This is a genomic window from Pseudorhizobium banfieldiae, assembly GCF_000967425.1.
In the GTDB taxonomy this organism is placed as follows: Bacteria; Pseudomonadota; Alphaproteobacteria; order Rhizobiales; family Rhizobiaceae; genus Neorhizobium; species Neorhizobium banfieldiae.
In genome coordinates this window covers 966378-1024048 of the sequence record NZ_FO082820.1, presented here as the reverse complement: position 1 = coordinate 1024048, position 57671 = coordinate 966378, and the positions used below count along the sequence as shown (strand labels likewise).

At 59.1% G+C, this 57671-nt stretch carries 53 protein-coding genes, 1 tRNA gene, 2 pseudogenes and 1 other annotated feature (1 of these 57 only partly in view); of the genes and pseudogenes, 28 read left to right on the top strand and 28 right to left on the bottom strand.

The window, feature by feature from the left end; all coding sequences use genetic code 11:
• From NT26_RS04940 to NT26_RS04915, 6 genes are all read right to left on the bottom strand, one after another.
• Window positions 1–1592, bottom strand: the 5' portion of a protein-coding gene (locus NT26_RS04940; protein WP_082077639.1) for an FAD-dependent monooxygenase. Its footprint begins 31 nt before the window's first position; the window shows 1592 of its 1623 coding nt (coding positions 1–1592); it begins with the start codon at window positions 1590–1592; its stop codon lies off the left edge, out of view.
• Between the two features lie 18 nt (window positions 1593–1610).
• Window positions 1611–3062 (bottom strand): aldehyde dehydrogenase family protein, encoded by a 1452-nt coding sequence (locus NT26_RS04935; RefSeq protein WP_052641879.1) that lies wholly within the window; start codon window positions 3060–3062, stop codon window positions 1611–1613.
• A 9-nt stretch (window positions 3063–3071) separates the two neighbouring features.
• Window positions 3072–4088, bottom strand: a complete 1017-nt coding sequence (locus NT26_RS04930; protein ID WP_052637700.1) for an amidohydrolase family protein — start codon at window positions 4086–4088, stop codon at window positions 3072–3074.
• Between the two features lie 72 nt (window positions 4089–4160).
• The gene (locus tag NT26_RS04925) at window positions 4161–4940 is read right to left on the bottom strand and encodes an IclR family transcriptional regulator (protein WP_052637699.1); all 780 of its coding nucleotides are present in this window, start codon (window positions 4938–4940) and stop codon (window positions 4161–4163) included.
• Window positions 4937–6811, bottom strand: a complete 1875-nt coding sequence (locus tag NT26_RS04920; protein WP_244467669.1) for a TRAP transporter permease — start codon at window positions 6809–6811, stop codon at window positions 4937–4939. The genes NT26_RS04925 and NT26_RS04920 overlap by 4 nt, the downstream gene beginning before the upstream one ends.
• Window positions 6812–7189: 378 nt before the next feature.
• Window positions 7190–8146: a TAXI family TRAP transporter solute-binding subunit gene (locus NT26_RS04915; RefSeq protein WP_052637697.1), complete on the bottom strand. Its 957-nt coding sequence runs from the start codon at window positions 8144–8146 to the stop codon at window positions 7190–7192.
• A gap of 181 nt (window positions 8147–8327) precedes the next feature.
• On the opposite strand from NT26_RS04915, the gene NT26_RS04910 reads away from it, so the two are divergent.
• Together NT26_RS04910 and NT26_RS04905 are read left to right on the top strand one after the other, a co-directional pair.
• Window positions 8328–10049, top strand: coding sequence for a thiamine pyrophosphate-requiring protein (locus tag NT26_RS04910; RefSeq protein WP_052637696.1), 1722 nt, complete (start codon window positions 8328–8330; stop codon window positions 10047–10049).
• Window positions 10050–10083: 34 nt separating this feature from the next.
• A complete protein-coding gene (locus NT26_RS04905; protein ID WP_065814514.1) occupies window positions 10084–10830 on the top strand; it encodes a sulfite exporter TauE/SafE family protein in 747 nt (248 codons plus the stop codon).
• Between the two features lie 134 nt (window positions 10831–10964).
• On the opposite strand, the gene NT26_RS04900 is transcribed toward NT26_RS04905, so the two are convergent.
• The 8 genes from NT26_RS04900 to NT26_RS04865 form a co-directional block, all read right to left on the bottom strand.
• A complete protein-coding gene (locus tag NT26_RS04900) occupies window positions 10965–11879 on the bottom strand; it encodes a TIM barrel protein (protein WP_052637695.1) in 915 nt (304 codons plus the stop codon).
• Window positions 11880–11915: 36 nt separating this feature from the next.
• Window positions 11916–12665, bottom strand: a complete 750-nt coding sequence (locus NT26_RS04895; RefSeq protein WP_052637694.1) for a glycerophosphodiester phosphodiesterase family protein — start codon at window positions 12663–12665, stop codon at window positions 11916–11918.
• A 36-nt stretch (window positions 12666–12701) separates the two neighbouring features.
• Window positions 12702–13583: an ABC transporter permease gene (locus tag NT26_RS04890; protein WP_052637693.1), complete on the bottom strand. Its 882-nt coding sequence runs from the start codon at window positions 13581–13583 to the stop codon at window positions 12702–12704.
• An 11-nt stretch (window positions 13584–13594) separates the two neighbouring features.
• Window positions 13595–14521, bottom strand: coding sequence for an ABC transporter permease (locus tag NT26_RS04885; RefSeq protein ID WP_052641875.1), 927 nt, complete (start codon window positions 14519–14521; stop codon window positions 13595–13597).
• Between the two features lie 10 nt (window positions 14522–14531).
• Window positions 14532–15470 (bottom strand): ABC transporter ATP-binding protein, encoded by a 939-nt coding sequence (locus tag NT26_RS04880; protein WP_052641874.1) that lies wholly within the window; start codon window positions 15468–15470, stop codon window positions 14532–14534.
• A gap of 48 nt (window positions 15471–15518) precedes the next feature.
• Complete coding sequence (locus tag NT26_RS04875) at window positions 15519–16517, bottom strand: ABC transporter ATP-binding protein (protein WP_425287724.1); 999 nt, start codon at window positions 16515–16517, stop codon at window positions 15519–15521.
• 109 nt (window positions 16518–16626) lie between these two features.
• Entirely contained in the window at window positions 16627–18261 is a 1635-nt protein-coding gene (locus NT26_RS04870; RefSeq protein ID WP_052637692.1) for an ABC transporter substrate-binding protein, read from the bottom strand.
• A gap of 120 nt (window positions 18262–18381) precedes the next feature.
• Window positions 18382–19092: an HAD family hydrolase gene (locus NT26_RS04865; RefSeq protein WP_052637691.1), complete on the bottom strand. Its 711-nt coding sequence runs from the start codon at window positions 19090–19092 to the stop codon at window positions 18382–18384.
• Window positions 19093–19264: 172 nt separating this feature from the next.
• Here NT26_RS04865 and NT26_RS04860 point away from each other — a divergent pair, with 172 nt between their 5' ends.
• Window positions 19265–20200: a sugar-binding transcriptional regulator gene (locus NT26_RS04860; RefSeq protein ID WP_052637690.1), complete on the top strand. Its 936-nt coding sequence runs from the start codon at window positions 19265–19267 to the stop codon at window positions 20198–20200.
• Between the two features lie 222 nt (window positions 20201–20422).
• Here the strand turns inward: NT26_RS04860 and NT26_RS22670 are convergent, their stop codons facing one another.
• The gene (locus NT26_RS22670) at window positions 20423–20587 is read right to left on the bottom strand and encodes a hypothetical protein (RefSeq protein WP_156157128.1); all 165 of its coding nucleotides are present in this window, start codon (window positions 20585–20587) and stop codon (window positions 20423–20425) included.
• A gap of 192 nt (window positions 20588–20779) precedes the next feature.
• On the opposite strand from NT26_RS22670, the gene NT26_RS04855 reads away from it, so the two are divergent.
• Both NT26_RS04855 and NT26_RS23375 read left to right on the top strand, forming a co-directional pair.
• Entirely contained in the window at window positions 20780–21970 is a 1191-nt protein-coding gene (locus NT26_RS04855; protein ID WP_052637689.1) for an IS481 family transposase, read from the top strand.
• A 68-nt stretch (window positions 21971–22038) separates the two neighbouring features.
• On the top strand, window positions 22039–22230 hold the full coding sequence (locus NT26_RS23375; protein ID WP_082077638.1) for a helix-turn-helix domain-containing protein: 192 nt from the start codon (window positions 22039–22041) through the stop codon (window positions 22228–22230).
• Window positions 22231–22389: 159 nt separating this feature from the next.
• On the opposite strand, the gene NT26_RS04850 is transcribed toward NT26_RS23375, so the two are convergent.
• Complete coding sequence (locus NT26_RS04850; protein ID WP_156157127.1) at window positions 22390–23040, bottom strand: hypothetical protein; 651 nt, start codon at window positions 23038–23040, stop codon at window positions 22390–22392.
• A 222-nt stretch (window positions 23041–23262) separates the two neighbouring features.
• On the opposite strand from NT26_RS04850, the gene NT26_RS04840 reads away from it, so the two are divergent.
• Window positions 23263–24494 (top strand): IS3 family transposase gene (locus NT26_RS04840; RefSeq protein WP_152338539.1). Its coding sequence is split into 2 segments (ribosomal slippage): window positions 23263–23554 and window positions 23554–24494, totalling 1233 coding nucleotides; the frame shifts between segments, so codons are not numbered across the junction.
• Window positions 23547–23663: a sequence feature (AL1L pseudoknot), on the top strand. (Overlaps the previous gene by 117 nt.)
• A gap of 54 nt (window positions 24495–24548) precedes the next feature.
• Complete coding sequence (locus NT26_RS04835; protein WP_052637685.1) at window positions 24549–27647, top strand: P-loop NTPase; 3099 nt, start codon at window positions 24549–24551, stop codon at window positions 27645–27647.
• Between the two features lie 167 nt (window positions 27648–27814).
• Here the strand turns inward: NT26_RS04835 and ligD are convergent, their stop codons facing one another.
• Entirely contained in the window at window positions 27815–28855 is a 1041-nt protein-coding gene (gene ligD, locus NT26_RS04830; RefSeq protein WP_052637684.1) for a non-homologous end-joining DNA ligase, read from the bottom strand.
• Window positions 28856–29003: 148 nt separating this feature from the next.
• Here ligD and NT26_RS23105 point away from each other — a divergent pair, with 148 nt between their 5' ends.
• The 8 genes and pseudogenes from NT26_RS23105 (at window position 29004) to tnpC (ending at window position 34706) form a co-directional block, all read left to right on the top strand.
• Entirely contained in the window at window positions 29004–29219 is a 216-nt protein-coding gene (locus tag NT26_RS23105) for a hypothetical protein (RefSeq protein ID WP_082077637.1), read from the top strand.
• Complete coding sequence (locus NT26_RS04825) at window positions 29216–29662, top strand: hypothetical protein (protein ID WP_052637683.1); 447 nt, start codon at window positions 29216–29218, stop codon at window positions 29660–29662. Before NT26_RS23105 ends, NT26_RS04825 begins: the two co-directional genes overlap by 4 nt.
• Complete coding sequence (locus tag NT26_RS04820; protein WP_052637682.1) at window positions 29663–30418, top strand: SOS response-associated peptidase; 756 nt, start codon at window positions 29663–29665, stop codon at window positions 30416–30418.
• A 30-nt stretch (window positions 30419–30448) separates the two neighbouring features.
• On the top strand, window positions 30449–30583 hold the full coding sequence (locus NT26_RS23260; protein ID WP_280136225.1) for a hypothetical protein: 135 nt from the start codon (window positions 30449–30451) through the stop codon (window positions 30581–30583).
• Between the two features lie 146 nt (window positions 30584–30729).
• Window positions 30730–32115, top strand: a complete 1386-nt coding sequence (locus NT26_RS04815) for a COG3904 family protein (RefSeq protein WP_052637681.1) — start codon at window positions 30730–30732, stop codon at window positions 32113–32115.
• Window positions 32116–32353: 238 nt separating this feature from the next.
• Window positions 32354–32740, top strand: a complete 387-nt coding sequence (tnpA, locus tag NT26_RS04810) for an IS66-like element accessory protein TnpA (RefSeq protein WP_052637680.1) — start codon at window positions 32354–32356, stop codon at window positions 32738–32740.
• Entirely contained in the window at window positions 32737–33090 is a 354-nt protein-coding gene (gene tnpB, locus NT26_RS04805) for an IS66 family insertion sequence element accessory protein TnpB (protein ID WP_052637679.1), read from the top strand. Before tnpA ends, tnpB begins: the two co-directional genes overlap by 4 nt.
• A gap of 69 nt (window positions 33091–33159) precedes the next feature.
• Window positions 33160–34706 (top strand): annotated as a pseudogene (gene tnpC / locus NT26_RS04800) (IS66 family transposase).
• A gap of 217 nt (window positions 34707–34923) precedes the next feature.
• Here tnpC and NT26_RS04795 read toward each other — a convergent pair.
• Window positions 34924–35226, bottom strand: a complete 303-nt coding sequence (locus NT26_RS04795) for a DUF982 domain-containing protein (protein ID WP_052637678.1) — start codon at window positions 35224–35226, stop codon at window positions 34924–34926.
• Window positions 35227–35599: 373 nt separating this feature from the next.
• On the opposite strand from NT26_RS04795, the gene NT26_RS04790 reads away from it, so the two are divergent.
• Complete coding sequence (locus NT26_RS04790) at window positions 35600–36067, top strand: Hsp20 family protein (protein ID WP_052637677.1); 468 nt, start codon at window positions 35600–35602, stop codon at window positions 36065–36067.
• Between the two features lie 238 nt (window positions 36068–36305).
• Here the strand turns inward: NT26_RS04790 and NT26_RS04785 are convergent, their stop codons facing one another.
• Window positions 36306–36752, bottom strand: coding sequence for a DUF421 domain-containing protein (locus NT26_RS04785; RefSeq protein WP_052637676.1), 447 nt, complete (start codon window positions 36750–36752; stop codon window positions 36306–36308).
• 7 nt (window positions 36753–36759) lie between these two features.
• The gene (locus NT26_RS04780) at window positions 36760–37263 is read right to left on the bottom strand and encodes a hypothetical protein (RefSeq protein WP_052637675.1); all 504 of its coding nucleotides are present in this window, start codon (window positions 37261–37263) and stop codon (window positions 36760–36762) included.
• A gap of 594 nt (window positions 37264–37857) precedes the next feature.
• On the opposite strand from NT26_RS04780, the gene NT26_RS04770 reads away from it, so the two are divergent.
• Both NT26_RS04770 and NT26_RS04765 read left to right on the top strand, forming a co-directional pair.
• A complete protein-coding gene (locus tag NT26_RS04770; RefSeq protein WP_052637673.1) occupies window positions 37858–38052 on the top strand; it encodes a hypothetical protein in 195 nt (64 codons plus the stop codon).
• A gap of 215 nt (window positions 38053–38267) precedes the next feature.
• A complete protein-coding gene (locus NT26_RS04765; RefSeq protein WP_152338576.1) occupies window positions 38268–38513 on the top strand; it encodes a hypothetical protein in 246 nt (81 codons plus the stop codon).
• A gap of 127 nt (window positions 38514–38640) precedes the next feature.
• On the opposite strand, the gene NT26_RS04760 is transcribed toward NT26_RS04765, so the two are convergent.
• Entirely contained in the window at window positions 38641–38916 is a 276-nt protein-coding gene (locus NT26_RS04760; RefSeq protein ID WP_052637671.1) for a DUF6894 family protein, read from the bottom strand.
• A 67-nt stretch (window positions 38917–38983) separates the two neighbouring features.
• Window positions 38984–39736: a Crp/Fnr family transcriptional regulator gene (locus NT26_RS04755; protein WP_052637670.1), complete on the bottom strand. Its 753-nt coding sequence runs from the start codon at window positions 39734–39736 to the stop codon at window positions 38984–38986.
• A gap of 505 nt (window positions 39737–40241) precedes the next feature.
• Between NT26_RS04755 and NT26_RS04750 the strand changes: the two genes are divergently transcribed.
• Complete coding sequence (locus NT26_RS04750; RefSeq protein WP_152338574.1) at window positions 40242–42644, top strand: hypothetical protein; 2403 nt, start codon at window positions 40242–40244, stop codon at window positions 42642–42644.
• 429 nt (window positions 42645–43073) lie between these two features.
• On the opposite strand, the gene NT26_RS04745 is transcribed toward NT26_RS04750, so the two are convergent.
• Together NT26_RS04745 and NT26_RS04740 are read right to left on the bottom strand one after the other, a co-directional pair.
• A complete protein-coding gene (locus tag NT26_RS04745; protein WP_052637668.1) occupies window positions 43074–44969 on the bottom strand; it encodes an AAA family ATPase in 1896 nt (631 codons plus the stop codon).
• A gap of 61 nt (window positions 44970–45030) precedes the next feature.
• Window positions 45031–45816: a metallophosphoesterase gene (locus tag NT26_RS04740; RefSeq protein ID WP_052637667.1), complete on the bottom strand. Its 786-nt coding sequence runs from the start codon at window positions 45814–45816 to the stop codon at window positions 45031–45033.
• A gap of 1063 nt (window positions 45817–46879) precedes the next feature.
• Here NT26_RS04740 and NT26_RS04725 point away from each other — a divergent pair.
• Complete coding sequence (locus NT26_RS04725) at window positions 46880–47155, top strand: helix-turn-helix domain-containing protein (protein ID WP_052637665.1); 276 nt, start codon at window positions 46880–46882, stop codon at window positions 47153–47155.
• An 849-nt stretch (window positions 47156–48004) separates the two neighbouring features.
• Window positions 48005–49198: pseudogene (locus NT26_RS23370) on the top strand (recombinase family protein); the annotation flags it as partial.
• A gap of 522 nt (window positions 49199–49720) precedes the next feature.
• Here NT26_RS23370 and NT26_RS04715 read toward each other — a convergent pair.
• The 3 genes from NT26_RS04715 to NT26_RS04705 form a co-directional block, all read right to left on the bottom strand.
• Window positions 49721–49811: transfer RNA gene (locus tag NT26_RS04715), tRNA-Ser, on the bottom strand.
• Between the two features lie 102 nt (window positions 49812–49913).
• Window positions 49914–50717 (bottom strand): aldolase/citrate lyase family protein, encoded by an 804-nt coding sequence (locus tag NT26_RS04710; RefSeq protein WP_052637663.1) that lies wholly within the window; start codon window positions 50715–50717, stop codon window positions 49914–49916.
• Between the two features lie 10 nt (window positions 50718–50727).
• A complete protein-coding gene (locus NT26_RS04705) occupies window positions 50728–51945 on the bottom strand; it encodes an NAD(P)/FAD-dependent oxidoreductase (RefSeq protein ID WP_052637662.1) in 1218 nt (405 codons plus the stop codon).
• 214 nt (window positions 51946–52159) lie between these two features.
• Between NT26_RS04705 and NT26_RS04700 the strand changes: the two genes are divergently transcribed.
• The 3 genes from NT26_RS04700 (at window position 52160) to NT26_RS04685 (ending at window position 54880) form a co-directional block, all read left to right on the top strand.
• Window positions 52160–52510, top strand: a complete 351-nt coding sequence (locus tag NT26_RS04700; RefSeq protein ID WP_052637661.1) for a hypothetical protein — start codon at window positions 52160–52162, stop codon at window positions 52508–52510.
• Window positions 52511–52839: 329 nt separating this feature from the next.
• Window positions 52840–53700: a LysR family transcriptional regulator gene (locus NT26_RS04690; protein WP_052637659.1), complete on the top strand. Its 861-nt coding sequence runs from the start codon at window positions 52840–52842 to the stop codon at window positions 53698–53700.
• A 70-nt stretch (window positions 53701–53770) separates the two neighbouring features.
• A complete protein-coding gene (locus NT26_RS04685) occupies window positions 53771–54880 on the top strand; it encodes a pyridoxal phosphate-dependent aminotransferase (RefSeq protein ID WP_052637658.1) in 1110 nt (369 codons plus the stop codon).
• Window positions 54881–54909: 29 nt separating this feature from the next.
• Here the strand turns inward: NT26_RS04685 and NT26_RS04680 are convergent, their stop codons facing one another.
• Complete coding sequence (locus NT26_RS04680; RefSeq protein ID WP_052637657.1) at window positions 54910–55176, bottom strand: sel1 repeat family protein; 267 nt, start codon at window positions 55174–55176, stop codon at window positions 54910–54912.
• Between the two features lie 492 nt (window positions 55177–55668).
• Between NT26_RS04680 and NT26_RS04675 the strand changes: the two genes are divergently transcribed.
• From NT26_RS04675 to NT26_RS04660, 4 genes are all read left to right on the top strand, one after another.
• Window positions 55669–56004 (top strand): DUF2147 domain-containing protein, encoded by a 336-nt coding sequence (locus NT26_RS04675; protein ID WP_210308260.1) that lies wholly within the window; start codon window positions 55669–55671, stop codon window positions 56002–56004.
• Window positions 56005–56480: 476 nt separating this feature from the next.
• Entirely contained in the window at window positions 56481–56729 is a 249-nt protein-coding gene (locus NT26_RS04670; protein ID WP_052637656.1) for a hypothetical protein, read from the top strand.
• 86 nt (window positions 56730–56815) lie between these two features.
• The gene (locus NT26_RS04665) at window positions 56816–57052 is read left to right on the top strand and encodes a hypothetical protein (RefSeq protein ID WP_052637655.1); all 237 of its coding nucleotides are present in this window, start codon (window positions 56816–56818) and stop codon (window positions 57050–57052) included.
• An 85-nt stretch (window positions 57053–57137) separates the two neighbouring features.
• Entirely contained in the window at window positions 57138–57371 is a 234-nt protein-coding gene (locus NT26_RS04660) for a hypothetical protein (RefSeq protein ID WP_052637654.1), read from the top strand.
• Window positions 57372–57671: the final 300 nt, after the last annotated feature.

Below are 57671 nucleotides of genomic sequence, written 5' to 3'. Positions count from 1 at the left end.
TCCGGTAATCCGGACGCATGCCTCAACAGGGAAAGAACATCCGCAGGCGCGTCGTTCGCGCGCCACGCCACAAAATGGTCGGGCCGGACGAGCACGTAGCGGGCTTTGTATCTCTCTCTACCATCCAATGCGTTGTCCCGAAGGATTTTCAGTGGCATCCCGACCGTCGCTGCTGCTGACTGGAACGCCGCAACTGCCTCGGGATCCGGCTCAACGGCGAGCAGCGTGAAGTCCCTCCCCAGCGCCTCAAAGACATTTCGACCATCCGAAAGCGGTTGCGGCGCCAGGTGATGGCCCGGGCGCGCTTCGAATAGATGATTGCCTAGCGCGCTAGTCCGCCCGCCGGGTTCACCGCAGATGATCGGGGACCCTGCGTAGTTCGGCTCAAATGCATTCACCTCTCCCTTGGCGCCAGAGCTACGTGCAGCCCATTCGGCTTCGAAGGCGGCCCGGTCACGGTCGGGATCGTAAGTAGCCAGAAACGCCCGGTCGCTTTCGATGGATTTCTCAATGAAGTCGCGAGCCGTGGACGCGAAGACGGGGCGTCTCTCGCAGTCATAGCTTTCAAGGAGCCCTCCACCGCCCCAATGCTTCAATGTGGCGGAGAGCTTCCAACCGAGGTTCCGAGCATCTTCCAGGCCTGTATTGATACCATAGCCTCCATAGGGCGGATGGCTATGGGCGGCATCACCTGCCACGAAGATACGGCCGCTTCGGTAAGTATCGGCCATAGCAACACGCAGATCCCAGAAGCCTATATAGTCGAATTCAACATCAAAGGATGCGCCGACCGCGCGGTGCAAATAGGAGCGGAAATCGAAGTTGTCGCGGGTAGTCCCGATGGGAACGGGCGCATGGAAAAACCAGGTGCTTCCCAGGTCTACTCGACCGAAGAACTGCCAATATCCTTCAAGATCTGGATGGAGGACATTGTAGAAGCTCTTGCCCGGATAGCGCTCGAGCAGTCGATGGAGTTGCTCTGACCGGAAAACGAGAAGCACCATGAGGCGGTCGTGATCAGAGCGGGTCTGGCTTATACCCGCGGCTTCTCGTGTGACGGACTTGCTGCCGTCGCAGCCAACAGCATAGTCGCCTTGCACCGTGATGCGTTCACCGTTCGTGCCGTGCGCTGCCTCTACACGCACACCTTGGGCATCCTGCTCCACGCCCTCGACAGTCCATCCGTAAAGTATCCGGACGGTTTCCAGCTGACCGGCCCGGTTGCGTAGGACCTGTTCGGTCGCATACTGCGGAAGCCGCTCGTTGTCGGTGAAATAGTAGGGGCGCACGAGCTCTCGCTGAAGCCAGTCATAGTGGTACTCACCCAGCAGCGTTCCATAGGCTGTCAGCCCCCCGATCCCATAGTCCCTGGGTACGGTACGCGCGGCGCGCAGCTCGTGTTCAGCGCCCCATGCATGGAAATGCTCCATCGTGCGCTGTGTCAGGTTCTGCCCCTTCGGAACAAGCTGCGGTGCACTGTACTTCTCGATGAGCACGACATCGATGCCGCGCTGTCCCAATTCGATCGCGAGCCCGGTGCCGACCGGGCCGCCACCAATGATCACCACCTGGGTCCCTATGGTATGCATCATATGATCCACGTGTCGCGGTCAGACAGTCCCGGCCTCCAGATATACGTGCTTGGTCTCCAGAAAGTCATTTAGCCCTTCGACCCCGTGAAGCCGCCCGAGCCCCGAGTGGCGATAACCGCCGGTCTCGCCCTCGGCAAACAGCCGGCCATGGCAGTTCAACCAAATCGTACCGGCACGAATTGCGCGCGAGACGCGCGTGGCGCGCCCGATATTCTGCGTGAACACGCTCGCAGCCAGCCCATAGCGGGTCGCATTTGCCTTGGAGACCGCCTCCTGCTCATCCACAAACGTCTCCACTGACACGATGGGCCCGAACAATTCCTCCTGAACCAATGAGGATCGCACGTCATCTATGCAGAACAGCGTGGGAGTGATGAAAGCCCCGCTTGCAAGCGGCCCCTGCAGAGTCCCACCGCGCACGAGCAATTCCCCTTCGTCTCCAGCCTGTTCGATGATCCGGGCAAGCCGCTCCTGGTTCTGCTTGTCGATCAGGGAGCCCATCTGGCTGGCAGGGTCTTCTCCCGGTCCGGTTCTTACGGCCGTGAAGGCTGCCTTGGCTCGCGACTTGAACGCCTCGGCAATCGGTTCGGCGACGAGAAATCGCGTGGCTGCGACACAAATCTGTCCGGCCATCATCAATGACGCGGCCGTCAGTTCACGCACCGCCTTATCGATGTCAGCGTCCTCGAACAAAAGAGCAGGTGCCTTGCCACCCAGTTCAAGCGAGAGCCGCTTCAGCGTCGGAGCCGCGCCGGCCATTATGCGCTTGCCCGTCGCGCTGGAGCCGGTAAACGAGATGACGTCGACCTCCTCCGATGCAACCAATGCCTCGCCGACTTCACTGCCATTTTCGTTGACGGAGTTGACCACACCCTTCGGCAGGGACGGGCACCCATCGATGCAGCCCATCACCATGGCGTTGATCAAAGGGGTCTGGGGTGCCGGCTTGATGATGACGGTGCACCCCGCCGCCAGCGCAGGCCCCAGGGAGCGGACGAGTAGCGTAACCGGCGCATTCCACGGCACGATGATGGCCGCCACGCCTGCGGCTTCGCGATTCATCATGGAGAAATTGCCCGGAGCCGTCTCAAGCGTCCGTCCAAGGACAGTCCGCGCCAAGCCAGCATAATAGCGGGTCTCGGAGATCGCGCCGCCGACCTCGCCAAGCGCCTCCCGCTTCAGCTTGCCGTTCTCTGCAACGATGAGATCGGCCAGTTCCTCCCTCACTGCCTCAAGACGGTCTGCGAGTTCAAACAGCGCTGCCGCACGTTGCCGCGGTGAGGCTGACCAAGGCGTCTTGTCGAATGCCATGCGTGCCTGCGCCACAGCCTGAGCGGCAAGAGCTTCGCTTCCCGGATACCAGATCCCTAGCACTGATCCATCTGCGGGGTTGAGACTTTCAGCACGAATGGTCCCGGCAATCCACTCGCCGCCGATATAGTTCAAGGCTTCAGTTGGTCTCTGGGTCATGGCCGGCAATCACGTCTCAAGTCCAAGAAGCTGGATGGCATTGCCATGAAAGAGCTTGGCGCGCACCTCTTCCGACACGTCGAGGCTCTCAAGGATCCTGATCGTCTCGCGGATGTACATGGGTCCTCCTTCAGGATCGAAGGGCGCATCGGAGGCAAACAGCACGCGGTCTTCACCAAAGAACTCCATGGCATGCTCGATCGCCTTGCGAGAGCCGAACGACGCCGTGTCGGCGTAGAACTCCTTGAAGTAGTCGAGATGCGGCCGCTTCAGCGCCTTGCGCACCTGGGCGAGATCCCGATCCGTGGTGCGTTTGCCCATCTGGTCCCAACCGGGACCCACGCGTCCTTCGAAGAACGGCACCATGCCCCCCGCATGATGCGTCACCACCTTCAGGCCGGGGAACTTGTCGAAGAAGCCTGAGAACACCATCCTTGCCATTGCCGCGGACGTCTCATAGGGCCAGCCAAAGGTCCACCAGATCTCGTATTCCGAGCGTTTCTCGTTCAGATAGTCGGGGAAGTTCTCACCGCGTGCCGGATGGAGGAAAACGGGCTTCCCGGACTTCGCCATATAGTCGAAGAACGGCTGGTACTGCGGCAGGTCCACAGGGTCGCCGGCAATGTTGGTGAAGATCTGCATCCCGACAGCGCCCAGATCCTCTATTGCACGACGACTTTCCTCGATGACTGCCTCGGGATTGTTCATCGGAGCGGTCCCGATGAAGCCGGGGAACCGATCCGGATAGGTCTCAACCAGTTCGGCCATGGCATCTGACCCGATGCGGGACAGTTCCAGCGCCTTTTCGGGCCCCGCAAGCTTCTCCAGCGGCGGCGATGCCAGCGAAAGCACCTGCTGATACTCCTCCCCGAACATGTCCATGACCTCGAAACGGCGGTCGAGATCCGTCATCATCGGTACCGCGCCCGACCGCATGGTGATGTCGGTCATCGTGCCGATGTGCTCAATCAAGGCGTCGAAGAACGGCTTCGGCCAGATGTGGTTGAAGGCATCGATCTTTCTCACGGAAGCTCCTCCTCTTCTGCCGCCACGTATCGGTACAATGGCCTGCTCGGAGCTACGAAGTCAACGCGAATCTCATAGAGTGAGATTATGAATGTCGCGGTCGCGGGTAATGCTACCGGTTATCTCGACCGCGGCTTGCCGAACATAACCGCTGATCTCGTCTATGAGCGTCCCGCTGACCAGACTGCCCTTGATCGTGATGCAGATGCTGCCAACCGGCGTCCGGCCAGCGTCGAACACGGGGGCAGCAATGCCCACCACGCCGGGCGTCACCTCGCCATAGGCCGTCGCATACCCGGCCTTGCGGACACTTTTCAGCGTTTGCAGGACGTCGTCTATGCTCTCGCCCAAGCCCACCGCCTTGAAGTCATCCAAGCTGTTTGTGATAAGCGGCAGCAACCGGCGCTTGGGGAGGAATGCCAGGATCGATCGGGAGATTGCGCCGCGTCCGAGTGGCATGGGGCGGCCCCGTGGATAGCTGCTGATTGGATTTGTCGTGGACGAAACGGAATCAACACAAAGGAGGCGGTTGCCATACCAGCGAACCAGCAACGCGGTGCATGAGAAGCGCTGCGCCAACTGCGTCAGATAGTCGTGGCCAGCCAAAATGAGCGGGTCCGACTTGCGCATCAGGTAGTCCATTTCGACCACCTTCGGCCCGAGAGTGAACCCTGCGTTTGGCCGAGATATCAGAAAGCCCGCATCCTTCAGCGTCTTCAAATAGCGATAGAGTGTTGGGCGGCTATATCCCAACTCCTCCATGAGCTCCTCGCCCGTCCATTCCAGTCTTTCCTCGGTGAACACCTCAAGGACAGCGAGGACACGTTCCAGGGTGTTTTTGGGCTCGGTCACTGCTCTACCGGCACAGCACGCGCCTGCCGCCAATTGAAGATCATAAGCGCCACTCCTGTGGCCACACCCGCAATGTCCGTAACGACAGCAAACGGGAAGGCATTGGCGGGGATCAACGCCATGATCCCGGACACCACGAAAAGCGATCGCATCACTGGCGAAAGCCGCATGGTAAAATAACCCGCGAGGCCCGCTGAGACCAACCACACCCCAAGCGTCGCCGTTGTAATGGCAAGTGCAATATCATCCGGTTCGCCAACCATGAGCAGTGTCGGTGAGTAAACGAACAGGAACGGGATGAGGAATGCGGCCCAACCGAATTTCATGGACGCGAAACCTGTTGCCATGGCCGAAGCCTTGGCAATGCCTGCGGCAGCGAAGGACGCAATGGCGATCGGGGGCGTGATCATCGACATCATCCCGAGATAAAGGATGAAAAGATGAGCTGCAATGGGATTGATCCCCACCTCGATCAGGGCTGGCGCAACCAGAGCCGCCAGCAAAACGTAGACGCCAAGCGTGGGCAGGCCCATTCCCAGCACAATGCAGATAACCGCCGACAGAAGCAAAAGAACGAGCTTGCTGCCGCCACCGAGTTGGACGAGGGCATAGGTGAGATTGAAGGAAAGCCCGGTCACGTTCAGGATACCGATCACGATGCCAGCTGCCGCAGAAATCAGGATGATATCGATCACGCCCTCACCCGTTGCCGGCACCGTTCGGAGGATCTGGCGCAGCCTGGGACGCTCAGAGCGATAGCCAAAGAGAAAGGATGTGCCGATCACGATGAGACAGGCTACCAAAGCGGCCCGCTCCGGCTGCCAGTTCAGGGCGAAGAGGCCGTAGATGAGAACTGCGAAGCCGAGCACGAAGTGCAAGCCACCGCGCACGGCTTTCCGGTCTGGAATGTCGGAGTCGGCGACACGGGAAATGCCCAGACGCGCTGCGTCGAGATCGGCCTGAATGAACAAGGCCGCGTAGTACAACAAGGACGGTACCAATGCCGCGACCACAACCTGCGCATAAGACATCTGCAGAAATTCAGCCATCAGGAAGGCAGCGGCGCCCATGACAGGCGGCATCATCTGACCGCCCGTCGATGCCACCGCCTCGATCGCTGCGGCCTTGTGGGCAGGATAGCCATCCCGCTTGATCATCGGGATGGTGACGATCCCGGTGGCGACGACATTGGCGACAGCGGACCCTGAAATGGATCCGAAAAGAGCGGAAGCCACAACCGATATCTTCATCGATCCGCCCCGATAGCGGCCCATCGCAAGCAAGGCGGCGTCCGTGAAGAAGCGCGACCCGCCTGTCGCTGCCAGAAGATTGCCGAACAGAATGAAGGCAACCACGACAGTTGCTGCGATGCTGAGCGGCAGCCCCAGTATTCCATTGGAATCGAGCGCCATATAGCCTGCCAGGCGCTCCCAATCCTGCGCACGTCCCTGAAGTCTGCCCGGCATGACATTTCCAAACAGACCGTAGAGAAGGAAGATGACGACGATAACGACAAGTGCCCAACCGGTGGCGCGTCGCACCGCTTCCAGAAGCAGAAGTATGACAATGATCCCCGGCAGCCAAGCCTGAACAGGACCCGCGAAGATCAGGTTCACCACCGAAGGATAGTTGAGACTTATGTAGCCCAGCGCGGTCAGGGAGAGCAGAGCCATGACCAGATCATACCACGGCACCACCGAACGCTCGCTGTCCCGGCGGGCGGGCAAGAGAAGGAAAGCAAGCGGCAAAGCCAGAGCAAGCACTGCGGCCATGAACTGCTGCGGATAAAAGGCAACACCCACCATTCGGGGGAGCGCCAAAGCCCAGGCTACCGCCAGTAGCGTGAGGAGGGCTCCCAGGACCGCAGCCATGGGCTGCCATACCTTTCTCGACAGTCCCCACCCGAGATCAGATTTTCTAGCATTCGCCATTTCTAGACACTCACTGAGAAGCTTGCAGGGTGGGTTCGTTGGCCCGAAACGCGGATGCATTGGTTGGACGAAGCGCAGTCCTGTATCGCGGGAGCCTGGATGCCGCAGCAGACCGGGTGGCGGCATAGTCACTCTTCCCAAAGCCTTGCGGACCTGGCCCGCAAGGCTTTTAATCTCCGGGAGCCGGACGCGTGAAGCAGCATCAGCCGCTACAGTTATCTTCCGATGAGTATTGGCATCCGAACTGGCGATTGCGAGCCCTGTCCACATGTGCAAAGCCTTCCCTCACGCCGTGCGGCAAGGGTTCGCCTTCGGTGCTTACTGCTTCAGGATACCCATTTCCTGATAGAAGCGGATCGCACCTGGATGGAACTGCGATACGCCGATATCGCCTGCCATGTCCTCCGGCTTGAAAGCGTTGAACGGCGGGAAGGTCTGAGCCATCTGCTCCTTGCCTTCGTATAGCGCCTTCGTCAGCTTGTAGACGGTTTCGTCGTCTACGCCTGCATGCGTGAAGATCACCTGCGGATAGGCGAAATAGGTCGCTTTCTCTTCGACGCCGGGCACGTTTGGCCCTGGCGACAACTCCGCGAAGAACGCAACCGGCCAATGCTCGCGGGCTTTCTTGAGGTTTTCCTCCGTCGGCTCAACCGGAAGCGCACGCAGACCTCCGACCGCCGCATCTGCCTCCCTCACCTTCCCTGCTCCATGGGCAAAGATGAAGCCGACGGAATCGCCGGCAATGAACGCATCAGCTCCTGCGACAACGCTTGGAACCTGGACCGGCTGCATGTCGGCTCTTGTCATCCCGGCGGTCGAATAGATTGCGTCAAGCTGCGGCAGAATCGTATTCTGAGCCGTGTAACCATCGACCATAGGCTTGCCGCGCAGATCCGCGATGGAGCGGATGTCGGAGTCGGCGCGAACGAAGATCGCTTCCACCAACGGCATAACGAGCCCAACAATGCGCAGATCAGGATTGGCGGATCCTTCAAACCAGGCCTTGCCCTCCAGCGCATAGTTGACTTCCTGGAGATTGGCGGCGCCGAATTCGATCCCGCCCGAGGCCACGTATGGAATATACTGATTAGGGCTTGTTGCCGGCTGTATGGTTGCGTTGAGACCCGCCTTGTTGGCCGCATTCGCGACTGCCGTTCCTATATTGTGGAAGATGGAACCAGGATTGGACGTCGCGATACCGACCGTCTGCGCCATTGCAGCGGTACCGAATGCAAGACCAGCGGCCAGCGTGAACATTCTCATGACGTATTTCATGGCTTCTCCTCCGGCTGTTTGAGATAGCGCCCCACTCCCAAGCGCTCCAAAATCCCATTAAGAGAGATTGTGACCTCACTATGCACTTGCATTTGTCAGGTTTACAAGCGCATTTTTCCTTCTGGGCCGTCCACGTCTGGGTCGCCGTGGACCCAATAGATGAGATTGGAGGAAGGTGAAGATGAAAAGCCGCAAGCGGTCGTATACATCCCGTGCGGGTCACACTGGCGCCGAAAACCTTCTGCTTGGCTTGAAGCGCGCCGGCATCGACTACGTCTTCGCGAACGCCGGTACCGACTTTCCACCTATCATCGAAGCTCTCGCTTGGCTCGACCCCGACATCGTGCCGCAAGCGGTGACGGTGCCGCATGAGACGGCCGGGGTTGCGATGGCCCACGGCTACTATCTGGTGACCGGAGAACAGCAAGCCGTCATGGTGCATGTCAATGTGGGGCTGGCAAACTCCGCTATGGGGATCATCAACGCCGCGAGCGACAATATCCCCGTCGTGATGATGTCAGGCCGTACACCCATCACGGAGAGCGGCCGTCCGGGCGCGCGCATGACGCCGATCCAGTACGGTCAGGAGATGTATGACCAGGCCTCGCTCGTCAGCGATGTCACGAAATTCAGCTATGAGCTGCGTTACCCCGAACAGGGCGACATGCTGGCATTGCGGGCTGCTAGCATTGCCATGAGCGAGCCTCGCGGACCCGTCTATATCAGCCTGCCGCGCGAACCCCTGATGGAGACAATCAAGGAGGAGGCAGCAAGACCGGCCGCCGATGTCTGCACGTCTTCCGATCCCTATCCGGATCCGGACCTCATCCGGCAAGCGGCTGACTGGCTGAGTGGGGCGAAGAACCCGCTGATCCTATGCCAGCGGGGCGACCCTCAAGGTCGCGTTGCCGCCGAGATTGCCGCGCTTGCCGAGGCGCATTCCATAGCCGTGGCGGAACCTTTCTCGATCCGCAATATCATGGCGTCGGACCATCCGATGTTCTTGGGCTATGACGTCAAGAGGGCGCTTGCCGAAGCGGATGTTGTACTGGTGGTGGACAGCGCCGTGCCATGGATGGAAACGCTGCATCGCCCCGAGGAAGCGACGAAAATCATCCACATCGGTGCCGACCCAAACTTCGTGCGAATGCCGGTTCGAGGGTATCAGGCCGATCTTGCAATCACCACGAATCCAGGCGCTGGCGTCAAGGCCATCCGGTTGGCAATGGCGACGGCCGACGCATCCGCAGAGGTTCGGGGCAGCGACATCCGCAGCCGCTCGCAAATGCGCCTGGCGGCGGCGCAGGAAGCCGCCCTGGCAGGCCGTGGCTCGCCGATGAGTTCAGAGTGGCTGAGCCACTGCATCGGAGAGGTAATGGACAAGAATGCCGTGGTCTTCGGCGAACTCGGTGTCGTTCCTTCCGCGATGCGGATAAAAGGGCCGAACAGGATATTCAGCAATCCCCATTCCGGTGGCCTGGGCTGGGCCCTGCCAGCCGCGCTCGGGGCCCAATTGGCTGACCGCGACAGACTGGTGATCGCCTGCGTCGGCGATGGATCCTACATGTTTGCCAATCCTCCGGCCTGCCACCAGATCGCGGAGGCGCTCTCGCTGCCGATCCTCACGATCGTCAAGAATAACGGCATGTGGAACGCTGTGCGCCGTTCGGTGATCAACAGTTATCCCGACGGTGTCGCAGCAAGATCGAATGCGATGCCGCTTACCTCGCTCGAGCCGGCGCCCGATTATTCCATGATCGCCGCCGCGAGCCGCGCCTATGTGGAGAAGGTGGAAGACGGCAGGGATCTTCCGGCTGCACTGGAACGCGCCGTAGCAGTCATTAAAAATGAGCGGCGGCAAGCGATGCTGGATGTGCGAGTGGCGTTGTCAGACACCCATTGAGAGCACCAGAGGAAAGGACGAGAGTACGACCGAAATGCCGATCGACCTGAGCCAATTGGCGCTGATATTCGTCTGCCTCGCATTGGGCGGGATTCTTAAAGGTGCCACGGGCGCTGGCGCACCGATCCTGGCAGTGCCGGCGCTGGCCGCCATCTTCAATGTCAAACTTGCCGTTGTGATCATGATGATGCCGAACCTCTTGCCGAATGTGTGGCAGTGCTGGCGGTTTCGGCGGGACCGACTACCCAGCAACTTCGCGTGGATCTTCGCCGGCGTCGGCGCATCCGGGGCTCTCGCCGGCACTTTCGTGCTGGCATGGCTGCCGCACGAGGCACTTTCACTGACAGTTGCCGGTGCAGTGATCGCCTATCTGATCTTGCGGCTCGCCCGTCCCGACTGGCGCCTCGCCATGGGCGCAGCAGAACGCTATGCCGCTCCGGCTGCCTTCCTTGCAGGGCTGCTTCAGGGGTCCTCCGGTATTTCGGCGCCGGTATCGATATCCTATCTCAACGCGATGCGGCTCAAGCGCGAAACCTATGTCTTCACCATCTCGCTATTCTTCGTGACGATGACCCTGGTTCAGGTTCCCACACTTGCTCTTGTCGGGCTGCTTTCGCCAGGACTGCTCGCTGCGAGCCTTGTGGCTGTCATGCCCATCCTGCTTTTCATGCCGGCAGGTGCTGCGCTCGCACGACGGCTTTCACCGGCTGCCTTCGACCGCGCGATAATGGTCCTGCTTGCCGGCCTCGCCGTCAAGTTGGTCTGGAGTGCCGTCGGGTGAAGAAGGGTACACAGAGGCCAGCGCGACATGCCGGAGCCAGACTACTTCCTGTATGGTTTGCTGCCGCCACCAGTTAGACAGTCAGTGCAGTCGTGCTGGCCGTCTCTGTCCTGCATTGGACGAGCCACTGCCTCCTATTCTGCCGCCATCGCCTTTTCCCGATTGTTCATCGCCATCAACCCGCGGGCTCGCTCAAGGCTTTCAGGCTGTTCCGCGCGGTAACGGGCACCAATCTCCATCATCGCAACCGTGCCTGGCAGGAACTGGAGTTCGCCAAAGATGCTCTCCCAGTCGATGTCGCCCCAGCCGAGCGGCATGTGCAGGTCGCCGATGCCCACGGCGGTGTTCTCCTGAGGGTGGAAGCCCTTATAGAAGCCCTGCGGGCGTCCGAAGCTGTCATGCAGGTGCAGGTGGCCCGCGACAGGGGCCATGGCAGCGATCTGTTCGAGGAAGTTGAGGCCGCGATAGGTCGACTCGATATAGGCGTGGCTGAAATCAATGAGGGCCACGACATTGGGATGATCAACGGCCTTTACCGTCTCGGCTACCTCCGCCGGCGTCTGGCGATACTGGCCAGGCTCGGTGGTGAAGATATTTTCCAGCGCGATGCGCACGCCGTAGGGCTTTGCGAACTCGGCCAGTTCCAGCAGGGCTTCGCGCTCACGGATATCGGCGGCAGCGCGGTCGAAGATTTGGTCGGCGCGCAGGCAACCGCCGTGCTGGACGAGGACACGCGCATCGACGCGATCGCAAAGTTCGATGAGCGCCTTGGCAGCGTCGATCTGGTAACGGCATGTCACCGGATCCATGAAATTCGACGAGACAAGGCCGTGCACCGTATAGCGGAAGTCGAATTTCTTCGTGAGGGCGACGAGACGGTTGGCGCGATCCCTGATGATGCGGCCGCCAGCAATCAGGTCGAGTGTGGTCAGTCCCAGCTCGACCGTGTCTACGTCGATTTCGGCAAGGGCGCGAAGGTCCGCTTCGAGGCTTTCCAGTTCTCCGTTGGTGGAGCCGGCATTGAAGCCGGTCGCGATGATATTGCCCATGATTGATCTCCAGGTGTTGCGTGAAAACGAAGGGGTTCAGGCGGCGGAAGAGAGGGCCCGACGCAGATTGAGTGCAAGGTCGGGACTGTCGGAAGTGAGATGCCCGATGCCGCGGCGAAGCCACTTCGTTATCAGCGTCTCGTCGTTGAGCGTCCAGACGCAAAGACGCTCGAGCGGCAGGCAACCGGAAACCAACTCCCATTCGGTATCCATCAGCTCGTGATGGATGGCGACGATGTCGACCAATCCGTCGACGCCGTCGATGAACGACCCCAAGCCGCCCTGCCTTTCGGCCCAGGCGGCGTTGACCGAGACGAGGCGCTTGATGCCGGGCGCGATGCGGCGGCAGTCTTCCAGCACGGAAACGTCGAACGAGGTGAGATAGCTGCGCTGATCGAGCCCGCGGACCGCGAGTTCGGCAACAACTTTCTCCACGATGCCGACGTACGGCGCGCCGTTCTGGTCGCTCTTGATCTCGACATGCAGCGGCAGGCCTTCGGCCGAACCAAGAACATCAAGAACGTCGCCGAGCGTGGGAATGATCTCGTCACTACCCTTGAGCCGGGTGGCACGACGGGCACCGGACGAAAGCGCGCGCACGGGGCCTTCGCCTTCGGCGGTGCGCTCCAGCGTCGCATCGTGGATGACCACGAGTTCGCCGGCGTCGGTCAGATGAACATCGAATTCGACGGCGTCGACGCCCAGCGCCAGCACGTTGCGGAAGCCCTGGAGGGAGTTTTCGGGCCAGAGATTGCGGGCGCCGCGATGGCCGGTAATGAAGGTCATGAGATCGGGTCCTGATGTGTGGAACTTCCTGGTGGGTCAGCGAACGGTCGGGTCGAGCTTGTCCCGCAGCCAGTCGCCGACCAGCGAGATCGACAGCGTCGTCAGCATGATGACGAAGGCGGGGGCGAGCATGATCCAGGGCGCGCGCGTCAGATATTCTCGGCCGAAGCCGACCATGTTGCCGAGGCTGGTCTCCGGCGGCTGCACGCCGAGGCCGAGGAACGACAGGCCGCTTTCCATCAAAATAATCTCGGGAAATGTCAGCGTCATCGACACGATCAGCGTGGAGGCGACATTCGGGAGGATATGGCGGAAATAGACCCTGAAGGGTGAGGCCCCCAGTTGCACAACGGCGGAGGCATAACCTTGCGCGCTTGCCGAGATGGCCAGTCCCCGCGCGATGCGCGCGTAGCGCTCCCAGCCGTAGAAGCCCATCAGGCAGACGATCAGCACCATGGAAGAGCCGAAGAAGGCGAGCACGGCGAGCGACATGATGAGGAAAGGCAGCGCCGCCTGGAAATCTGCCAGGACGAGCACGACATGCTCGACGACGCCGCGAAACTTCGCTGCGGCGAAGCCGAGCGCCGTTCCGAAGACGGCCGAGATGATCGTCGCGCTGAAGGCGATGACCAGCGAAACCCGGATGGACTGGATCAGACGGGCAAGCACATCGCGCCCAAGCTCATCGGTGCCGAGCCAATGCTTCGGATTGCCGGGTGCTGACAGCCGGTTGGTGAGGTCCATGGCGGTGATGCCATAGGGGCGAAGGTAGTCGGCGAAGATTGCGACAAGCAGCATGGCTGCCAGCCACAGGACGCCTAGTCCGATCGACAAAGGCACGTGGCGACGGAGCGCTGCGACGAAGCCTGGCCGGCGGGTCGCGGGAGCATGGGGGCGGCCAATCTCTGCAGTGGTCATACCGTGTCTTCCTAGTGAGCGGTCTGGTGACGGAGGCGAGGATCCAGCCAGCCATAGAAGAGGTCGACGATCAGGTTCGATATCACCATGGTGGCGGCGATCATCAGGAGGATGCACTGGACGACGGCGAGGTCGCGGTTGCTGACGGACACCACCAGCAGTCGGCCGATGCCTGGCCAGGAAAAGATCGATTCCACCACGACGGCCCCCGCAATCAGTGAGCCGACCATGAAGCCGACAATGGTGATGATCGGAACTGCAGCATTGGGGAGGGCGTGGTTCCACACGACGTCCGACCACTTAACGCCTTTCGCCGACGCCGTGCGGATATAGGGCTGACCCATCACCTCGATCATCGCGCTGCGCGAGAACCGGGCTAGGATGCCGATGCCGCCGATGCTCATGGTGATCGTCGGAAGCAGGCCATGGAGCCAGGTGTCCTGTCCACCGGAGGGAAGCAGACCGAGGCTTACCGAGAAGATCAGCACCAGCAGAAGGCCCATCACAAAGGACGGGATGGTGAAGCCGAGGATAGCGAGAAGGATAACGCCTCTGTCGATCGCGCTCTGACGGTGAAGTGCGGCATAGACCCCGGCGGGAATGCCGATAAAGAGCTTCAGCAGCAGGGCCGGGATCGTCAGCTGGAGTGTCGCCGGAATACGTTCCAGTACCAGCCGCAAGGCGGAGGCCTTGTCCCGCATGGACACGCCGAAATCGCCGGTGAAGATCGAGTGGATGTAGGCGAAGTACTGAACCCACAGTGGCCGATCGAGACCCCAGGCGCGGCGAAAGGCGTCGACTGCCTCCTGCGGCACGTCGGGTCCAAGCATGACCTGCGCCGGATCGCCCGACATGCGCAGCACGATGAAGGCGAAGGTCACCACGGCGAGGATGGTGACGAAAGCACGCAGCAGGCGGATGAGGACGAAGCGAATCACGGACGTCTCCTCAGGCGGCAATCGGCGCATTAGCGCCTTCAACGAGGTGACAGGCAGCGGTGCGCCCGTCGCCAAGGGTCCGAAGCTCTGGCACTACGTTGCGGCAAAGCGCGGTCGCCAGCGGACAGCGAGGATGGAAGGCGCAGCCGGAGGGCCGGCTGGCGGGGTTTGGTGGCTCGCCTTGAAGGATCATCCGGCCTTTCAACGGCTGCCCCGGAACCGGCACGCTGGAGACGAGCGCCTGAGTATAGGGATGACGCGGCGAAGCGAAGATCACATCGGAAGACGCCTCCTCCACAATCCGTCCGAGATACATGACCGCGACGCGGTCGGCGATATTGCGCACGACCTTCAGGTCGTGGCTGATGAAGACCATGGCGATGCCGTTGTCCTCCTGCAGGTCACGCAGCATGTTGACCACCTGCGCCTGGATCGAGACATCGAGTGCAGAGACCGGCTCGTCGCAGACGATCAGCTTGGGACGGGCAGCAAGCGCCCGGGCGATCACGGCTCTCTGTCGTTGTCCGCCAGACAGTTCATGCGGATATCGGTCCGCCTGGTCTGAACGAAGACCAACGGCGGTCATCAGCGCCTCAACGCGCGCCGTCCGCTCTTCACTGGCGAGAACATTATGGATATCCAGCGGCTCGCGGATCTGGGCCGCGATCGTGAGCCTCCGATCGAGCGCCGCCAGCGGGTCTTGGTAGACAAGCTGCATCTTAGCCCGCAGCGCACGCCATTCAACGGTGCCGAATGCTGGCATGGGCTCGCCCTCGAAGGTCACCGTTCCGGCCTGCGCAGGATCGATACCCAGCAGCATACGGCCGAGCGTCGACTTGCCCGACCCAGATTCGCCCACGATGCCGAGGCTTTCGCCCGGCAGCACCTTGAGCGACACGCCGTCCACGGCTCGCACCGGGGTGACTTTACCGAAGAGCCCCCGCCGCATCTCGTAGACGCGTGTCAGTCCCTCGGCCTCAATGAGCGGAGCGGCCACCTAGACACCCTCCAACATTTTCTGGCGGACAGGCACAGTCTTGGCGAAAGGCACAGGATTGAAGCATGCCAGGTGCCGCCCGTCATCAAGCAGGTCGAGAGCCGGCCGTTGAAAATCGCAGGTGGCCGCCGCATGGGCACAGCGGGGCGCAAAGGCGCAGCCGGCGGTCAGATGCTTCGGATTGGGCACCGTGCCCGGGATCGGGATCAACCGGTCGCGCGGACCATCGAGGCGCGGAATCGCATCGAAGAGGCCGCGGGTATACGGGTGCCGGGGCTCCGAGAAGAGCTGCGCGATCGTGCCTTGCTCAACGATGCGGCCGGCATACATGACGCAAACCCGCTCGCAGACCTGCGAAACGGCGCCGAGGTCGTGGCTTATGAAGACGGTGGCCATCCCGGTCTCGGCGCGGAGCTGGATGAGCAGGTCGAGGATCTGCGCCTGGATGGTGGCGTCGAGCGCGGTCGTAGGCTCGTCGGCAATCAGCAGGTCGGGCTCGCCGGCGAGCGCCATGGCAATCATCAGCCGCTGGCACTGGCCCCCGGAAAACTCGTGGGGATAAAGATCGAAGCGGCGGCGGGCATCTGGAATGCCGACCATGTCCATGACCCGGAGTGCCTCTGCCCTCGCAGTTTCTCCTCGGAGGCCGCGATGAAGCGTGAGTGCCTCGGTGATCTGCCGGCCGATGCGGATGACCGGATTGAGCGAGCTCGACGGGTCCTGGAAGATCATCGCGATGCGCCCGCCGCGGACGTTCTCGAGCGCCTGGCGCGGCGCCCCGCAGACCTCGCGCCCCTCGACGCGGACCGAACCGGTGACACGCGCCTTGCCCGGCAGCAGGCCGAGCGCCGCAAGCCAGGTCACCGACTTGCCGCAGCCGGATTCCCCGACCAGGCCCAGCGCCTCGCCGGGTTTCACGTCGAGATGGATGCCGTGCAGGACCTGAACGCCGTCGAAGGCGACCTTCAGATTGCGAAGTTCCACGAGATTGGGGCTCATTGCGGTCACCTTCTTCAAGGCCTGATGCGGCATGGCCCTTGGCCCGCCGCTGCGGTTGCTGGAAGGGCAAATCCGGCGGCGCCTGCGCCGCCGGATCGAGCTGGAGCGATCACATCGTCCAGTTGTTGGAGCGGAAGTCCATGGCGAAGGCGGGTGCTGCCTTCCACTTGAGCGAGGACTTCATACCGGTGAAGACGGCATTCTGGTGCAGGACCTGGTAGGCCGGGTCTTCGCGCTCGCAGATTTCCAGCATGCGGGCATAGGCCTTCTTGCGCAGCGCCCGGTCAGTGGAAGTCTCCAGCACAACCGACAACTCGTTCATCTCGGCGTTGGTCCAGTCCTTCTTCTGCTGCATCTCGCCGTTCGGACCGAACTGGGTGACCATCGGCGTCACCGGATCATTGATATTTGCCGAGGCCGACCAATCGCGCACGCCCTTTACGCCTTCCGGATCGTGGATCTGCGCCCAGTTCTCCTTCATCTGGATCTCGACGTTGAGGCCTACCTGCTTCCACATTTCGACCATGATTTGGCCGTTAGCGGTCTGGTTGGTGTAGTAATTATTGAGCAGGCGGAAGGGGATCGCATCGCCCTTGTAGTTGGCCTGCTTCAAAAGGTCTTGGGCGAGTTGCGGATTGTATTCCGGCACCTGCCAGCCATCGATGAACATATCCGTCGTCTTGAAGATGTCGAACTGCAGGCCGGCGGGAATGACGGTCTGACCGCCCCACAGCGCCTCGACGATCGCCTGACGATCAATCGCGTGGGTCATAGCGCGGCGCACCAGCGGATCGGCAAGCACGGGGTTCTGCGTATTGAACACGGAAATGCGATGGTTGAGGATCGTCGAGCCTTGAACCTCGAAACCCGATGCGGACTGGACGGACGCGATCTGGTCCGGCGGCAGGTCGCAGGCGAAGTCATATTCGCCCGACAGCAGGCCGTTGACGCGCGAGGCGACTTCCGGGACCTCGACAAAGCGGATTTCTTCGAGCGGTGGGCGGCCGCCCCAGTATTCATCGAAGGCGACGAGCGTCAGCGAGACGTCCGGCTTGTATTCGGCGACCATGTAGGGGCCCGTGGTGATCGGCTTGCGCGCCCACTCGGTGTAGGATGCAGCCTCGTCCCAGGCGCGACGGTTGGCGATCTGGCTACCATAGGCGTAGAGACGACCTTCGAGCGTGACGTCGGGCGTCGTGTTGTGGAAGCGGACTGTGTATTTGTCGACAGCCTCGACGCCGGCGAGCGCCGGCCACAGACGGCGACCAATGCCGGGGACGGAAGCGGGCAGTTCCTTGGCGGTCGTCGGCTTGTGGTCATCGGCGAAAATCGTCTTGCCGCCCTTCGGCTCAGTCTCACCAAACACGCGCTCCTTGGAGAAGGAGAAGACGACATCTTCGGCCGTCAACTCGTCGCCATTGTGGAACTTGACGCCCTGGCGCAGCTTCAACTCGAGCGTCTTGTCATCGATGCGCTTCCATTTGGTCGCAAGGCCGGCGACGGGGCCTTGGTTCCCCATCCAGTCACGGTTGATCAAACCCTCCCAAAGGTTCGGGAAGAAGACCCGCTCCCCAACATTGGACTGCTCGTTCCAGACGCAGAGCGTATTGTTGTTGGTGATCTTCTGCACCGCTATGGTCACCGAGGGGCGCTTGCCCTGAGCGAAGGTCATGCGCGGAAGGATAAGGCTGCCGGTGGCGGCCCCGATAAGGCCGAGCGCGCCGCGTCGGTTAATGGAAAGCATCGATAACCTCCTGGGTTGGGATATTCGAGATGCGAGTTCTCCTGCGCTTCTCGAATGTCGGTTTGTTAATGGGCTCGTGAATTTTCGATGACGTGCCGCGGAGGCCGCGACGCGCAATGGTCAGGCCGGCACCGCAAGCGTCGGACCGAGCTGCGAAGACACAGCGGAAGGGAGAAACCCTTCGAGGGCTTTCTGGAGTTCGAAGGCACCTGTCGCGACTGTGACCGCCCCGGCCTCAGCCAATACACCTGGCCGGTCCGGACGCGGATCAGCGGGATCGACGAAGCCGATTGCGCGCATGCCGGCCGCCACGGCACCGATAATGCCGTGGGCGCTGTCGTCGATGACGAGGCAGCGGCTCGGATCGATGCCAAACTCACGGGCACAATGCAGGAAGAGATCCGGAGCGGGCTTCGGCGCCTCGACCATTTCGGCACTGAAGATATGCGGTGCGAAGTCGTGCCACAGATCGAGGAGGCCGAGGCTGTTTTGCAGGCGCTCAATACCGCTGTTCGAAGCGACGCATTTTGGAACCGACAAGGATCGGACGAGAGCAGGCATGCCTGTCATCGGAGAAAGCGAGCGCGCGAACTCCGGATATAGAGCGTTTCGAAGACCGGCAAAGACGGATGCGGGTTCTGCCAGGCCCAGTTCCTCGATACAGATTCGGTGCGCGTCGATCTCGGAATAGCCGGTGAAGCGACGATGCACCTCCGGCCGAGAAATTGAGACGCCGGCATCGTTGAGCGCCTGCCACAAGGCGGCACTTGCGACCGGCTCACTGTCGATCAGAACGCCGTCGCAATCGAATATGAGAAGCTCTACAGTCATTCCGTTCCACTGTTTGTTCACACCAGACGTGATGCTTCCGACAAGGCAGACGCACTGTCATCGAATTGCTCTTCCGATCTGCTTGTGGACATGTGCCATTAGCCTCGGTCGTTGATGCAGCGTTCGTAGGTTACATATGTTACACAGGTGTGACATTTGATCGGAGCAAAGCGTGGAAAATCAGGAACTGATGGTGCGGGCGGCATGGCTCTACCACGTCGAGGGGCTTACCCAGGCGCAGATCGGCGAGCGCATGAACCTGACACGGCGGCGGGTGAATGAGCTTCTGGGCGAGGCGATGGAGAGAGGAGTCGTGCGCATCAGTTTCAACTCCTCGCTAGCCGAGAATGTCGATTTGGAGGCGCAGCTTTGCCGACGTTTCGGGTTGGAACATGCGGTCGTAGCACCGACGCCGTCAAATCCGGATTACATGCATGCCATCATCGGCCGGGCCGCTGGCGGCTTCCTCGATCGGCTGATCCAGAGCCGCAGGCCACGTTCGATCGGCGTGGGCTGGGGTGCCACGTTATGCGAGACGGTGCATCATATGACAGGAGCAAACGAGCCCGAGATGCGCATTCGCTCGCTGATGGGCGGCCTGACCCGCGGCTCAGAGATCAATACCTTCGAGATCGTCCACAGTTTCGCAAAGGTGCTGAGCGCCAAGTGTCACTATTTCGCCGCCCCGATCTATGCCGGCAGCGAGAAGGCACACACCCAGATCATGGCCCAGCCGGTTTTCCAGGAATTCCTGCGCGAGGCGACGGCCGTTGATGTTTCCTTCTTAAGCGTCGGTGACGTGACTGGGAGATCTCTCCAGGTTCGCTATGGTCTGCCGGTACAGACTGGCATTGGCGAACTCGTAGCCACCGGCGCCGTAGGCGATCTGCTGGGACGCTACCTCGATGCCCAAGGTTGCCCGGTCGATCACCCCCTGAACCGCCAGGTGATTTCGCCCGATCTCGATTCCTATCGCGCCATTCCTTTCCGCACCATCGCGTCGGGTGGCCACCATAAGCATGCAATCCTTCTTGCTGTGCTCAACGCACGGCTCGCAACTGCGGTCGTGACAGACGCGGATAGTGCTCGTTTCCTTTTGCGTGACTGAGCATGTGCGGTAAAGCGCTGGCATCGCGGACTCGTCCATTGCAGGAACTGGCATTTTTCGTCTGCTGAACGACCGCGGCACGAGTCCGAATGTCTGGCCTGTGACCGGCCGGACCCAACTTAATCTCTGACGAGATCGCAGCCTCCGAGCTTGCTGTCAATGGCGAGATCGGAAAGCGAACTGCGGATGCGTCGCTCAGGAAACGGCTGGCGGAGGGTGAACCTAGAACTGCTTGCCCGTTGTCGGGTCGAATAGCTTTGCCTTGTGCAGATCGACGTGGAAGCAGAAGGGCGAACCTTCCGCCAGCCGCGCCTCTCGCCTCACCCGCGCGATCGTCTCTGTTTCACCCAGCAGGAAATACATGATGTCGTGGTCCGGTGGCTTCAACCACGTGCACGATCCGCTTGAGCCTCTGGTCAGATAATCATGTGACGGGGTTCCTCTGTGGGTACAAGCCCCGCGGTCCCGCCAGGACAGCCGACACCATCAATCTGTTATCACAATGTCCGACCTGGGAGATAGGTGACATTTCGTACCGGAGACATGGGTAACACTTTTCGACTTTGTCGGGAGGTGTCGATGCCGTGGAGAGAGACTTCGGTCATGGAGGAACGTCTACGATTTGTCGCCCGGCTGCTTGAGGGCGGAGGCATGAGCGAGGTGTGCCGAGCGTTCGGCATCTCGCGCAAGACCGGCTACAAGATCTTCAACCGCTACAAGGATGATGGCCTAGAAGCGCTGACCGATCGATCCCGACGGCCGGTGCGCTATGCCAACCAGTTGCCGGATACGGTTGAGGCGATGATTGTTCGCCTCAAGAAGGAGAAGCCTTACTGGGGTGCCAGGAAGATCAGGGAACTGCTCGTCAAACGGCTGGCCGGCGATGTGCGCATTCCGGCAAAGAGCACCGTACACGCCGTACTCGATCGTCATGGCCTTGTGAGCCAGGCCCGCAAGAGGAACCGGGCGAACAAGGCCGTCGGCACGCAGCTATCGGCAGCACCTGGTCCCAACGATCTCTGGTGCGCCGACTTCAAGGGCGAGTTCAAGCTGGGCAACGGCCAATACTGTTACCCCTTGACGATCACCGACCAGCTCTCGCGCTATCTTCTGTGTTGCGAGGCCTTCGAATCGACGCGCGAACAGGGTGTCTTCGAGGCCTTTCGGCGGGTTTTTGCCGAGCGGGGCCTACCGGCCGCGATCCGCTCCGACAACGGCCTGCCCTTCGCCAGTCCCAACGGGCTCTACAATCTGTCAAAGCTCTCGGTCTGGTGGCTCAGGCTCGGCATCGCCCTCGAGCGCATCCGTCCCGGCCACCCGCAGGAGAACGGCCGCCACGAGCGCATGCACCTGACGCTCAAGAAGGAAGCGACGAGGCCGCCGGGCCGCAATATCCTGCAGCAGCAGATGCGTTTCGACGGTTTCGTCAGCGAATTCAATGAAGAACGGCCGCATGAGGCGCTGTCTATGAAGGTACCGGCAGAGCTCTACACCACATCGCCCAGACTCTATCAGGGCCTGCCGGACATCGACTATCCCTTCCACGATCGCGACGCCATCGTCACCAACTGCGGGCGGCTTTGCATCCATCGCAAGAAGATCAATATCTCGACGGTGCTGGCCGGACAGAGGCTCGGGCTCAAGGAAGTCGACGACGGCATTTGGCTCGTCAGCTTCATGCACTATGATCTCGGATATATCGACCTGGAGCAGAGAACATTGCAAACCATCGACAACCCGTTCGGCACGAGGTTGTCACCCATGTCTTAGGGACAAACCGTTACCTATGTCTCCGGGTCGGACACAAAATCACGTGGCGGGAGAGGCGGAATAATAAAATGAACTCTGAAAATCAATGGAAAATCAGAGTTTTACGAAGTTCAATAGCGAAGCCCAGCATTGCGCTGCGACTTCAAGACAAGATCGCAGCCATGTATCAGCAGGGCGTCCGGACCAAAGACATTGCTCGTAAACTAGGGATCGGAAAGAGCACTGTTTATCGCTCTTTGCAGACCGATCGCGGAAAATAAAACATGATTTCGCACCTTCCTAGTGGCCCACCAGTTCGCCCTGCGCTGCCGCTACATCAGCGGTTAGTTCTTCAGCAGCGCGCCGGCCACTTTAGCAACGCCAGTAGCGGTCTTAGTTTCGGAGAGCGTCACAGGTGGCTGTGAGTACAATCGGAGTGCTCATCTGTCGAAGGCGGCCGGTCGAGCCGAAATCGCCACCGCGCTCCGGTACTCAAGCTGTCGTACAAGTCGCTGCAGACTCGCTAGATCATTGGCATGCAAGCTATGATCCCCCACCTTGCAGATGAAGAAATCGAAGAAGAAGTCCGCAGTATGTTCCGTCGTTAAGTCCGTGATGAGGTGCGGCGCTACGTCTTGGATCGAACGCGCACGGATGACCTTCGTACCGTGCTCCCCATACGCGAAGACGTAGGATTCTTCGGAATTGTTCAGCATGGTCGCAACCTGCTTGTAAAGGCGCACCGGTTTGTCAAACGCTATGCCATACCTCTTGTTCTTGTTTATCTTCGCCTGAACCTGGACACCTTTTTGCACCCAAACGCCGTCAAACGTCATCGTCAAGCTGATAAACATATCCGCGCCCGTGCGGGTCTCCTGTCCTGATTGTTTGTCTGAGACATGGGTGGCTACATTCCATTTTATTCCACCATCCGAGAAACCATCCAACCGGTCCTCCAGGAGCGTCACGAATTTCTCAGTATATCGTTCCTCTCTGCCTTTGATCGACACCAGTTTTCTTCTGACCTCCGCGTCGACGTCTGCGACTAAACGGGCAGCGCTTCGCATTGCATCCTCGTAACGTTTGAGCATCCTTCCCATCTCGGTTTCCGATGGCACTGTCATCCATCAACAGCCATCCGCGGCTCATATTTTCGCATGATGCAGAACAACCTCAAGTGGAATATAGAAACAACGGCTTCTTTCGACTAAATGTACACGGGAAGTTTTTTCTCGTTGGCTAGGGGGAGCCATGGACGCGAAGTGAACCGCGCCGGCTTTGCCGGAGACCCCAACTCGTGAGAAGTAGGGTCTATGACAAGCAAAACGACGAACAAATTTTCTCCTGAAGTCCGCGCCCGCGCCGTTCGGATGGTGACGGAACATGAAGCCGAATACTCATCGCGCTGGGCGGCGGTATCATCGATATCGGCCAAGATCGGCTGCTCGGCGCATACCCTCCATGAATGGGTGAAGAAGGCCGAGGTCAACAGCGGCAAGCGTGCAGGTTTGCCGAGTGACGTAGCGCAGAAGATGAAGGCTCTGGAGCGGGAGAACCGCGAACTTCGTCAGGCGAATGAGATTCTACGGAAAGCCTCGGCGTATTTTGCCCGGGCGGAGCTCGACCGCCCACTGAAGCGATGATTTGCTTCATCGACGAACACCGCTCGGTGCTCGGGGTCGAGCCTATCTGCAGACTGCTGCCGATTGCCCCGTCCACCTATTATGAGGTCCTCGCCAAGCGCACGGACGTGGATCGCTTGTCGGCCCGTGCCCGGAGCGACATGGCCATGAAGATCGAGATACGCCGGGTGTTTAATGAGAATTTCCAGGTCTATGGCGTGCGGAAAGTCTGGCGGCAGTTGCAGCGAGAAGGTTACGACATCGCCCGCTGCACCGTCGCTCGGCTTATGAGAGTGATGGGGCTTCAAGGCGTCATTCGCGGCAAGCCAGTCAAAACCACCGTGACGGACAAGTCCGCTCCATGCCCGTTAGACCGGGTGAACCGACAGTTCTTCGCTCCAGCGCCGAACATGCTGTGGTTATCCGATTTCACCTATGTCGCGACCTGGCAGGGCTTCGTTTACGTGGCCTTTGTCATCGATGCCTTCGCCCGCCGCATCGTCGGCTGGCGGGCAAGCCGAACAGCCCATGCGGGCTTTGTGCTCGATGCCCTCGACCAGGCGCTTCATGATCGGCGGCCCGTCAAACGTGGCGGGCTGGTTCATCATTCCGACCGCGGCTCGCAATATGTGTCCATTCGCTATTCCGAACGGCTGGCGGAGGCAGGCATCGAGCCGTCTGTCGGAAGCGTTGGCGACAGTTACGACAATGCTCTCGCCGAAACGATCAACGGTCTTTACAAGGCCGAGGTCATTCATCGGCGAGGACCATGGCGCAACTTCGAAGCCGTGGAGTTCGCCACGCTCGAATGGGTCGACTGGTTCAACCACCGCCGTCTTCTGCAACCCATCGGGAATATTCCGCCAGCAGAGGCAGAAGAACGATACTACGCCATGCTGGACGCACCAGCTATGGCCGCATAACTTAAACCAAACGGTCTCCGGCAAAGCCGGGGCGGTTCAAAGCGAAGTCTGCCAATGGTAACAAGCCAGCTGGCGGAAGCGGTTAAAGGGCAACGATGCGTCTTGTTCCTTGGAGCTGGGGCGTCGAAAGAAGCTAGGAACGCCGAGGATAGGACACCACCCGACGCAAACCAGTTGCGCGACATCCTGGCGGAGCATTTCTTCAGTAAGAAAATGCCGAACCGGGACGTCATGGCCGTAGCTGAGATGGCTATTGCGGCGGGTGGTTCGTCCGCTCAGGTATATGAAAAGGTGCGCCAGGCATTCACTGGCTTTGCACCTCAAAAGGCGCACAAGCTCATCCCGACGTTCCCATGGCGAGCAATCGCCACGACCAACTATGACACCATCGTAGAGCAGGCCTATCGAGATGTGTCCAACCGTATCCAGCAAATCGTGCCTTTCATCAAAGACGACGAGCCTATTGATGAGCGTCTGCGGGAGGAAGCGAACCCGGTACCTTACCTCAAGCTTCACGGTTGCCTAAACCACATCCATGACACGGGGATACCTCCGGTTCTGTCACGGGAAGTCTACTCGTCCTATTCAACGAACCGCAAAAGACTATTTCTCCGGCTACAAGACCTTGCCTTTGAGCATACCTTTATCTTCGTGGGATATAGGCTCGATGATGCCCACATTCGAGACCTTATATACAGTCTTGGGCCCGGCAAGCGTCCACGATGGTACATGGTGACGCCGAACGTGGAAGCCGAAGACGTGGCATTTTGGGGCACCAAGAACGTGGAGCTCATCAAGTCGTACTTTGGTGAGTTTATGAATGCACTCGACCAAGCGGTGCCCCCACTCTTCAGACGATTGAGTCAAGCGGCAGACGTCGCGGACTTTCCCATACGTCGCTTTTTCAAGTCGCGGACGCTGGAATCAGATGCCACGAATCGCTCCCTGCGGACGGACTTGACATTCGTCCACGCGGGAATGCCCTATGAGGCACAGAGCGCCGAGCAGTTCTACTCCGGCTACGACACCGGATGGGGCGCAATCGTGAACCGTCTTGATGTCCGACGACAGGTTGAGGAAGATATCCTCTACAAGACAATACTTGAAAATGAAGCCCCAACGGGCCCAGTCTTCGTGAGCGTGAAAGGTCCGGCAGGGTCAGGGAAGACCGTCGCGTTGAAGCGATCCGCATTTGAGGCTGCGACGTCATCAAACGCCTTAGTTCTATGGTTCAATCCCTCAGGAGCATTAAGGCCTGAGGTCTTTCTCGAGCTCTACGAGCTTTCCGGCCAAACGATCTATCTCTTTATTGACGATGTCGCGCTTCACATTGATGGCATTATGGCGCTCTTGAAGCATCCGAGCACTTCTAAGCTGCCACTTGTCGTTGTCGGTGCTGAACGCGACGCCGATTGGAACACCTACTGCGGTGAGCTGGAAACCCGCTTTCCCGGACCTGAACTCAAGGTGAGGTATCTTTCGCGCAGAGAGATCGATGGGTTGATCGATCTCCTTCAAAAGCACCAATGCCTTGGTTTGTTGGAAAAGGAACCGCGAGACGCACAGGTTCGCCTTTTCGAAACCGTAGCAGAACGCCAACTTCTCGTCGCGCTCCACCAGCTGACTCTAGGTAAGCCCTTCGAGGAAGTTTTGAGGCAAGAACACCAACGGATTAGTCCAGAGCAAGCACGGCAACTGTACTTGGACATCGCGACAATGCATCAATTCTCAGTTAGTGCGCGTGCTGGTACAATATCGCGCATCTCGGGGATTACATTCGAAGACTATCAAGAGAAATTCTTCGCCCCTCTACAGAACATCATCCAAGCACAAACGGATCGGTACAGTAAGGATTACAGCTATCGGACTCGCCATTCAAGGGTTGCCCAACTTGTGTTTCGACAGGCTTGCGCTTCAGATGAACAGAAGGCGGACCAATTCGCACGGCTCATCACCGGCCTGGACTTCGGATATTCGTCGGATTCTCACGCGCTCGAACAGATGACGAAAGGCCGAAGCTTGGCCGACGCGTTTGGCGAACCTGCTCACGGCCGCAGAATCTTTGAGGCAGCCGTCGCAGTCGCGCCTAATCAGGCCTTCCTTTATCAGCAGTGGGCGCTTTTCGAACTACATCATCCTCGTGGCTCGGTGGAGGAGGCCGAACGTCGGGCAAACGAAGCACGCTTAATCGATGACAAGAACACCGCTGTCATTCATACCCAGGCTGAGATTGATCGTATTCGTGCCACCAAAGTGGACTCACCACTTTTGAAGGATCAATTGCGTCGACGTGCGCGCGAACGCCTTGATGCGTTGTCGAGCAACAATCGTTTCGCAGTATCGAGTAGGTGCAAACTTCTAGTGGACGAGATCGCCGAACTGAAGCGGGAGCTTGGCGACGATCCCGCCGAGCATCAGGCTGTGTTCTTCGCAGAAAAAACGAGAGAGACGGAGAGCCGTATCCGTCTAGCCTTACAACAGTTTCCGGATGATCCCGATATTATCCAGGTCGAGGCTAGGTTTCGAGACGAACTAGACCAGGAGGAACGCGCTCTCCGGGCGCTGGAAAAGGCGCTCCGATTGAACCCCCGCGGCTCTGGTGCGGCGATACGTGTCTCTCGCATCTATCGGGAGCGCGGACGCGAAGAGGCACTTCAGGTGTTGAATGACGCTTTGGCGACAAACCCTGACGATAAGGCGATCCACTCTGAGATCGCGAGACACCACCTTACTTGTCATTCCGGCGATGACAGCACCATCGAGGGCCATCTTCGCCGTGCCTACTCTCCCGGAGATGCGAACTACGAAGCTCGTTTCGAGTTGGCGCAATTTTTGTTTTCGACGGGAGAGATGTCAAAAGCTGCTGATCTCTTTGGAGAGATTGACTTGAAAGCACCTTCTGCTTTCCGGTCAACCGCAGCCACACACGAGACAATTTTCACCAAGCGCATCCCCCGGCTTTCCGGATATGTCCAAAATGTATCTGGCCACATGTTTTTCATCCGAGCGGGGGGATATCCTCGTGAGATGTTGGCCCACAAATCTAACTTGATTGACGGAGAGTTCGAGGACATTGTGATCGGCACAAATGTGAATTTCTCGGTTCGCTTCAATCGGAAAGGACCTGTCGCAACCTCGATTGCGCTCGCGTGACAGGTCGGGCTTAGGATAAGGCACAAAGCTGCGTCAGTGCAGTGTAATGTCAGGTAGCGCATTACAGGCACAGGTTTTGCCGATCCTTCGCTATCACCCCCGAGACATTCATCCTTGACGTACAAGTCTAGGCGAGGCGCGCAGTATAAACCTGCCCACTCGTGCTCTCAGAGGCTATATACCTCCACCCAGTCGGCCACCTCCCGAAGGCCTTTGAACGAGGGATGCCGCAAGGTCCTGGTATGTGTCCATGCGCGGTATTCCACTTCCGCCAAGAGCGATGGCGCGGTCAATACCAGATTTTTACCAGATAGACGCACAGGTGGAACGCTCGTTTTCAGCTTGTCGAGTTGCTTCTTCAGCGACCTCGCCTGATCCTGGCTGAAGCCCGTCCCGACGCTGCCGACGTAGACATAGTCAGGACCCTTGAGGGCGGCCAGAAGCAGGCTGCCGATTGCACCTGGCACCGCCTTGGACGGTTCATAGCCGATGATGGCGAAGGTGTCTCTCTGCACGCACTTGATCTTCAGCCAGTCGCCCGTACGTCCGGAGCGATAGGGGCGATCGCGATGCTTGGCTATGATACCTTCAAGTTCGTGAGCACATGCATGTCGCAGCAGTTCATCCGGGTCTTCATCAAATTCCTCAGATAGCCGAATGGCCCCGGTCTTTTCCCCCAGCACGTCCTCAAGGAGGTTCCGTCGGTCACTGTACTCCATACGGGTTAGGTCATGACCGTCGAGATAGAGAAGGTCAAAGGCAAGAAGGACGGAGTTACGCGAGGGGAGTTTTCCTCCCCTGCCACCAAGCGAGTTCTGCAGCATGCCGAAGTCGGGAATGCCGCGTTCGTTAAACACCACGGCTTCACCGTCGAGTATCATCGTCGAGGGTGAGAACCGCCTCGCTTCTTCCTCGATGCTCGGGAAACGATGCGTCCAGTCGTGGCCGCCGCGTGTGAGGATACGCACCCGGCCGGGTTCGATATGGACCGTGAGACGATAGCCGTCCCACTTCAGCTCATATGACCACTCATCCCCATGAGGAGGCTTGCTGACCAGCTTCGCCAGGCAAGGCTCTACGCGCTCGGGCATGGGATCAAAAGGAAGCTCAGGCTGCTTCGGATCACGCTTTCTCACGCGCCCACTTTTCAGCGGCAGGTCCTGCTCGTGGAGCAGCGGCGCAGCAGGTTTGCGAGGGCGCTTGGTCATTCAGTCATTGCAGCAGGAAATGCTTAATAAGAAATCGCATTGACTCCACGTCGCCGAAGAACATAATGAGAACACAGGAGCCGCATGGCGGCCGTGCTCCCATCACAACCAGACCTCAGCAGACGCGCCTCGGCGCGAAGGAGAACCCGTGTCCGCATTGCCTGTAGAGCCGCCAGTAGAAGAAGACCCCATCGATGAAGTCGAGGCTGCTGTTGCCTGGCACGGTGGTGATGCTCGCGCGGCCATCGCCACCCTCCTCGATGATTGCCGACACCTGCGACTTCAATTGGCGTTGACCGAAGCCGCCATGAGCCGGGGTTTCACGCGCGGTTGGAGCCCTTCGCCGGAGAGGGGCGAAGCATGACGGGTGACGCTGCCGGGAAACTCAAGGAGGCCATCAGGCATCGCATCGCATGCATCGACCGGATGACGATCAACGCCTTCGCGGGCACCGGGAGATCAAGGCGACGCGAACTTCAGGCCACTCACGCCATCGCCAGGCGCATCGTTTATGAGGGACTGCACCCATTCTCGTTCCACTGGGATCACGGCAACGGCGAGCCTGCTACCAGCCACGACGTCTACTTGACCGTTTTCACCGCTCTGTTCGATATTGACGACGAGGATGCCCACCGTTGGGGCAGCAAGACGGAATGGGACGCGGCCAGGGCGGAAGCTACCCGGGACATCGTCAGGGCACTGATGCGGAAGTTCTTGGTCGGAGAACGCAGGATCGTTTCTGTTCGGCCAGAGGATTATGTCGGTTCTCACAGTCTGAGCGCCAGCAGATATGAGGATGAGCTGTAGATGTGCAACCTCTACAACGTCACCACCAATCAGGAAGCCATCCGGGCGATTACTAAGGCCCTCGACCGTCTGGGTAACCTCCAGCCATCACTCGACATCTATCCCGACCAGATGGCACCCGTCGTGCGCAACATCGACGGCATCCGCGAGATGACATGGGTGCGCTGGGGAATGCCAAGTTCGCAGCAGGCACTTTACCAAGCAGCGACGAGGCGGGCCGACAAGCTGCGGGCCAAGGGGAAGGACGTTGACTTCCAGGAACTGCTGAAGATGGAGCCGGATGGGGGCACGACCAACATCCGGAACACGACCAGCAAGCATTGGATGCGCTGGACTGGCATCGAGAACCGCTGCGTCGTCCCGTTCACGCGTTTCGCCGAACCTGATCCCGCGAGCAAGGTTGAAGGCGGCCGGACGCCAAACGCATGGTTCGCCCGTGACGAGAGCGAGCCGCTGATGTTCTTCGCAGGTCTTTGGGTGCGGGACTGGGAATGCGTCAGGAAGGTGAAGGAAGGGCTCATCCGATGCGATCTCTTCGCCTTCCTTACCACGGAGCCCAATGCAGTCGTCGCTCCTATCCACCCTAAGGCGATGCCCGTGATCCTCAGCAGTCAGGACGACGTGGAGAGATGGCTGACGACGCCATGGGAAGAGGCAAAGAGGCTCCAACGTCCTGTGCCTGAGAGTGAACTAGTCCTGCTTCCGCAGCGAGCAGCTGCACGCGAGACCCCCGCTATGCAACCGTCACTGCTGTAGGCGATGTAATGGAAGCTTGCGACAACTGCGATGGCACTTCTAGGTCTGGGAAATTTCACCCTCAAAGACCATGGACTAACTGCCAGCAGTGCGGGTGTGAAGGAGCAGACAGGCGATGTCCTGTCGACCACGGAGCAGATGATCCTGATCAGGAGCCTGAACTAGTGATGTGCACAGCCTTGAAGAGGCGCAGGAGCTGGGATGCCTGACTGGCTAGTCTATGTGATTGCCGCTCTAGCGTTGTTCTTTGCACTCGCCTCCATAGTAGGGCACGCAGCGCGTTGGATGGGCTGGGTATAGTGGGGACGCAGATGGTGAGAGTGCATAATTCGTGGTCAAGGCAACTGGTCCTGATGGCCGTTATCGGGATTGCATTTCTTCAGGTAGGTGCAGCGGTCGGTGCTGAAGTACGGAAATCTAATAAAGAAATATGCGTTCTGTCCCTTGAGGGAGAGATCGTGCCAGGCGACTTCTCCAGACTGGTTGAAATTGCCGCTACGGAGTTTCTTGGCGTGGATGGCGAGAGTTCTGCGCGTGACACCATCTGCTTGAACAGCCCGGGGGGAAACGTCTCCGAGGGCGTTAAGCTGGCAGAATTCTTCTACAAGAACGGCGTCGGTACAGTCATTGACGAAGGCGCGGAATGCTACTCGATGTGCGCCATCATGTTCATGATGGGAATTGCACAAGGATCGGAGGTCACCTTCGTCAATCGTAAGCTCCACATCGCGGGGAAGCTCGGGTTTCATCGCCCATTCTTAGCACTGGAGGAAGAAAGCCTAATCAGTACAAAAGCGCTGGCGGTCGCTCATGACGTTGCTTTGGAGGACATGAGCAAGATCATGTTGCTCGCCAACAATTTGGTCCCTTGGTCAAATTCGACGATGATGCGTCCTGATCTCATTCAAGAAATGCTCCGCCACATCGGCAACGATCTCTTCTATATCGACACTGTCGAGAAGGCTGGTCGCTTCGAGATTGAGCTTATCGGACTCCCAGAACAGTCCACCTCGCCGGAGGAGCGGGCGTACTATGCCTGCGAGAACTCCTTCCATTGGCAAGTGGGCCTGATGAACGAACCAGTCGATGTGCGGAAGTTCACGAAACCCGTTACGCAGGACGAGTCTGTCGTCAAGTTGCTGAAGACCTCAGATGGCACCAGATACTATTCCGTGACGAGCAGTGATGCCGGCTATTCCGAAGCAGGGTGCGTGATCGCCGTCACTGGGGAGAGGTTGCAGGGTTGTGGCTACAACGGGATGTACAACGTCCTTCTGGGTCAAGGTGCGTGCACCGTGGCGGATTTCGAAGAACGTAGTTGGGGGATTAACCAACTGGCTTCCTATCGGCCTGGCCTCACCTTTGAAGAACTCGGGGGAGTGGCCCACAGTCCGGATACCTCATCCCCCCAGTCAGTGATAGGCGCAAAAGTGCCCGCCACGTGCGCAATCTTCGGTCAGACTGGCGAAACGGAAATCGAGCCTTGTGAAGCTACTTTGACCGTCAATGTCATCATTAATAACAGGCGATCTGACCGTTATGAGTTCCTATGGCCAACAGGCAACAAAACGATCCTGGCGCGCGACGGCGAGCTCTTCACAATAAACGGGAAGCCTTCCATTCCGTACAATGACGATCGCTATACACTTTGCGCGCTGAACAGCGAGACCAGAAATCGCTTCTGCTTCAAGCTTTGACGATTCACTCAGGCGTGAATCCTTGGCGACAGCAACCAGGGATCGCCACGTATGGGTTCGGATATTCCTGACCGGATGTTTAATATGCCCAACTGCTTCACAGGTCGAGTTATTCCGGTCTCCACCATTTTGTGGACACCTTGAACAGACGAAGAGTAACCGGTGTTCTGCCCCCACGTTGTCTGCTATCGCCTGATCTGAGATCGACATTCCATGGATGAAGAACGGGAGTTTCTCCATGGAGACTACAGTGGAGTTTCTCGCAACCGGCAAGACCCGACGTGAGGTTCACCGACATTGGCCTGATGAGGTCAAGGCGCGGATCGTGTCGGAAAGCTTGAGGCCTGGCACGACAGTCAATGAAGTTGCGCTGCGCTATGGATTGCGAGCCAACAGCCTTTCCACCTGGCGGACGATGGCGCGGCAGGGCAAGTTGCTCCTGCCTGCACCGGAGGATGCGGTAGAGTTCGCGGCGGTGATCGTCGATCCACCTGTTTCGGAGCCGACGCCTAAAACGATTGGTCGCCCCGAGATCGTCGTTGGCTCTATTACGATCCGTCTTGAGGAAGGAGCGTCCGCGTCTCGGATCGCCGCCATCGCCCGCGCCCTGGCGGCCGGGACATGATCTTTCCGTCGAACCGCGTCAGGATCATGGTGGCGACCAAGCCCGTGGACTTCCGCAAGGGTCATGATGGATTGGCGGCGCTGGTTAAGAACGAGCTGCACAAGGACCCGTTCACCGGAACCGTCTTCGTGTTTCGGTCACGCAAGGCGGATCGGTTGAAGCTGATCTACTGGGATGGCTCCGGGATCGTCATGGCCTACAAAAGGCTGGAAGAGCACAGCTTCACCTGGCCCGGCATCAAAGATGGGCTGATGACGCTGACCCATGCCCAGTTCGAAGCGCTATTCGCAGGCCTTGATTGGCGGCGGGTTCATGCCGTCCAGACGAGAACGCCGGAGGCCATCGAATAGCTGCGGCACGATGACTCAGCAGGGCAAATTGCAGAGGCAAATCGGCTCCGGATTTGATAGCTTCCGGCCATGTCTGATGCCGCCGAACTTCCCGATGATGTTGCCGCCTTGAAGGCGATGCTGATCGCGGCGCGGGCCCGCGAGGCGGCCAAGGATGTCGCGATAGCAAGTAAGGACGAGCATATCGCCCGCAAGGATGAGCGGATCGAACGGCTTGAGAAGCTCGTCGCAGCGTTCAAGCAGGCAGCCTTCGGACGCAAATCCGAGAAGACCGATCCTGACCAATTCGACCTGGCGCTGGAAGACCTGGAGACGGCTATGGCCGTGATCTATGCCGAGGATGAGACGGACGTTCCTCCTGGAAACAGGATCAGCAAGCCGCGCGCGATCAATCGTGGCTCCCTTCCGAAGCATCTCCCGCGTATCGAGGAGGTGATCGAACCGGAAAGCCTGACGTGCGGCTGCGGTGGTTGCCTGCATTGCATCGGCGAGGATGTCTCCGAGCGGCTGGACGTGATCCCGGCACAGTTCCGCCTGATCGTCACCCGCCGCCCTAAGTATGCCTGCCGGGCCTGCACCGACGGGGTCGTTCAAGCCCCGGCTCCAGCACGGCTGATCCAGGCAGGGCTGCCGACGGAAGCCACCGTCGCCCATGTGCTGGTTTCCAAATATGCCGATCATCTACCGCTCTATCGGCAGGCCCAGATCATGAGCCGCCAGGGCATTGACCTCGACCGATCCACGCTGGCTGACTGGGTTGGTCGGGCAGCCTATGAGCTGCGTCCGGTCTTCGATGCACTGACTGCCGACCTGAAGCGCTCGACCAAGCTGTTCATGGACGAGACCCGTGCCCCGGTGCTTGATCCCGGCTCACGCAAGACCAAGACTGGATACTTCTGGGCGCTGGCGCGGGATGATCGTCCATGGGGCGACGGTGCTCCGCCAGGCGTTGCTTTCACCTATGCGCCCGGTCGAGGAGGCATTCATGCCGAACGGATATTGCACGGCTTCTCGGGCATCCTGCAGGTCGACGGCTATGCCGGATACAACAGGCTGATCGCGCCAGAGCGTGTCGGACCGGACATTCGGCTTGCCTATTGCTGGGCACACGCCCGTCGCAAGCTGGTTGAGATCACTCGCAACGGAGCAGCACCGATTGCCGAGGACGGCTGCGCGGCCTTGATCCCGAGGCCCGTCTCGCTGGACGGCAAGAGCGATCAGCGCCACTGGTCGCAAACCTGCATAGCTGGCTCGTCCATCACCGCGCCCGCGTGGCAACGAAGTCGCCGCTCGGCGAGGCACTGGCCTACATTGCCAAATACTGGGATGGCCTGCAGCTATTCCTGACCGACGGCCGCATCGAGATCGACAACAACAGCGTCGAACGGACCATCCGGCCGATAGCTCTCAATCGAAAGAACGCGCTCTTCGCAGGCCACGACGCGGGAGCGGAGAACTGGGCAACCATCGCCTCGCTCGTTGAGACCTGTAAGCTCAACGCCGTTGATCCGCTGGCCTATTTGACTGCGACGCTCACCGCCATCGTCAACGGTCACAGACAGAGTTGCATCGATGAGCTTTTGCCGTGGAATTATTCGGGACGAACAAACGGCTGAAGTCTGCTGTCGGCCCAAAGCGGTCGTGAGATGACAAACAACAGCGCTCCCCCCTTTCTAAGTGGCTACGAAAACCGATCCAACTGGTTCACCGCAAACGAGCCTGTCAGGAGACCTGAGCACCATAATCTACGCAGCGATCTTCTTTTGTGAGGGACGAACAATTCTTGTCTATGGAGGCGAGAGGCAGCATCTGCAACCTCCCGCCTCAACGCGCCTAGAGCGCTGCCCTGCCGCTACCGCCAACAGGTCTGATCATCCAAGGCTTCACAGCAGGTTCCTTGGCAAGTATACCCTTCTTCTTGGCAAAAGAGCGTATCGCATCGCGTGCTGCCCGAAGAGGTTTCAAACCGTCATGGGCCATGTAGCAGGTCCTCAAGGCCGCCTCATGGATCAGGTCCCGGTCCCGTTCTGGCCAATCCTCCAGGTAATCAATCGCCTCCTCCACGGCCGTAATCTCACGGACGAGGTTCTTTTGTTCCTTCAGATACACCGGACGATCAAAGAGCTTCGAGATCATTTCCACCTCACTGATTCTGTTGTGATCAACAAGGAAGGCGCTGTGGCCAACGCCGATAAGTCATCTGGTTTGCCGCGTCCTTCCGTTCAAGTCGGAACAGCATCACTCAGGTCACTAAAGCTGATCAAAAAACCGTAAATGTCGACGGGCGCGACGTAGGCGCTTACTGCACATCCAGGCAGGTGGGCGGGTACCCGATGGCCCATACCTGAACGGGATTACGCGGCGGCGAAAAACTTCATCGAGGTTCTTGAACAGGCATCTTTCGCCAACCAGATTCATTGCATCGGCAGCCTTAGTAGGGGCCGATAGGCCGGAGACGCAGGTTTTCGGTGGCGTCTCCAATCCATGTTGCTTTACGGAGGATATGGTAATGAGAACGGAACTGGATTTCGCACCCCTCTATCGGTCCAGCATTGGCTTCGACCGTGTCTTCAACCTTCTCAACAACGCGCAGCGCCTGCAGGCGGTTGATCTCTGGCCACCCTACGACATCGTCAAAGTTGGCGATGACGAGTATGCGATCACCATGGCAGTCGCAGGCTTCAGCCAGAGCGATCTCGACGTAACGCAGGAGCGCAACGTCCTGATCATCAAAGGGGCGAAAGCGGAGAAGAATGAAGGCGAATACCTGCATCGGGGTATCGCCGGACAGTCATTCGAGCGTCGCTTCGAACTGGCCGACCATGTTCACGTAGAGACGGCGTCGCTCTCCGACGGTCTCCTGCGGATTGTGCTGAAGCAGGAAGTCCCGGAGGCGATGAAGCCCCGGAGGATCGAGATAGGCAATGGGACGGCGGCCCCACCGCTGCAGATTGAGTCTGACAAGCAGGTCGCCTGAACTCATTGAACTCCCATACACAGGAAGATCACGAATAGAGGGCCCGCGTAGGGCGGGCCCGCCAACGGAACTCCATCCGCACTTCAGGGAAACGGTTAAGTTCAGGGTGGACATCGTCTTGTCCGCCAGCGCACCGGATTGGAGCCGCATGCGGAAGTTGCGGTGGCACTGCACGCGGCTAAACAGGCGGCAGAAGGCTGAAGTGCAAGCCCGACCGGTGTGGGAGCTTCAAGAAGTTCTACGACTCCGTTGGGATGATGCTTATGTTGCCATCAGCTTCCAGGATGGCGAACTTGACCTGCGTAAGCTGCTCCAATCCGTGCTGCTGCCGGGCGGCGACGAGAATGTCATCCAGGTTCACCCGCGCCTTGTGCATCGCCCTTCTATCCGGCTTCCCCTTGGAGACCAGCACAGTTGGAGCCCCGTCCAGAAAGAGCGCGAGCCGGGGAAACCAGTCCTTCAAGTAGGATAGCAGGATGTCGAGTGAAAACAGCAGGATGATGAGCAGGAACGAGTTCGTCAGCGAAAAGTCGTCTCCGAGAAAAGCCTGCTGCGTAGTTTCGGCAACGACCAGAAGAAGGACAAAGTCAAAAGGTGTAACCTGCGCCATTGTCCTTCGGCCGGAAAGGCGGGTCACCAACAAAAGGAACAAAAAAACAGCGGTGCCACGAATTACGGTTTCCATTGCTTCCTCACGGCCAAATCCAGGTCCACAGCGTTTGCTCCGAGCCCGCGATATCAGCAGCGTACTCCGCCTTCCCAACGTGCTTCGGCTTGATCGTGAAAACGACCTTCCTCTCACCACTGGAAGTCGCTTTGAAATGAAACTCCTCTCGATGATCATCGGCCACAACCTCGGAAGGCCTCGGCTGCACGTCTTCGATAGAGAAGCTGGAAAGGAAGCCTGAACCGAGGCTCATTACGACCGGGCCCTTATAGGAGGGAGGGAAGGTAACTACCATCTCCGTTGGTCGCTCCCACCGCGCGATCAAGGGATACTCTACCTCCGCTCCGCCAATCGCGGCCGTCGCCGACGAGAACCATCCTCCCGCTCCAGCAAAACCCATTGCGGCAGCCACGGTCACGATGCCGAACATCACCCACGCCACGCGTTCCAGCTTCCAGAACCAATCCTGAAAGCCCCGGTGCTCATTTAGCTGTAAGCCATCCTCGCGGACTTTCGTCTCGGTCTCCATTGGCACTTCCATATGTTGTCACCAGCCGAGGCGAAGCGGTCGATGAACTCGCTTGTTCCGCGTGGGGCGATGATCAGCTGCCTCTGAGACAGGTTCCTGTAGAACAGGAGAACGGTGGTCAGATGCGGATGTTCCAGGCAGAGCGAATGGTGCGTTACGGGGTCGGATCAAAGTCCCTCAGTTCCTCAGAAGTCCACCAGAAGAGGGAGCCGCCAAATCGCCCGACTTATGTGACCAGACTTTAGTCTGATAGCGTACAGCAACATCTCAACCCTGAGAGTCGTTGCTGAAGTGCCTACGGAGGTGCTGACATGCAAACGGGAGGAGACCTGGGATCGAGTACAGAGGCAGCAGGAGAAACCATCCGCAGCGACTTGATGCGCCTTGCCAGGCGCTTCGTTCCTCGCGACGAGGACGCTGCCGGGCTGGTGGACCAAACTCTTCGGATGGTTGGCCAAACTGCTGAGTGGCACTCGTCCGAGCAATGGAAGTATTTGTTTTCAGTGATGCACCAGCTCTTCCTGGACCAATGCAAGGGAGAACTTCGCGGAAGAGAATAAGAGAATAGGTGAGGCTAGTTGAGGGGAGGCATCCATGGGTGCTGTGGACGCTTGGAACAAATGGTGGGAAGGGATTGGCCATGTCGCTCGCGGCAATCGCGATGTGGCCCGAACCCGCGAAGCCTTCGAGGCCGGCTATATCTCCGCACTGGAGGACGTCGCCTCCGGACGCGAACGCCTCAGTTTTCGAAGCGACGATCAACGCGAGCGCATGACCAACCGTGAATAACGAAGAGCTGCCGCTGTTGTTGAAGCTGGAGCCTTAGTAGGTCATCAAACCGATTCCCGAGGCTCCCACTGGTCCCCCCTCGCAAATGATAGCCTTGGGTTTGCATGTATGCTCGACTCCTGCCTGAATGGGAGTATGGTGAGCCACCGTCAGCAATTGACCAGGGCGCTGATGGCCGAGAGTCGGTAACTTTCGCCCCAAGCATGGAGGGGCAGATGTCAACCACATCTCTTCCCACAGTTTGGTACCCGAAGGACGTCGAGGTGATGGCCTCGGCAGTTGTTCAAGCTTACAAGACCCCGATTGCAACTGAGACCGGTATTGATCGCATCGCGATGGCCAAGATTGTCTATCGCCTCTATTCCATGGGATTACGTGATCCCGAGAGACTAGCTCAAGTCGCAGCGTTGAGCGCTGCTCGCAAGGTATCCAGAACGCCGACACTGGCAGCGCAGCACTAGCTCGTCGCTGCCTGGCCTGGGACCTCGGGCTTCACCATCTCGGGGTTCTGATCTTCCGAGCGACGAGGCTGGGACACGTCTCACCTCAGGAGAAGCCTGGCGGGTCGCCCAGCGGCTCGATCCCGGCTCAGCGCCTTCGTCCAACCTGATGCTCGTATAGATCGGCAGTCAGCTCGTCGAGAACGTTACGGAAGGTGACGGTCTGCAGCACCAGACCGTCTGTCTCGGATATCTCGATGGAAATTGGCCGCAGCGCTCGTCCCAGCCTAATGTCCTCGGCCATGAGACTACGGGCTCCCAGCTTCGCCTCATTCACCGCCGCGTCGAGGTCCGCAACCTCGGAGCCATCGGGGTCTTCCAACAGACCATCATTGTCTCGCATGTGAAAAAAGTACCGGGGCATCGTGTCCAATCTTGCTGGTCAGGTTGGGTTCCGCTGCCACTACCGCCCATTGTCCGTTCCACTCTCCCTATCCCGTCAGGGGCACGACGTTTGAAGGTCTGGAGCCGTCCTTTTTGCCGATCAGCCGATCATATTCTTGTTCGGGCTTGCCATAGGCATCTCTTGCAAACTCTTCCAGAGCGGCTCTGTCTCGAATGAGGATGCGCCCTCTTTCGGACCGGATGAAGCGGTTCCCTTCAAGAACATGCAGCGCTGTGGTCACGCTTGGCCGACGAACGGCGAGCATAAGCGAAATGTATTCGTGCGTGAGGTTCAACTCGTCGCCATCGACCCTGTCGTGACACATCAAAAGCCAGCGAGCCAATCTTTCATCCACCGGATGGCTGACGTTGGACAAGGCAGTATAGGTCACTTGGATAGCCAAGGCCTGGCTGTAAGAGGCGACGAGATGCGCGAACAGGGGGCTGCACTCCATTGCCTCAAGGAAGCGCCGAGAGGTGATGCGGTGGCCGCTGCCGGAGTGTTGCATGACGATCTCATGAGGGCTTATCTCAGCCCCAACTGCGGCTTGCACGGGAGAAAAGCCCTCTCGTCCAAACATACCCGCTTCAGCCTTGTTTCCCTCAGGCGAGACCGCGACTACCGAGCCGATACCTGAATCAGGAAAATAGACATGGTCTATTGGGTCGTTGAACGCCGCGATCAGGAAGCCTTTCGGCAACTCTAATCTCTCAAGGTCGGTAGAGAATTTTGCCAGCTCTTCGGGCGGCAGTTTCGAAAGCAGAACGTTCCTGATGGACGAGGAAGAGATGGCTGACATGACACGCCTCCCATTGAGCAGGCGGGAGCACGTAGTAACCCTCAGCCGTCAGCGCCTACATGATCGGTTTCCGACGATGGGTTCGAAGTAGGGCGCAAAGTACAGAAGTCAACGCCAGGGTCTCCGGCTGATGGTGATTTCGCCCCTCGCCAGAGTGCACCGTGATCGATGCCGCTGCGGCGTTCGGCGGGCATAATTGCATGTCCGCTAGTGGCGCATTCTTGCCGTCAATGTCGTATCGGCATTTTTCGGAAAGCCCAATCGAGCTTGGTCAACGTGCGAGGAAAACACCGCTTTCGACGAAGAACCCTAATTGGCAGATGTCTGTTTGATCGTGCACAATGTGTAGCGAAGGCTCTGATCGAGGTTTGGACGCCTCGATCGAAGGACACAATGAGGATATCGCGTACGCAGGTCCCGAAACTAGAAACCATCACGATCTCGAACGTCTGTGTGCAGTGTTGAAAAGAGAACTCCAGCACCCTCACATCCAACCGATATCGTCGTGACGAAACGGGTCAGGACGGCATCGGCATTCGTGATGGCGACGGCAATGGAATTTGAGCGACTGGCGAAAAGTGCCAAGATGATCTGGAAGAGGCTCCGAGCCCGTTTCCGCTTGCTATCGCGACGTTGCAAGAGGAAGGCTCGGCACGCGTTGTTCAAATTGGCGCGTCTGAGGGCAATGCTTTGGCAGCGGCTGTATAGCTTCCGTTACAGGTATCTGGTCTGGCAACGACGGCACGGCCCGTACGCGACGATCATCTCGCTACTGGTATTGATCATCATCAGCGCGTCATGGATTCCGACTCTTCAAGGGATACTCGAACGGAGTTTCGTGACCGAAGCGCGACTAGCATTGTTGCGGTCGCTGTTCCTTACCATTGGCGGAGCGCTGATCGGAGCGGCGGCCATCGTTTCGTCGCTCGTGCTGTTCGCAATGCAGGTCAACATTGAAAGGATGCCGCACGGTCTGTTCCGCAGGCTAAGTGCTGATCGGAGACTTCTAAGCGCGTTTGCGGCGACATTTCTTCTCGCGGTGGCCATAGCCGGACTGTCGCTTATCCAAGAGCCGAAGCGAATCGGCATCTTCGTGTTTGCGGCTTTCTGGGGCACAGGAATCATCCTCGGACTGTTCCTCTATGGCTACCGTCGTGCGCTGATTCTGGTGAACCCGGTGCGGCAACTCGACATGGTCGTTCGTCAGACGGAGCGCGAGTTGCGAGCGTGGGCGAGACGAGCGAAACGCGCGGCACCGCTGTTGTCGGATGGCAGCAAAGAGCTACAGGCCGATCCCTACGCCCCCCAGCATGACCTGAAGCGCACCGCGTTCTTTCAGCTCAATAGGGGCTGGACGGATGGGGCGCAGCAGAGCGTGCGCTATGCCGTGTCGTTCGCACGCCGCTATGCCGAGCAAGGCGACTATGAGGTCAGCGCTGTGGCGATGAACGCGATCATCAGGGTCAATGCCGCCTATGTCAAAGCTAAGGAAAGGACCTTCTTCGCCAATCAGCTAATGTTTGATAACCCCCTCGCCTCGGATGGTTTCATCAATGATACGCTTGAGCATCTACGGCAGACGGCGCGTATAGGGGTCTCGCGCAGCGATGAACAGCAGATCGAACAAGCACTACAGGCGATGGCCGATCTCGTGCGGGTTTACTTGACAATCGATTATGCGACCCCTCACGCGTCGAAGACGCACGCGCATCTGGCGGCGGGGTACCTCACAGGCGAGGTAGAGCGGATTGTGCCGCACAACGCGCCAGATGTACTCATGGAAGGCGTGCGGCTGATGGGGCGATGTGCCGACATGCTGCTTGCAGCAGACGGCCCGCAAGGCATCACAACGCTGGTGCAGAAGATCGGCATCATTTCGTGTGCCGGGGTGGTGCGCGAGGATTACCGGCCCGTCACTTCTACCGGGGTTGCGCAGCTCGCGCGCCTAAGCTTCAACCTGTTGCGGACAAATTCGCGGGAAGTCCAGTTCGCGGCGCGGGATATCCGCAATAGCATGAAGCTGATCGCCAAGCTATTCATGACCTTGCCGGACGCGCCGTTGATGAGCGTCCACAGCGCCTATCTCGCCCCATACTACTCAGCCACGAGTGCTCAAGGGCTCACGGTGCGGCTCTCCGAACTTGTCAACGCGGTCGCGGAAGCACCGGCGGACGACGTGAATGCCCGGCACGTTATCGACAACTTCCGGGAATGGGCGGATGGGATGTATCAGACCGAGAAGGACCTGCTCCTTCATGCCATCGAAAAGCGTTCGCAATTCACGTTCGACATGATCCACTGGATCAAGGCGGTTACCACGATGTTGATCGCTGTGTCGAACGCCGCTGCTTGTGACGAGCACAGACAGCAGGAACTGCGCAAACACGCGGCTTGGCTGATCGCGGTCTTCACCTGGGTGCCCGATGACGAAGAGACCGTGAAATTCGTCGAGAATTTCGGGATGACCGAAACGCTGTTCGAAGCGGCGGTGGATGCGCGCAGGCGCGGCTGCCCAGAACTTGCGGACGACATCGGGAAAATGCTGTTGTCGTGGACATTCAAAGCAGGCCGATACCAAACCGGCTGGGCGACTCTGGAACGGGGCGTCTACGGGCTCGTGACGCTCGCGCTTCTCGCTGACGACGCCGTTTCGGAGACTCGGCTAAAGGCAGAAATCAGCGCGGGGATGACGGCTGGAGGTTTGCCCGAAAAAGAGCTTCGTGATCGCGCAGCCATGGAGATTCGAGGGCGCGCCGCCTCACTGTGGCAATACGATCATTGGTCATCAGCAATCGAAAATGGCATGGCGAAAGCCGACCATGAGAAATTGAAGCCGCTCCTTGAAGACGTTGCGGACCTGATCTCGCCCGAGACTAAAGGCAAAGCCGCAAGCCGCGGACCTTTCTGAAGGTGGCCAAATATTCCGCCCTGAGCTCGCTAACGCACCCAATTGTTCACTTGGTGGGAACCCCCTGGTGTTTCTTTACGTCTTCAACAGTGTCTTCATCGACATGTGTAGACATGTCTGCTCCACGCGCGAAGCAAGAGACGCCCGTCGTCCTGGGTGAATTGACGATGCTAACGCCCCATTTCTTACGGGGTTCAAGGTTGAGCCTCTCATTCCTTTCGATCTCCCGCTAGTGTCAGGGCATACCGGCGAAGACCAGGATAGCGCAGTCGTGGCTTCAAAAGTATTCGCCGGTCATGGGGCTGCCATCCAGCTTCATCCAAACCCGAGCCCAGTGACTCGCCTGCATCTAAAGTGGAATCTGTGTGATCATCGCCTCTTGTCATCTCAGTTCCATTCTAATGCCGGCGAGAAGTTAGGCCCAGATGCTTACTGCTCTAAGAACTTCCCGGACGCACCTGGCGACCCCTCATTAGACGGCCGTTTGTGTTTGCAGATGATCGAGCCCACTTCCGCTCCGGATAATTTACGGACGACTAGCAGTTCCTCAACAATCTCATCCAGCGCGGCGCGGTTATTGTTCAGGATCGAGATCGCGCGTTCCCTCTGCTGTTCAAGCGTTCGGTGCACAGCCCGACGAAGGTCCGCGTCGCGTAACCGCAACTTTGGCAAATCCGCATCTTCGACCACCTCGACCATTAGTGTTCTGCCTAAGCCGAAACTTGTCTCCATCAACGTCGCAACTTCGGTCGCGCGGGCCAAGTCGGCTTCGTTTCCGCCCGTTCCGCCGTCAGAGTGGTCTCCTAGTACCAGTATCTCCGCGGCAATCCCAGCCAAGTACAGGGCAATCTGGTCAAGGTAGAATCTTCGATTTTTTCTTCCTACGGCGGCCTGGGCGAACACCGCACCGCCCACGATTTCCGGCCTTCGTAGCGTGACGCTGTCCAGTATGCGGACCAACTCCAATTCCCCGGCAAGTAGCTCAAGGCCGACGATCGCGTGGCCAGCTTCATGAATCGCATTTGCGCGAAGATGTTCCGACGGGATGGGGTGCAGACTTGGCAAGAGGCTGACGACATCATCCACCTCTAGCGGACGCGATGCCCGTCTCGCGCGCCGCCTTGCATCCCGGACCAGTTGTTGGATATCGGCTCCAGCCATCCCCTGGGTCGAGCGGAGAAATTGCTCCCGATGCGCGGTCGGAATATCAAGACCTGAATGGAACCGGAAAATATGCGAGCGGGCTTCTGCATTTGGCAGAGGGATCGGAATGTGTTTGTCCAGCCTTCCGGCTCGCTTGATCGCCGGATCAAGTTTTGAAGGAAGATTGGTTGCGCCGACGACGACTACGCCGGTCCGACGATTGAAGCCATCCAGGAGCTCGAGAAAGCCGTTGATCGCTTGCCGTTTGTAGTCCGCGTTGTGATCATCCACCGCACGGTCACCGAACGCGTCAATCTCGTCGATGAACAAGATGCACGGTGCCTTGGACGCCGCCTCATCGAATGAGAAATTCATCGCCTTCAGAAAGTCGTTCAGGTGTCCGGCGGCCTGCCATTGAGCAGACGAAGCGAAGACCATTGGGACGTTGCACGTCCGCGCCAATGCGTCAGCGAACATCGTTTTGCCGGTACCTGGTGGTCCGGACAGAAGAACGCCCGTATCTACGTCCTGCCATCCGATTTTTCCGGATTTGTAGTCAGCAAGGTCTAGGGCAAGCTCAAGGCCCCATTCAGTTGCCTCGCCAAAGCCATTTAGTTCACGAAGAGTAGGTCCTTGTGATCTAGGTGCTGGCTCCGCGGGTGCCTTTAGTTGCTGGACCGCCCGCAAACGTCTCAACCCATCAACCAGCGACCGGCCCGGCGGAAAGGCGAAACGCAAATTTCTCCACGTCGCAGACAGCACGAGCTTGATATCAGCTTCGGTCAAGTGTTGACCGAAGTGGCTGAATACGATCGCGACCTGACGTGCTGTTGGCCGTGGTACTGGAATCTCCAGGTCACAGAACAGAAGGGTATCGTCCTCAAACTTGGTTTGGTTTTCGCAGACGAGGATCGCGACTTTTCTTTCTTGAGCGGCGTAGAACAGCTCATCCTCAGCGCGTAGCCCTTTTCCCGACGGTGTCACGGGCTTCACCCAGACTTCTTCATGATCGGCGACGTCGCTGGCCGCGGGTCGATAGAACAATCTGATGGCTTCGATGTAACTGTCCACGGCATTAGGTGTCTCGATGCGAACGATTGCCAAAACGTTCTTCTTCAGCCTCCTCAGCGGGCGGAGCGCGGCTGCAACACCGAGATACGCAAGAATGGTCGGAAGGGTCACCTGACGGCCCTTTCCGTCCTGCTGTTGATCTGTCGGCCAACCAGGCTGTCTCGTACTCGATTTAGCCATTGGCAAGCTCTGCAAGATCGACAACCAGCGCCGGATTGAACACTTGCGAGACCTCATCGGGATATCCGCGCGGATTGCAGATTACCCGGGTCTGGCCGATCAAGTAGTCGCTTGGGGTGTGGAGGTGTCCGTGCACCCACAGCAGCGGCTGATACTCCAGAATCTTTGCTTCAAGATTCGACGCGAAGGATGGCGTCAGCGGGTCATGCAGGAAAGGGCGCGGTATAGACATCAGGCTTGGCGCGTGATGTGTTACGACGATCGTCGGCAAAGGGGATGGCGTCGACAGTACCTGCTCGATTCCGACCTTAGCCAGATTGTGGAGGTATTGGCTCTCGCGCGGAGTGAACCGCTTGAACGGTGTCTTCTGGAGCTTGATCTGTCGGTAGTCGTTCAGTCGCTCTTTAGCTTCGGCCATTGCAATACCGGCATGGCCGAACAGCATGAAGTCGGTCCACAGCGTAGCTCCCACAAAACGGAAACGGTCGAAAAGGACGACGTCTCGTTCGAGAAGATAGACACCATCGTATCGCCTGGCCGCCTCATAGCCCGCGGCCATGCCTTCCCGGACAGACGCCCTGTAGAACTCGTGGTTACCGGCCACAAACACGACCGGCATATGGGGCGCGATGACCTCACCGAGAAATTCGACAGTCGGTACGACACCGCCGTCCAGAACGTCGCCGGCACAAATGCAGACAGCAGCGTCTGGGATTTCGAGCCAGTCCAGCGATCTGTCCATCTCCAGGTGCAGATCGGAGAGTATCCAGGCTCTCATTGCGGCCTCCCTCGTGTTTGGTCATCCGCATCCACCATCTCGGTTCCAAGCCGATACCATCTGGAGAAGGACCGGGCGTATCCGCGCTTCACATCCATGAAGAAGAGCTCGCTGGATACCATCGGGTGGCCGTTGTCGATGAATGGGTGGCCTAGCGGCCGACCCACGAGACAAGAAACGGCCCGCCGCCCGACGAACCAGTCATTGATGTCCACGGCATCCGGCGGCTGCCAGTCGGTTCTACCGACTGTCTCTAGATCATCCGCCAGTCGCCTAAGCTGAGCGATCAAGGCCTCCCGGCCTTGCTCTAGCCATTCCAAACTCCATGAGTCGCGCATCGTCAAGCCTCACCTCAAGAACAAAAAGATACCAAAACCTCCATTAGCATGAGTCTCCGGCGTAACTAAAGACGCCAAACACGAGAAAATTGACATTCTCGGTGGAAACCGGCTTTAGGCCGGTATGACAGCGCACCTCACTGCCGATGCTTTGCGGGTTGCTCGGCATCTCCTTGGCCTCAGCCAGCGAGATGTCGAACAGCGTACAGGTGTCGCGAGGAAGTCTCTGGTTTCCGCCGAGGCCACAGAGACGGCTGCCATGTCACGCCCGTCAACGCTCTTGAGGCTTCGCTCGTTTTACGAGGATCAAGGTATCGAGTTCCTGGGCACAATCGATGTGACGACAGGAGTGGTTAGGGGATTGGGGGCACGCTGGAGGATGCCCAATCAGCTGCCGCCAGTCGGAACTGATCAAACGCCTGTCCACTCGCACAGCACCGGCCTTGCGTTCTCAGCCGCACGAGCCCTCCTGGACGTGAAACAGTCGGAGGTATGCCGCGTCACCTCCATTTCAGAACACAAGTTACGTGCTCTAGAGACCGGTACTACGAACGACGAGACTGCTCGCCGCCGATTGCGGACCTTCTATGAAGAGCGGGGTATTGAGTTTCTTGGTTGGGGAGACGTGTCGCGCGGCGTTTTCTACGGCGTCGGAGTTCGCTGGAGGGTGGTGGGAGAGGCAACGCGGGGGAGTGAGCCAGGAATCTCCTACGAAGGTAACCAAAATGATGGTCCTTGAACCCGATGTTGCCCGGGCGGCGCGAGCATATATCGGGGTGCATCAAGTTAGGCTTGCGGAACTTGCCGGTGTTTCGTCACGGACGGTGTATAAGCTGGAAAAAGATGGTGACATCACACCCCAGACGCTCGAAAAAATCCTGCGCGTCTTCGAGCAGCGCGGCGTAACCTTCTCCTACGACGTTGAAGGACGCATTACCGGCATGACGTTCCGTCCTCGCCCGGGTCGAGGGCGCTGGGGGTCAACTCTTCAGATTCCGTAGTCTCGCTCAAACGCAAGCTTCGCCAAAAGGGAAAGCCATCCCTTCTGTGTTGATCGAAATGGATGCGATTAGACCGCATCGAATACAATGGTTGAACTTGATATCCCTACTGCTTCGCTGGCCGAGGGTGGACACGCGACCTTCCCGCAATCGGTACGAAAGCTGCGGGTGTCGATGGCCGAACACCTAAGCTAAGATAGTCGATGCGGTTTGAATGCATCGTTTTTCGATCCACGAAGTGAAACGCTCCAAACAAAGCAGTAAAATCCCCCGCCACGACCTATAACTGAGTTTTCCAAGAACTCACCGCACCATAATAATTAACAGATAGTCTGATTTCGAATTCAAGACTTCATTTGTTATTTCAGTCGCTTATTGACTCTTCCTTACAATGTGCTTTCATAAGGAGGTTATTGGCTCGGTACTATTCAACGAGAGCGCCTGAGTTTTGGGGCAGCTTCACGGGAGTGGTGGCATGAGAGACGATCCGGTTCCGCTGAGCGACGCTGACAGCATCCCCGTTCCGGGAAATGCAAACCGAGGAACTGCATCTGAACGTAACGTAGTTATTTCGGGTTCCGCGAGAGGGGCACATCACAGCAAGCGGATCATTGTGAGTCGTCTGGCCCACGCTCCGGTAATCCTGCGCGCGGAGATCGACGCGCTAGAAGTTATTCTGGGAAGTCGCAGCCGTAACTCCGGCCTCCCTTAGAAGCCGATGCCACAAATGAAGCTGATCCCCATGGATGTGCCCAGCGCACGTTACTAGAGCGGGAGCAAGAGCGCCGCATAATCAACTCTGAACTACCCGTACAGTTGTAGAGGCTCAGAAGCGAACGGAGACATCTCATGCGGAAAGAACTGCCCCAAGGGCTAGATGTGGACGCTCCGTTTCGTCGTCGGAGGTCCGAAACAGTAGCTGAACGCCGTGCAAGACAGAAACGTCCCCGTGTAAACCTCGGCCCACCCGAACCCTTAGTTGAAAGGGTGGCGCTGTATCTTCGCGTGTCGGGCGAACGAAGCGTCGAAAGCAATTTGTCTATCCCAGATCAGCAAGCGCAACTTGAGAAGTACTGTAGAGCGAAAGGTCTGCAAATAGTACAAACATACATTGAACCTGGGCGATCTGCCAAATCCACCGCGCGCCCAGCATTCAGAACGATGATGCTTGATGCACAAGCCGAAGTGAAACCATTCGACAAGATACTTGTTCATAATACGTCCCGCTTCGCTCGCTCTACAATCGACTTCGAACTCTGCGAACAAATCCTTCATCGAGCCGGCATCCAGGTCTTAGCGGTATCGCAGACTTTCGCCAGAGACGTCGGGGGATGGGTAGCAAAGAAGGTCACAACTCTGTTTGATGACTATCATTCCAAACGCTCAGCCGTCGACTCTGTGCGAGCTCGACGGAGAATGGTGATGGAGGGCCATTGGCCAGGTAGCACCCCACCCTATGGGTACAAACTGGTCCCCGCGAGTGCCAACTCGAAACGTAGGGTTCTCGCATTGGAGGAGGCCGAGGTGACGCTAGTCGAGAAGGTCTTTTCGCTCGTGCGCTTCGGAGACGGTGAATCTGCTCCGATGGGAGTGAAATCAATTGCGGAATGGCTCAATGTACGGGGTTACAGGACCAGGTACGGATCGCGATGGAGTGTACAAGCTGTCCACCGAATGCTGACCAACTCTGTCTACTACGGCGTCTACTACTGGGGCGTGAGTGCCCAAGAGCGCGAGTACCAAGAGCTTGAGGAGCCGCTTCCACTGAATGCGCCTGCGATAATCACTCGAGAAGAGTTCGATGCAGTTCAAGAGACCCTGGAGCTTCGTGATCCTAAGATGGGCGCACCGAAACTGATGAGCAGTCCGCTATTGCTGGCAGGCATAGCGAAGTGCAAATGTGGAGCATCGATGACGCTGGGCACTGGCACCGGCAAAAGTGGACGAGTTTATCGATACTACAGGTGCAGTAGTGACGCGAGGGGACAAAGGAAGTGCAGCGGCCCCAGGATTCGCGAAGATGACCTGAATCAAGTTGTACGGGATGTGATCCGAGATACTGTTCTTCAAGAACAGAGATTGTCTCATCTGTTACAGAGTCTCCAGCATAGATGGACACTGCGCCGTCAAGACGCGGATGGTAAAATCCAGGAGCTTCGTGGGCAAATTAAGACCGCAGAGTTGGCATTTCAGGGGCTGCTGCAAGCAGTACAAACTACGCCCTCTATCAACACCCAGCCAGTGTTTCAGGCGGAATTGATGCGCGTGTCCTCGGAACTTGAGCGCAAGCGGACTTTACTGACAGAAGCTCTTTCGATCGATTCAGAATTCGGGGAAATAACACCTCAACGAATTTCCTATTTCAAACACGAAATGGAAAACGTGATCTTTGGAGAAAATGAGGCGGTTGCAAAAATCTACATCGGCACGATCGTCGAATGCGTCGTTGTGGGGGAGCGCTTCATAACCATCTACGGACGCGACGAAGACCTCCGACGAGCAATATTGGATACCACAGAAGGTGACAAACTCTCGGGCCCAGGGGTTCGCAGATATGTACGCAGATGGCGGAGAGGATGGGATTCGAACCCACGATACGCTTTTGACGTATACTCCCTTAGCAGGGGAGCGCCTTCGACCACTCGGCCACCTCTCCGGTGCGGCCTGATTATTTCGGATGCCGGGCGATTGCAAGGTCTTTTCGAACCCGCCGACGAATTGCCGGCGGAAGGGGCGTGTGTGCGGCCGGAGGCTGGGCTCAATAGCCGGAGGAGCCGCCTGCCCCCGGGGTGCCGCGGCCGTAGCGCGCGGCGAGGCTGCGTAATGCGCCGGCAAATTCCGCCACGTCCGATCCGACAGCGACGAAGCGGGCACCAAGGTCGATGTAGCGCAGGTTCAGCGCCTCGTTGAAGGTAAGGATGCCGGCCGCCTTGCCGGCGGCGGTGATCGTGCCGATCGCCTTCTCGATCACCTCCTGGACCTCCGGCGCCTCGATGCGGCCGATATAGCCCATGTCGGCGGAAAGGTCGGCAGGGCCGATGAAGATGCCGTCGATGCCGTCCACGGCAGCAATGTTCTCGAGATCGGCAATCGCGGCACGGGTCTCGGCCTGCACCAGCAGGCAGATCTCGTCGGCGGCGGTATCGGCATAGTCGGGAATGGTATTGAACGCCGAAGCCCGGGCGACCGCCGCGCCCACGCCGCGAATGCCATGCGGCGGATAGCGGACGGCCCGCACCAGTTCGCGGGCCTGATCGGCCGAATCGACCATCGGCACCAACAGGGTCCGGGCGCCGATATCGAGAAGCTGCTTGATCATCCATGTTTCTCCCATGGGCGGCCGGACAACTGCCTCGGCGGGAGAGGCGGACAAGGCCTGCAGTTGCGCCATGATGCTGCGCAGGTCGTTCGGCCCATGTTCGCCGTCGATCACCAGCCAGTCGTAGCCGGCCGTGCCCGCAAGTTCGGCCAGGAGCGGCTCGCCAGTATTGAGCCAAAGGCCGATCTGCGGCCTGCCGCCCTGTCGAAGGGCTGCCTTGAACTGGTTCTTCGGTGCTGGCATTTGAATTGTCCTAGGAGAGAAGTTGCTTCAGGTCTGCGGCCGCGTCGGCGAGAATGGCGCGGTCCGGCTCGATGCCCATGTCGAGGAGCTTCTTTCCGGTGACATAGGCTTTCGCGTCGTTGATGGCATCGACCGCGACGAAGCTCCCCTCTCGGAAATACCAGATGGAGACGCTGCCCTCGCGCATGCCGGGTCGGACCAGCGTTTCGTCATAGCCGAGATTGAAGCCGGCGATCTGCAGCTTCACGTCATACTGGTCGGACCAGAACCACGGCTTCGGCCGATAGGGTTCGGCTCCGCCGGCGAGCACCGCGGCGATGGCCTCTGCCTGGTCAACGGCATTCTGGACCGATTCGAGGCGGATGCGCTCCCCTTTCCACGGCAGTTGCGTGCAGTCGCCCGCCGCATAGATGGCCGGGTCGGAGGTGCGCCCGAAGGCGTCAACGATGATGCCGTTGCCGACCTCCAGGCCGCATTGCTGCGCAAGCCCGTCATTGGGCGCGACGCCAATGCCGATGATGGCGAAATCGACGTCGATGACGCTGCCGTCGGAAAGCTCGGCGCCGCAGATCCGGCCGCCGCGGCCGATCAGCCGCGTTAGGCCGGTGCGCTCGCGGATCGTCACGCCGTGCTGCAGGTGGATCGTACGAATGACATCGGCAGTCTCAGGCGCGGCAACGCGGCAGAGAATCCGGTCGGCCATTTCGATCAGCACCACTTCAACGCCGCGGGCGCGTGCCACTGCGGCCGCCTCTAGCCCGATATAGCCGCCGCCGATCACCAGCAGGCGCCGTCCCGGACGCATTTCATGAGCCAGTTCGTCGGCGTCGCGCTTGTCGCGCATCAGGTGGACGCCTTCCAGGTCGCCGCCGATCGCCGCTGGCAAGGTCCGGGGCGCAGCGCCGGTCGCAAGCACCAGCGTCTCATAGTCGAGCCAGGAGCCGTCCTGCATCCGGACCCGCCGGCCACTGCAATCGATCTGCTCGACATAGGTGGAAAGCCGGAGATCGACGGCGTTTTCCGCATACCAGTTCTCGGGCCGGAAGGTCAGGCGATCGAACTCCATCTCGCCGAGCAGGTATTTCTTTGAAAGTGGCGGCCGCTGGTAGGGCAGCACATCCTCGGCTCCGATGAGGGTGATCGGACGCTCGTCCTTCAGGCTGCGCAGCTTTGCCGCCAGCGCGAAACCCGCCTGCCCCGCCCCGATGATCACCAGCCTGCCCGTCAAAGATCTGCCCTTCCTCTGCCGCACCGATCCTTCTGCCGGCAGGGGTAGCCGCGAGCCGTCCGCACGTCAACCGAATGTCCCGATCGTCGGCCAAGGCTTCGGAGAGCGATCGCATCCTTTTCACTCGCATATCTGCAATTGCCGGAGGATCGTTCAGGATGTGTTAGTTGAAAAAGGCTAAGATCGTGCCGTGAGGAGACAGAAGGAGGGTGTCATGCCCTTGAACATGGACCGCGACCCCAGACAGAACATTCCCCGCGACCAGGTCTTCGAGAAGTTCACGATCGATCGTCCGGGCAAGATCATCTTTGTCGGCCACCATCTCAGCACCAAGACGCACCTGCGCTGCCTGATCCGCACCATCTCACTCTATGGAGCCGATCTGGAGGTCAGCCCGCATGTGCCGGTGCCGAGCAATTTCTTCCTCGAAATCCTCGGCATCCATGACGAGATCGGCTGCACGGTCATCCGTCGGGAAGAGGAGAAGGTGACGGTTGGCTTCAACATGCTGATCGACCCGGAATTCCTGCATCACGTCATCCGGCTCGGCTTCGAGACCAACTGAGTACCTTCCGGCCAGCGTTCTCCATAGGGTCCGGTCGATCTGCCGAGCTGTTTTGGCGCAGCAGAAGCGCGATCAGCGGAATCGCCCAGCCGAACGGCTGCCACGCGTCCGCATCGAGGGGATCGTCGAGGCGCGACGCCCGCCTGCTCCTCGCATGGTCACAAAGGGTTACCCAGGTCACGGTCCAGTTCAGAAGCATGGTCTTCATCTCCAGCGGAAACATGGACCTCAGCTAGCTCCTGCCGGGCATCGCTTGTAGACGCGCAAACGAAAGCCGTTTTTCACCGGTGAATGATGCGGTTTTCGACGAGCGCGCTACAATATGCCCGATGACTGAACCGGACTGGGACGACCTGAAGCTCTTCCTGCATGTCGCGCTGGCCGGCGGCCTCAGCGGCGCGTCCGAACGTACCGGCATCAGCGCACCGACGATCGGGCGCCGGATGCTGGCACTGGAGCGGGCGACCGGGCGGACGCTGTTCGTGCGCAGCCAGCGGGGCTACCGGCTGGCGCCGGATGGCGAGGTGCTGCTAGCCCATGTGCAGGCCATGCAGACATCGGCGGAGAAGATCGCGGATTGGCGGGGACAGGCCTTCACCCTGCCGATCGTCTCGATCGGCGCCGATGCCTGGCTCTCGGGCCTCATCGCCGACGAGACGCAGTCCCTTCGCGCGGCATCTGATCCCTTCCGCCTCTGCTGCCAGATGCGCCATGCCGGCATCGACTTCACCTATCGGGAGACGGATATCGGCCTCATGCGCGAGCCTCCGCAGACCGGCAATCTCGCGCTGCGCAAATCGGTGCCAGCAGCGCATGCCGCCTACTGCGCCAAAGGCTCGCCCCGCACTCCCCTCCCCTGGGTATCGCTCGGGACGCATAGCGCCCATTCGCCTGCGGACCGGTGGGTCTTCGAGCATCATGAGGCGGACATCATGACCTGGGCGAATTCGCCGGACCTGCTCTTGCGGCTGATCCGGGCCGGCAATGGCCGGGGCGTACTGCCATGCTTCGTCGGGGATGCCGATCCTGAACTGGAACGGGACGGGCCGATCCTGGAGGATCTTACCTATACGCTCTGGATTGTCGCCAATGATGACGACCGGCACCGGCCGGAGATGCGGCTTGCGATGGACCGCCTGGCGGCGATGTTCCGGCGGCTGGCGGACCGCATGGCAGGCCGAACCGGTTGACGCCCTCCCGTACTTGCGTGCGTGGGATTCGGCCCTATGGTGAGCCGATTCCAGCAGCAGGTCCGCTTCCATGTCCGCATTCTCCCGCTTCACACCGCTCATCCAGTCGCTCCCCGCAACCGTACCTTTCGTCGGGCCGGAGGCGATCGAGCGCAACCGGGGCCTGGAGGTCAAGGCACGCATTGGCGCAAACGAAAACGGCTTCGGTCCCGCCCCATCCGTGCTTCGGGCCATCACCGAAGCGGCGCCGGAAACATGGAAGTACAATGATCCGGAAAACCATGCGCTGAAGCAGGCGCTTGCCGCACATCTCGGCTGCCAGCCGCAAAACATTGCGATCGGCGAGGGAATCGATTCGCTGCTCGGCCAGATCGTACGGCTGGTCATCGACCCTGGCATGCCGGTCGTCACCTCCTTCGGTGCCTATCCGACCTTCAATTTCCATGTGAACGGCTTCGGTGGCCGGCTCGTCACCGTGCCCTACGTGAACGACCGGGAAGACCTCGATGGACTCCTGGCTGCAGTGCGAAGGGAAAACCCGCCCCTCGTCTACTTCGCCAATCCCGACAACCCGATGGGAAGCTGGTGGGACGCCGACAGCATTGTCGCACTTGCGCGGGCGCTACCGGAAACGACACTGCTGATCCTCGACGAAGCCTATTGCGAGACGGCCCCTGAGGGTTCGACGCCGGATATTTATGCGTTGATCGACCAGCCGAACGTCATTCGCACCCGCACCTTCTCCAAGGCTTACGGGCTCGCAGGCGCGCGCATTGGCTACGTAATCTCGACGCCGGGGACGGCCGCAGCCTTCGACAAGATCCGCAATCATTTCGGCATGGCGCGGATCAGCACTGCCGCGGCGCTGGCTGCCCTGGAGGACCAGGCCTATCTCGGCGAGGTCCTGGAAAACATCAGGCTGTCCCGGGAGCGCATCGGCGGCATTGCCCGCGAGAATGGGCTTGTGCCGCTTGCATCGGCCACCAATTTCGTCGCCATCGACTGTGGTCGAGACGGCGCCTATTCCAAGGCCATCGTCGACGGCCTGATGGAGCACGGCGTCTTCATCCGCATGCCGGGGGTCGCACCGCTCAACCGGTGCATCCGGATCAGTACCGGGCCCGAAGCCGACATGGCGCTGCTCGAAGAGGCGCTACCCAAGGTCTTGAAGACCCTCTGAGGTGGCGCCGCCGCGACGGCGGCCACTCATCAGTGCATCGTCATCCATTCGCGAGCGGCACGCAGTGCTGCTGCGAGTTCGGTCTTGTTCATGGTCTGGGCCAGATCAGCCCGCAGTTCGGCCGCACGGTCCGAGCCCTTGATGGCGGCGATGTTCAGCCACTTGTGAGCGGCGACGAGATCGACCGCGCAGCCGCGGCCAGTCGCATACATCAATCCCATTTCGCAGAAGGTATCGGCGCGGGTCTCGCCACCCATCGTCGCATATCCGGAGTTCTGAATCTCGAAGCGTGCCATTGTCTTTGTCCCTGTTTGAAGCTGTTGCCGTTGAACTTGCCCTGTTTCTTGCCCCTTCGGGATCCTTCCGGAGGTACCGTCTTCGGGCGGCTTGTCTCCGTCAGGCCGGCGGATTTTTCCGCTCGTTTGCTGAGGAGGACTATGCGGCAGATCTTCAAACAGTCGGCTAAAAGGCATGATTAATTGCTAGAAAACAAAATACAAATGCTTGGTAAAATTGGCTTTTCGTTAAACATCGGGATGCCTGCGGCGCTTGGCCTTGAGGCAAAATTTTACGCAAAGTTGAGATTTCAGTTTCAACCCTCTGCTAACCATCCGCAAAGCTCCGATGGAGCGGCAGGCGGAAAGGCTTGCGCAGAAAAAGCCGCTCGCTGGCGCATCGCATCGTTTACCTTTACGTGCGCGTAAGCTAATCTGATGCCTGCTCGCCTTCCGGGCGGGCTGGAGGATGTGACTGTCGGTCCGGCCGACACAGGGATGGAGAAATTGATCATGCGTCATGTACTACTTGCTGCCGCCTTCTTGTTGTCGGCAGGCTTTGCTCATGCAGCCGAGCCGCTGGAGGGCAACTGGAAGACGGCGAGCGGCGAAACCGCGACCATCGGCAAATGCGGCAATGCCTTCTGCGTTACGCTGAAGACGGGCAAGCACGCCGGCAAGCAGATCGGCAAGCTGTCCGGAACCGGCGGCACCTACAAGGGGGAAATCACCGACCCCGCTGCAGACAAGACCTATAGCGGCTCCGGCACGGTTAGCGGAAATTCTCTGAAGATGAAGGGCTGCGTCATGGCGGTGCTCTGCAAGACACAGACCTGGACCCGTCTCTGATCGGGCGGGAGCGACATCACGCTCCCCGTCGCGGCTAGATTTTATCGCCAACGAATACGATGCCGAAGCTGGCGCGGCTCCCCAAAATGGAGTTGCGGCAGCTTTTTGATGCCGTAAAAAACTTGTGAAGGTGCATGAATCGCGTTTTTTCAACGAGGCGCGGCCAAGAGTTGCTCTTGCTTTTCCTCGATCGTGACAATCCTGCTACCTGCGGTCACATGCAGATCCGCTGATATTCCAGCGCTCCTAATTTACAGGCGACAGCACGGCAAAAGCGCATTCGGCGCGGGGCGCTGAACGCAGCCACCAGCGTTCCTTTTCATCAACCCTGCGCTGCACTTCCCGGCAGTTCGGCTTGGATTGTCAACGACGCGTTGACAGCGGATTCCATTTTCTGACCTTCCGAACCGATCGTTTCGATCCGATATGGCAGTCAGCAAGCAGCACTGCTTCGCTCATGCCGAAAGGAATACGAAATGACCAAGTTCAATCTTTCCGTCTTTGCTGCCGCCCTCGCCGGCTCTGCCGCGTTCGGTGGCGCAGCCCTCGCTTCGGGCGATTACTACCCAGGTGCATCCTCCGAAGCTCCTGCCGCGGTGGATACCTTCCAGACCAGCAGCATCAACAATGAGCCCCTGCTCGCGAACGACCGTTCGACCGTAGAGGTTGCCTCCCAGTCGCCCGACCACGGTGACTACTATGAAGGCGCAAACCGCCCCAACTAAACCGCAGTTCATTCAAGAACCCGGCTTGTCGTGCCCCAGGTCGCAAACTCTCGGCACGCCAGCCTGACCAAAGAAGGAAAACTCCAATGACCAAGTCTCTTACCTCGACCCTCGCCGCAGCCCTCATCGCTTCCGCTACCTTCGGTGGCGCAGCTCTCGCCGACGGCGACTACTATGAAGGTGCCTCCAAGACGACGGAAGCATTCCGCATCGACCGTGTCCAGACGGGCAGCATCGGCGACCGCGCAGGTTACCCTGAACAGGACGTCCGCCAGACGCCTGACCGCGGCGACTACTACGAAGGCGCAAACCGCCCCAACTAACGCAGTTCATTCGACACACCGGCTAGCCGTGCCTCAGGTCGCAAACTTTCCGCACGGCAGCCCTATCAAAGAAGGGAAATTCACCATGACCAAGTCAATCACCACCCTCGCCGCAGCTCTTATCGCCACCGCGACCTTCGGTGGCGCAGCACTCGCAGCTGGCGATTATTACGAGGGCGCAGCCAAGGACGCCGCGAACAGCCGGATCGACCGTGTTCAGACCGGCAGCATCAGCGATCGCGCTGAATTCGCGTCTCAGGATGTACGCCAGGCTCCCGACCGTGGCGACTACTACGAAGGCGCAAACCGCCCGCAGTAATCGCTTACCCCGCACGGCTCAACGCATTGATCCACCGCCTGCGACGAGCCGTACGAGGCTGAACTTCTTACGAATACCGAAAGACCAGCCGCTCTCGCGGCTGGTCTTTGCAGTTCATTCAAGACACCGGCTGGACGGCGGGTCGCAATCGCCCTCCACCTGACACGATGAAGAAGCCTGCGGCTCGCCATCGCTTGGTCATGATAGAACAGGTGGCGACGCGAATCAACGAAGACTGCGGTTCAAGCGAGCGCCGGCAATACACCGGGTTCGCCCCACCGACGCCTCAAATCCAGATCA

Excerpts from the sequence above, each read along its gene's own strand:
- NT26_RS04935 (WP_052641879.1), bottom strand. The coding sequence starts at position 3,062 with ATGACCCAGAGACCAACTGAAGCCTTGAACTATATCGGCGGCGAGTGG.
- NT26_RS04920 (WP_244467669.1), bottom strand. The coding sequence starts at position 6,811 with ATGGCTGCGGTCCTGGGAGCCCTCCTCACGCTACTGGCGGTAGCCTGG.
- NT26_RS04915 (WP_052637697.1), bottom strand. The coding sequence starts at position 8,146 with ATGAAATACGTCATGAGAATGTTCACGCTGGCCGCTGGTCTTGCATTC.
- NT26_RS04910 (WP_052637696.1), top strand. The coding sequence starts at position 8,328 with ATGAAAAGCCGCAAGCGGTCGTATACATCCCGTGCGGGTCACACTGGC.
- NT26_RS04905 (WP_065814514.1), top strand. The coding sequence starts at position 10,084 with ATGCCGATCGACCTGAGCCAATTGGCGCTGATATTCGTCTGCCTCGCA.
- NT26_RS04900 (WP_052637695.1), bottom strand. The coding sequence starts at position 11,879 with ATGGGCAATATCATCGCGACCGGCTTCAATGCCGGCTCCACCAACGGA.
- NT26_RS04895 (WP_052637694.1), bottom strand. The coding sequence starts at position 12,665 with ATGACCTTCATTACCGGCCATCGCGGCGCCCGCAATCTCTGGCCCGAA.
- NT26_RS04890 (WP_052637693.1), bottom strand. The coding sequence starts at position 13,583 with ATGACCACTGCAGAGATTGGCCGCCCCCATGCTCCCGCGACCCGCCGG.
- NT26_RS04880 (WP_052641874.1), bottom strand. The coding sequence starts at position 15,470 with ATGCGGCGGGGGCTCTTCGGTAAAGTCACCCCGGTGCGAGCCGTGGAC.
- NT26_RS04875 (WP_425287724.1), bottom strand. The coding sequence starts at position 16,517 with ATGAGCCCCAATCTCGTGGAACTTCGCAATCTGAAGGTCGCCTTCGAC.
- NT26_RS04870 (WP_052637692.1), bottom strand. The coding sequence starts at position 18,261 with ATGCTTTCCATTAACCGACGCGGCGCGCTCGGCCTTATCGGGGCCGCC.
- NT26_RS04865 (WP_052637691.1), bottom strand. The coding sequence starts at position 19,092 with ATGACTGTAGAGCTTCTCATATTCGATTGCGACGGCGTTCTGATCGAC.
- NT26_RS04855 (WP_052637689.1), top strand. The coding sequence starts at position 20,780 with ATGCCGTGGAGAGAGACTTCGGTCATGGAGGAACGTCTACGATTTGTC.
- NT26_RS23375 (WP_082077638.1), top strand. The coding sequence starts at position 22,039 with ATGAACTCTGAAAATCAATGGAAAATCAGAGTTTTACGAAGTTCAATA.
- NT26_RS04850 (WP_156157127.1), bottom strand. The coding sequence starts at position 23,040 with ATGCTCAAACGTTACGAGGATGCAATGCGAAGCGCTGCCCGTTTAGTC.
- NT26_RS04835 (WP_052637685.1), top strand. The coding sequence starts at position 24,549 with ATGGTAACAAGCCAGCTGGCGGAAGCGGTTAAAGGGCAACGATGCGTC.
- ligD (WP_052637684.1), bottom strand. The coding sequence starts at position 28,855 with ATGACCAAGCGCCCTCGCAAACCTGCTGCGCCGCTGCTCCACGAGCAG.
- NT26_RS04825 (WP_052637683.1), top strand. The coding sequence starts at position 29,216 with ATGACGGGTGACGCTGCCGGGAAACTCAAGGAGGCCATCAGGCATCGC.
- NT26_RS04820 (WP_052637682.1), top strand. The coding sequence starts at position 29,663 with ATGTGCAACCTCTACAACGTCACCACCAATCAGGAAGCCATCCGGGCG.
- NT26_RS23260 (WP_280136225.1), top strand. The coding sequence starts at position 30,449 with ATGGCACTTCTAGGTCTGGGAAATTTCACCCTCAAAGACCATGGACTA.
- NT26_RS04815 (WP_052637681.1), top strand. The coding sequence starts at position 30,730 with ATGGTGAGAGTGCATAATTCGTGGTCAAGGCAACTGGTCCTGATGGCC.
- tnpA (WP_052637680.1), top strand. The coding sequence starts at position 32,354 with ATGGAGACTACAGTGGAGTTTCTCGCAACCGGCAAGACCCGACGTGAG.
- tnpB (WP_052637679.1), top strand. The coding sequence starts at position 32,737 with ATGATCTTTCCGTCGAACCGCGTCAGGATCATGGTGGCGACCAAGCCC.
- NT26_RS04795 (WP_052637678.1), bottom strand. The coding sequence starts at position 35,226 with ATGATCTCGAAGCTCTTTGATCGTCCGGTGTATCTGAAGGAACAAAAG.
- NT26_RS04790 (WP_052637677.1), top strand. The coding sequence starts at position 35,600 with ATGAGAACGGAACTGGATTTCGCACCCCTCTATCGGTCCAGCATTGGC.
- NT26_RS04785 (WP_052637676.1), bottom strand. The coding sequence starts at position 36,752 with ATGGAAACCGTAATTCGTGGCACCGCTGTTTTTTTGTTCCTTTTGTTG.
- NT26_RS04780 (WP_052637675.1), bottom strand. The coding sequence starts at position 37,263 with ATGGAGACCGAGACGAAAGTCCGCGAGGATGGCTTACAGCTAAATGAG.
- NT26_RS04770 (WP_052637673.1), top strand. The coding sequence starts at position 37,858 with ATGGGTGCTGTGGACGCTTGGAACAAATGGTGGGAAGGGATTGGCCAT.
- NT26_RS04765 (WP_152338576.1), top strand. The coding sequence starts at position 38,268 with ATGTCAACCACATCTCTTCCCACAGTTTGGTACCCGAAGGACGTCGAG.
- NT26_RS04760 (WP_052637671.1), bottom strand. The coding sequence starts at position 38,916 with ATGCCCCGGTACTTTTTTCACATGCGAGACAATGATGGTCTGTTGGAA.
- NT26_RS04755 (WP_052637670.1), bottom strand. The coding sequence starts at position 39,736 with ATGTCAGCCATCTCTTCCTCGTCCATCAGGAACGTTCTGCTTTCGAAA.
- NT26_RS04740 (WP_052637667.1), bottom strand. The coding sequence starts at position 45,816 with ATGAGAGCCTGGATACTCTCCGATCTGCACCTGGAGATGGACAGATCG.
- NT26_RS04725 (WP_052637665.1), top strand. The coding sequence starts at position 46,880 with ATGATGGTCCTTGAACCCGATGTTGCCCGGGCGGCGCGAGCATATATC.
- NT26_RS04710 (WP_052637663.1), bottom strand. The coding sequence starts at position 50,717 with ATGCCAGCACCGAAGAACCAGTTCAAGGCAGCCCTTCGACAGGGCGGC.
- NT26_RS04700 (WP_052637661.1), top strand. The coding sequence starts at position 52,160 with ATGCCCTTGAACATGGACCGCGACCCCAGACAGAACATTCCCCGCGAC.
- NT26_RS04690 (WP_052637659.1), top strand. The coding sequence starts at position 52,840 with ATGACTGAACCGGACTGGGACGACCTGAAGCTCTTCCTGCATGTCGCG.
- NT26_RS04685 (WP_052637658.1), top strand. The coding sequence starts at position 53,771 with ATGTCCGCATTCTCCCGCTTCACACCGCTCATCCAGTCGCTCCCCGCA.
- NT26_RS04680 (WP_052637657.1), bottom strand. The coding sequence starts at position 55,176 with ATGGCACGCTTCGAGATTCAGAACTCCGGATATGCGACGATGGGTGGC.
- NT26_RS04675 (WP_210308260.1), top strand. The coding sequence starts at position 55,669 with ATGCGTCATGTACTACTTGCTGCCGCCTTCTTGTTGTCGGCAGGCTTT.
- NT26_RS04670 (WP_052637656.1), top strand. The coding sequence starts at position 56,481 with ATGACCAAGTTCAATCTTTCCGTCTTTGCTGCCGCCCTCGCCGGCTCT.
- NT26_RS04665 (WP_052637655.1), top strand. The coding sequence starts at position 56,816 with ATGACCAAGTCTCTTACCTCGACCCTCGCCGCAGCCCTCATCGCTTCC.
- NT26_RS04660 (WP_052637654.1), top strand. The coding sequence starts at position 57,138 with ATGACCAAGTCAATCACCACCCTCGCCGCAGCTCTTATCGCCACCGCG.